42 protein-coding genes and 5 pseudogenes are annotated in these 54,864 nt (G+C 57.4%); 14 read left to right on the forward strand and 33 right to left on the reverse strand.

The genetic code is table 11. The features are described from left to right. Positions 1–18 precede the first annotated feature (18 nt). The 6 genes from ACIPIN_RS07095 to ACIPIN_RS07120 all read right to left on the reverse strand — a co-directional run bounded on the left by ACIPIN_RS07095 (position 19) and on the right by ACIPIN_RS07120 (position 6,105). A complete protein-coding gene (locus ACIPIN_RS07095) occupies positions 19–735 on the reverse strand; it encodes an ABC transporter ATP-binding protein (protein WP_401116995.1) in 717 nt (238 codons plus the stop codon). After that, complete coding sequence (locus ACIPIN_RS07100) at positions 732–1,607, reverse strand: ABC transporter ATP-binding protein (RefSeq protein WP_401116997.1); 876 nt, start codon at positions 1,605–1,607, stop codon at positions 732–734. The genes ACIPIN_RS07095 and ACIPIN_RS07100 overlap by 4 nt, the downstream gene beginning before the upstream one ends. After that, on the reverse strand, positions 1,604–2,920 hold the full coding sequence (gene livM / locus ACIPIN_RS07105) for a high-affinity branched-chain amino acid ABC transporter permease LivM (protein ID WP_401116999.1): 1,317 nt from the start codon (positions 2,918–2,920) through the stop codon (positions 1,604–1,606). Before livM ends, ACIPIN_RS07100 begins: the two co-directional genes overlap by 4 nt. Before the next feature lie 2 nt (positions 2,921–2,922). After that, on the reverse strand, positions 2,923–3,837 hold the full coding sequence (locus ACIPIN_RS07110) for a branched-chain amino acid ABC transporter permease LivH (protein ID WP_401117000.1): 915 nt from the start codon (positions 3,835–3,837) through the stop codon (positions 2,923–2,925). Between the two features lie 79 nt (positions 3,838–3,916). Continuing rightward, positions 3,917–5,032: a branched-chain amino acid ABC transporter substrate-binding protein gene (locus ACIPIN_RS07115; RefSeq protein ID WP_401117002.1), complete on the reverse strand. Its 1,116-nt coding sequence runs from the start codon at positions 5,030–5,032 to the stop codon at positions 3,917–3,919. 353 nt (positions 5,033–5,385) lie between these two features. Further along, positions 5,386–6,105: a helix-turn-helix domain-containing protein gene (locus ACIPIN_RS07120; RefSeq protein WP_401117004.1), complete on the reverse strand. Its 720-nt coding sequence runs from the start codon at positions 6,103–6,105 to the stop codon at positions 5,386–5,388. A gap of 365 nt (positions 6,106–6,470) precedes the next feature. On the opposite strand from ACIPIN_RS07120, the gene ACIPIN_RS07125 reads away from it, so the two are divergent. From ACIPIN_RS07125 to ACIPIN_RS07135, 3 genes are all read left to right on the forward strand, one after another. Next, positions 6,471–7,643 (forward strand): NAD(P)/FAD-dependent oxidoreductase, encoded by a 1,173-nt coding sequence (locus ACIPIN_RS07125; protein ID WP_401117006.1) that lies wholly within the window; start codon positions 6,471–6,473, stop codon positions 7,641–7,643. A 159-nt stretch (positions 7,644–7,802) separates the two neighbouring features. Beyond that, positions 7,803–8,597 (forward strand): NAD(P)H-dependent oxidoreductase, encoded by a 795-nt coding sequence (locus ACIPIN_RS07130; protein WP_401117008.1) that lies wholly within the window; start codon positions 7,803–7,805, stop codon positions 8,595–8,597. Next, complete coding sequence (locus tag ACIPIN_RS07135; RefSeq protein ID WP_401117010.1) at positions 8,594–9,052, forward strand: VOC family protein; 459 nt, start codon at positions 8,594–8,596, stop codon at positions 9,050–9,052. Before ACIPIN_RS07130 ends, ACIPIN_RS07135 begins: the two co-directional genes overlap by 4 nt. A 582-nt stretch (positions 9,053–9,634) precedes the next feature. Here the strand turns inward: ACIPIN_RS07135 and ACIPIN_RS07140 are convergent. The 8 genes from ACIPIN_RS07140 to ACIPIN_RS07175 all read right to left on the reverse strand — a co-directional run bounded on the left by ACIPIN_RS07140 (position 9,635) and on the right by ACIPIN_RS07175 (position 17,920). Further along, positions 9,635–10,240 carry a thiamine pyrophosphate-dependent enzyme gene (locus ACIPIN_RS07140; RefSeq protein WP_401117012.1) on the reverse strand — a complete coding sequence of 202 codons (606 nt, stop codon included), beginning with the start codon at positions 10,238–10,240 and terminating at the stop codon, positions 9,635–9,637. 8 nt (positions 10,241–10,248) lie between these two features. Further along, complete coding sequence (locus ACIPIN_RS07145; RefSeq protein WP_401117014.1) at positions 10,249–10,764, reverse strand: phosphonopyruvate decarboxylase; 516 nt, start codon at positions 10,762–10,764, stop codon at positions 10,249–10,251. 238 nt (positions 10,765–11,002) lie between these two features. Beyond that, positions 11,003–12,436 (reverse strand): aldehyde dehydrogenase family protein, encoded by a 1,434-nt coding sequence (locus tag ACIPIN_RS07150; protein WP_401117016.1) that lies wholly within the window; start codon positions 12,434–12,436, stop codon positions 11,003–11,005. A gap of 53 nt (positions 12,437–12,489) precedes the next feature. Then, positions 12,490–13,317, reverse strand: coding sequence for an HpcH/HpaI aldolase/citrate lyase family protein (locus ACIPIN_RS07155; protein WP_401117018.1), 828 nt, complete (start codon positions 13,315–13,317; stop codon positions 12,490–12,492). Then, positions 13,314–14,519, reverse strand: coding sequence for a CaiB/BaiF CoA transferase family protein (locus ACIPIN_RS07160; protein ID WP_401117020.1), 1,206 nt, complete (start codon positions 14,517–14,519; stop codon positions 13,314–13,316). The genes ACIPIN_RS07155 and ACIPIN_RS07160 overlap by 4 nt, the downstream gene beginning before the upstream one ends. 5 nt (positions 14,520–14,524) lie before the next feature. After that, positions 14,525–15,877 (reverse strand): MmgE/PrpD family protein, encoded by a 1,353-nt coding sequence (locus tag ACIPIN_RS07165; RefSeq protein ID WP_401117021.1) that lies wholly within the window; start codon positions 15,875–15,877, stop codon positions 14,525–14,527. Positions 15,878–15,887: 10 nt separating this feature from the next. Beyond that, on the reverse strand, positions 15,888–17,051 hold the full coding sequence (locus ACIPIN_RS07170) for an acyl-CoA dehydrogenase family protein (RefSeq protein WP_401117023.1): 1,164 nt from the start codon (positions 17,049–17,051) through the stop codon (positions 15,888–15,890). A 41-nt stretch (positions 17,052–17,092) separates the two neighbouring features. Further along, positions 17,093–17,920 carry a MaoC family dehydratase N-terminal domain-containing protein gene (locus tag ACIPIN_RS07175; protein WP_401117024.1) on the reverse strand — a complete coding sequence of 276 codons (828 nt, stop codon included), beginning with the start codon at positions 17,918–17,920 and terminating at the stop codon, positions 17,093–17,095. Positions 17,921–18,054: 134 nt separating this feature from the next. On the opposite strand from ACIPIN_RS07175, the gene ACIPIN_RS07180 reads away from it, so the two are divergent. Further along, a complete protein-coding gene (locus ACIPIN_RS07180; RefSeq protein WP_401117025.1) occupies positions 18,055–18,939 on the forward strand; it encodes a LysR family transcriptional regulator in 885 nt (294 codons plus the stop codon). Positions 18,940–19,428: 489 nt separating this feature from the next. On the opposite strand, the gene ACIPIN_RS07185 is transcribed toward ACIPIN_RS07180, so the two are convergent. The 4 genes from ACIPIN_RS07185 to ACIPIN_RS07200 form a co-directional block, all read right to left on the reverse strand. Further along, positions 19,429–21,831 carry an RND family transporter gene (locus ACIPIN_RS07185; protein ID WP_401117026.1) on the reverse strand — a complete coding sequence of 801 codons (2,403 nt, stop codon included), beginning with the start codon at positions 21,829–21,831 and terminating at the stop codon, positions 19,429–19,431. Further along, on the reverse strand, positions 21,828–22,928 hold the full coding sequence (locus tag ACIPIN_RS07190) for a WD40/YVTN/BNR-like repeat-containing protein (RefSeq protein ID WP_401117028.1): 1,101 nt from the start codon (positions 22,926–22,928) through the stop codon (positions 21,828–21,830). The genes ACIPIN_RS07185 and ACIPIN_RS07190 overlap by 4 nt, the downstream gene beginning before the upstream one ends. A gap of 88 nt (positions 22,929–23,016) precedes the next feature. After that, a complete protein-coding gene (locus ACIPIN_RS07195; RefSeq protein ID WP_401117030.1) occupies positions 23,017–24,369 on the reverse strand; it encodes a DUF1329 domain-containing protein in 1,353 nt (450 codons plus the stop codon). A 24-nt stretch (positions 24,370–24,393) separates the two neighbouring features. Beyond that, positions 24,394–26,046, reverse strand: coding sequence for a DUF1302 domain-containing protein (locus ACIPIN_RS07200; RefSeq protein WP_401117032.1), 1,653 nt, complete (start codon positions 26,044–26,046; stop codon positions 24,394–24,396). A gap of 475 nt (positions 26,047–26,521) precedes the next feature. Here ACIPIN_RS07200 and ACIPIN_RS07205 point away from each other — a divergent pair, with 475 nt between their 5' ends. Beyond that, positions 26,522–27,160 carry a GntR family transcriptional regulator gene (locus ACIPIN_RS07205; protein WP_401117075.1) on the forward strand — a complete coding sequence of 213 codons (639 nt, stop codon included), beginning with the start codon at positions 26,522–26,524 and terminating at the stop codon, positions 27,158–27,160. Between the two features lie 79 nt (positions 27,161–27,239). Here ACIPIN_RS07205 and ACIPIN_RS07210 read toward each other — a convergent pair whose 3' ends face one another. The 3 genes from ACIPIN_RS07210 to ACIPIN_RS07220 all read right to left on the reverse strand — a co-directional run bounded on the left by ACIPIN_RS07210 (position 27,240) and on the right by ACIPIN_RS07220 (position 30,456). Next, on the reverse strand, positions 27,240–28,877 hold the full coding sequence (locus tag ACIPIN_RS07210) for a bifunctional 3-(3-hydroxy-phenyl)propionate/3-hydroxycinnamic acid hydroxylase (RefSeq protein WP_401117034.1): 1,638 nt from the start codon (positions 28,875–28,877) through the stop codon (positions 27,240–27,242). A 126-nt stretch (positions 28,878–29,003) separates the two neighbouring features. Beyond that, positions 29,004–29,564: a VOC family protein gene (locus ACIPIN_RS07215; RefSeq protein WP_401117036.1), complete on the reverse strand. Its 561-nt coding sequence runs from the start codon at positions 29,562–29,564 to the stop codon at positions 29,004–29,006. Between the two features lie 40 nt (positions 29,565–29,604). Continuing rightward, positions 29,605–30,456: a fumarylacetoacetate hydrolase family protein gene (locus tag ACIPIN_RS07220; protein ID WP_401117038.1), complete on the reverse strand. Its 852-nt coding sequence runs from the start codon at positions 30,454–30,456 to the stop codon at positions 29,605–29,607. 126 nt (positions 30,457–30,582) lie between these two features. On the opposite strand from ACIPIN_RS07220, the gene ACIPIN_RS07225 reads away from it, so the two are divergent. From ACIPIN_RS07225 to ACIPIN_RS07240, 4 genes are all read left to right on the forward strand, one after another. Beyond that, positions 30,583–31,164 (forward strand): amino acid synthesis family protein, encoded by a 582-nt coding sequence (locus ACIPIN_RS07225; protein ID WP_401117040.1) that lies wholly within the window; start codon positions 30,583–30,585, stop codon positions 31,162–31,164. A gap of 69 nt (positions 31,165–31,233) precedes the next feature. Further along, entirely contained in the window at positions 31,234–32,349 is a 1,116-nt protein-coding gene (locus ACIPIN_RS07230) for an alcohol dehydrogenase catalytic domain-containing protein (protein ID WP_401117042.1), read from the forward strand. Between the two features lie 70 nt (positions 32,350–32,419). After that, on the forward strand, positions 32,420–32,971 hold the full coding sequence (locus ACIPIN_RS07235; RefSeq protein ID WP_401117044.1) for a cupin domain-containing protein: 552 nt from the start codon (positions 32,420–32,422) through the stop codon (positions 32,969–32,971). A gap of 36 nt (positions 32,972–33,007) precedes the next feature. Next, positions 33,008–33,565: an NADPH-dependent FMN reductase gene (locus tag ACIPIN_RS07240; protein WP_401117046.1), complete on the forward strand. Its 558-nt coding sequence runs from the start codon at positions 33,008–33,010 to the stop codon at positions 33,563–33,565. Between the two features lie 263 nt (positions 33,566–33,828). Here ACIPIN_RS07240 and ACIPIN_RS07245 read toward each other — a convergent pair whose 3' ends face one another. From ACIPIN_RS07245 to ACIPIN_RS07255, 3 genes are read right to left on the reverse strand one after another with little or no spacing between them, the layout of a single operon-like run. Then, positions 33,829–34,908, reverse strand: a complete 1,080-nt coding sequence (locus ACIPIN_RS07245) for a putative urea ABC transporter substrate-binding protein (RefSeq protein ID WP_401117048.1) — start codon at positions 34,906–34,908, stop codon at positions 33,829–33,831. Between the two features lie 40 nt (positions 34,909–34,948). After that, positions 34,949–35,896 carry a hypothetical protein gene (locus ACIPIN_RS07250; RefSeq protein WP_401117049.1) on the reverse strand — a complete coding sequence of 316 codons (948 nt, stop codon included), beginning with the start codon at positions 35,894–35,896 and terminating at the stop codon, positions 34,949–34,951. Position 35,897: 1 nt separating this feature from the next. Beyond that, on the reverse strand, positions 35,898–36,947 hold the full coding sequence (locus ACIPIN_RS07255; protein ID WP_401117051.1) for an isopenicillin N synthase family dioxygenase: 1,050 nt from the start codon (positions 36,945–36,947) through the stop codon (positions 35,898–35,900). 367 nt (positions 36,948–37,314) lie between these two features. On the opposite strand from ACIPIN_RS07255, the pseudogene ACIPIN_RS07260 reads away from it, so the two are divergent. The 3 genes and pseudogenes from ACIPIN_RS07260 to ACIPIN_RS07270 all read left to right on the forward strand — a co-directional run. Beyond that, positions 37,315–37,832 (forward strand): annotated as a pseudogene (locus ACIPIN_RS07260) (transposase); the annotation flags it as partial. Between the two features lie 11 nt (positions 37,833–37,843). Continuing rightward, positions 37,844–42,091: a PAS domain S-box protein gene (locus ACIPIN_RS07265; RefSeq protein WP_401117053.1), complete on the forward strand. Its 4,248-nt coding sequence runs from the start codon at positions 37,844–37,846 to the stop codon at positions 42,089–42,091. Next, positions 42,088–42,237: a hypothetical protein gene (locus ACIPIN_RS07270; protein WP_401117055.1), complete on the forward strand. Its 150-nt coding sequence runs from the start codon at positions 42,088–42,090 to the stop codon at positions 42,235–42,237. Before ACIPIN_RS07265 ends, ACIPIN_RS07270 begins: the two co-directional genes overlap by 4 nt. A 17-nt stretch (positions 42,238–42,254) precedes the next feature. Here ACIPIN_RS07270 and ACIPIN_RS07275 read toward each other — a convergent pair whose 3' ends face one another. From ACIPIN_RS07275 to ACIPIN_RS07310, 8 genes and pseudogenes are all read right to left on the reverse strand, one after another. Beyond that, complete coding sequence (locus ACIPIN_RS07275) at positions 42,255–43,082, reverse strand: chemotaxis protein CheW (RefSeq protein ID WP_401117057.1); 828 nt, start codon at positions 43,080–43,082, stop codon at positions 42,255–42,257. 497 nt (positions 43,083–43,579) lie between these two features. Then, positions 43,580–44,467, reverse strand: coding sequence for a methyl-accepting chemotaxis protein (locus ACIPIN_RS07280; RefSeq protein ID WP_401117077.1), 888 nt, complete (start codon positions 44,465–44,467; stop codon positions 43,580–43,582). An 18-nt stretch (positions 44,468–44,485) separates the two neighbouring features. After that, positions 44,486–45,439, reverse strand: a pseudogene (locus tag ACIPIN_RS07285) (methyl-accepting chemotaxis protein); the annotation flags it as partial. A gap of 99 nt (positions 45,440–45,538) precedes the next feature. Continuing rightward, positions 45,539–46,108, reverse strand: a pseudogene (locus tag ACIPIN_RS07290) (IS5 family transposase); the annotation flags it as partial. Positions 46,109–46,459: 351 nt separating this feature from the next. Further along, on the reverse strand, positions 46,460–48,379 hold the full coding sequence (locus ACIPIN_RS07295) for a diguanylate cyclase (protein WP_401117059.1): 1,920 nt from the start codon (positions 48,377–48,379) through the stop codon (positions 46,460–46,462). Further along, positions 48,376–48,615: pseudogene (locus ACIPIN_RS07300) on the reverse strand (cellulose synthase subunit BcsC-related outer membrane protein); the annotation flags it as partial. The pseudogene ACIPIN_RS07300 and the gene ACIPIN_RS07295, both read right to left, overlap by 4 nt. 103 nt (positions 48,616–48,718) lie before the next feature. Further along, positions 48,719–49,348 carry a response regulator gene (locus tag ACIPIN_RS07305; RefSeq protein ID WP_401117061.1) on the reverse strand — a complete coding sequence of 210 codons (630 nt, stop codon included), beginning with the start codon at positions 49,346–49,348 and terminating at the stop codon, positions 48,719–48,721. 230 nt (positions 49,349–49,578) lie between these two features. Beyond that, positions 49,579–52,434 (reverse strand): EAL domain-containing protein, encoded by a 2,856-nt coding sequence (locus ACIPIN_RS07310; RefSeq protein WP_401117063.1) that lies wholly within the window; start codon positions 52,432–52,434, stop codon positions 49,579–49,581. A gap of 226 nt (positions 52,435–52,660) precedes the next feature. Here ACIPIN_RS07310 and ACIPIN_RS07315 point away from each other — a divergent pair. Both ACIPIN_RS07315 and ACIPIN_RS07320 read left to right on the forward strand, forming a co-directional pair. Continuing rightward, positions 52,661–52,786: pseudogene (locus tag ACIPIN_RS07315) on the forward strand (two-component system response regulator); the annotation flags it as partial. 239 nt (positions 52,787–53,025) lie between these two features. Continuing rightward, a complete protein-coding gene (locus ACIPIN_RS07320) occupies positions 53,026–53,940 on the forward strand; it encodes a LysR substrate-binding domain-containing protein (RefSeq protein ID WP_401117065.1) in 915 nt (304 codons plus the stop codon). A 111-nt stretch (positions 53,941–54,051) separates the two neighbouring features. On the opposite strand, the gene madM is transcribed toward ACIPIN_RS07320, so the two are convergent. Then, positions 54,052–54,816: a malonate transporter subunit MadM gene (madM, locus tag ACIPIN_RS07325; protein WP_401117067.1), complete on the reverse strand. Its 765-nt coding sequence runs from the start codon at positions 54,814–54,816 to the stop codon at positions 54,052–54,054. Between the last annotated feature and the right edge of the window lie 48 nt (positions 54,817–54,864).

A 54,864-nucleotide genomic window follows, 5' to 3' on the forward strand; every position in this document is an offset into this window, starting at 1 on the left:
TCTCAAGACTCTTCGTAGTCAGTGACCACCCAGGTAGGCGTTGCGTACTTCTTCGTTGGCCAACAGATCCCGACCCGCGCCTGTGAGGCGGATCTCACCGTTGACCAACACATAAGCACGATCCGAAAGCCTCAAGGCATGATTGGCGTTTTGTTCCACAAGAAAGATCGTCATGCCGGTGCTCGCCAGGTCCCGAAGGATCGAGAAAATCTGCTTCACCACGATCGGTGCCAACCCCAACGACGGCTCGTCGAGCAATAACAAGGTCGGTCGACTCATCAACGCCCGGGCAATCGCGAGCATTTGCTGCTCGCCGCCGGACATGGTCATGGCCCTCTGGTTGCGTCGCTCCTTGAGTCGTGGAAACAGCTCGAACATGCGCTGTATGTCCTCATCGGCGTGCTTGTCGCCAATGGGGATGGTGCCCATCATCAGGTTCTCTTCGACGGTCATGTCGGGAAACACCCGGCGGCCTTCAGGCGACTGGGCAATGCCATTGGAGGCGATGTAGTGGGATGACTTCTGGGTGATATCGGTGCCGCGGTAGATAATCTGTCCGGCGCTCGCCCGTGGCTGACCGAAGATTGACATCAGCAAGGTTGACTTGCCGGCGCCGTTGGAGCCGATCAAGCTGACGGTCTCGCCCTTGTTGATGTGCAGCGAGACTTTCTTCAGCGCCTGAATCGGACCGTAGTGCACATCGACGTCTTTCACTTCAAGAATCGGCGCGTTCATACCAGCTCCTCTTCTTCGGCACCCAGATAGGCGGCGATCACTTTGGGGTCGTTACGGATCTGTTCAGGCTGGCCGCAGGCAATCACATTGCCGTGATCGAGCACCACGATGTCGTCGGAAATACTCATCACCATGCCCATGTCGTGCTCGATCAGCACCACCGTCATGCCGTGCTCGTCACGCAGCAAACGGATCATCCCGCTCAAAGCTTCGGTTTCCTGCGGGTTCAAGCCGGCTGCCGGTTCGTCCAGGCAAATGATCTCGGGGCGTGTGCACATGGCCCGGGCAATTTCCAGGCGACGTTGCTGGCCATAGGAAAGCTCACCCGCCAAACGGTTGGCACAGTCCACAAGGTCGACCACTTCAAGCCAGTAGAACGCGGTGTTCAGTGCGTCTTCTTCAGCCTTGCGATAACCCCGGGTGTTGAGGATGCCTGCGAGCAGGCTGCGATTGACCCCCATGTGCTGGGCCACCAGCAGGTTCTCGATCACCGACATTTCCTTGAACAGACGGATGTTCTGGAAGGTCCGCGCCAGGCCGGCACGGTTCACCAGATGAGTGCCACCGAACATCTTGTAAAACAGTCGACTGGCGAAGCTTTTCGGCGATACAAAGTCGGTCGGCAGAAACGGCTCGCCCAGCAACTTGATCACGTTGGTCCGTGCGCCACCTGTATTGAGTTCGATCTTCCCGCCGGAGGCCTTGTAGAACCCGGTCAGGCAATTGAATACGGTGGTCTTTCCGGCACCGTTAGGGCCGATCAGGGCAAAGATGGAATTGCGTCGGATGGCCAGACTGACATCGCGCAGGGCTTTGATGCCGCCGAACTGCATCATCAGATTTTCCACCGACAGAATGACGTCCCGGCTCATGGCGCCACTCCTTTGCGAGGTTGAACGCCGATGCGGCTGATACGAATCAGTCCCCGTGGTCGCCAGATCATCATCAGCACCATCAAGACACCGAACAGCAGCACCCGGTACTCGGCAAAACTACGCAGCAACTCAGGCGCAACGGTCAAAACAAAGGCCGCGATCACTACACCAACGGTCGAACCCATGCCGCCCAATACCACAATGGCGAGAATCAAGGCTGACTCGAAAAAGGTGAACGATGACGGGTTGACGAAGCCCTGATAGCTGGCGAAGAACACGCCCGCCAGACCCGCAGTAGAAGCGCCAATGGTGAACGCCGAAAGCTTGACCAACACATGGTTCAACCCCATGGCCCGACAGGCAATTTCATCCTCGCGCAGTGCTTCCCAGGCACGCCCCATTGGCATCCGGGTCAGCCGGTTCTTGATGTAAAGCACCCCAAGCACGACCAGAAACAGAACCGCATAGATGAAAATGAACTTCAGGTCGGGGTTGTAGGCGGTGCCAAGAAACTCATGAATCGGAATGCCGCCTGCCTTAGCCGTACGACCAAACTCCAGGCCCATGAAAGTGGGCGCGGGTACTGGTAGTCCATTCGGCCCGCCAGTAAAAGACAACCAGTTGTTCAAGATCAGTCGGATAATTTCGCCGAAACCTAATGTCACAATCGCAAGATAGTCACCGTGCATTCGTAGCACCGGGAAACCGAGCAGACACCCGGCTAATCCGGCGGCGACGGCAGCAAGCGGCAGCACTGACCAGAATCCCAGACCCAAGTATTGGTAACCCAGCGCCAGTCCGTAGGCACCAATCGCGTAGAAGCCCACATAACCAAGGTCAAGCAATCCTGCCAGGCCGACCACGATGTTCAGACCCAGGCCCAACAACACGTAGATCAAACCGAGTATCACCACAGTCATCAGGTACTTGTTGGCGAACACCGGGAACACAATAGCGATGACGATTAAGGCAGGAATTATCCAAAGCAGCCGGGATTTGTAATCCGGCGCCAGTACATGGACGCCACTGTCGCCCCCCTTGAACCGAGCAATGAGAGCGGCGCCACTCGCGGTCTGGATAAATAGACTGAGCGCCAGGCGACCCACCATCACGATGGCCGTCATCCATGCCACTCGCGTGGGGTGCCAATTGAAACTGTATCCATCGAGCACGACGCCGACGACAGGGCCGAAGACGATCAGTGCCAGTAAACCGGCCACCAACGACTCGACCAGACTTTTCTTGATATCCAGCGCCTTGGAGACAGGCGTAGAAACATCCAGGGTTTTGTTCAAGATCACGGAAGACATGCTTACACCTTTGTCACGTGTGGACGGCCGAGCAGGCCTTGCGGTCGGAAGATCAAAATCAGCACCAACAGCGAGAAGCTGAAGACATCCTTGAAATCGCTATTGACCATGCCTGCGAACTGCGACTCAGCCACACCCAGAATCAATCCGCCCAACATCGCCCCAGGAAGTGAGCCGATGCCACCAAGGACCGCTGCGGTAAAGGCTTTGATGCCAATGATGAAGCCGGCATAGAAGTCGAACGTCCCGTAGTTCATGGTGACCAGTACGCCAGCCAATGCCGCCATGGCGGCGCCGATGATGAACACGCTGGAGATGATCCGATCGGTATTGATCCCCAGGATCGAGGCCATCTTGCGATCCTGCTGAACCGCTCGGCACATGCGCCCCAGGGTGGTGTACTGAATGAGGTAAGTGAGCGCGGCCATGCCAAGAAAGGCCGCCACAAGAATGAACAGCTTGGTGTAGGTCAACTGCACGAACCCGCTGCCCACAGTGAATCTCAGAGACCCTTCGAGCAGTGTCGGGATACCCTGTTGGCGAGCGCCCTGGCTGAGCTGAACGTAGTTTTGCAGGATCAGCGACATGCCAATGGCACTGATCAAGGGTGCAAGGCGGGTTGAGCTACGCAACGGCTTGTAGGCAATCCGTTCGATTACCAGGCCATATGCACCGGTCACTATGATGGTGAAAATCAAGGTCCCGAGGATCAGGAAGGGAAACGACTCAACGCCGAAGAACGACAATACCGCCAGACCAATCGCTGCCAGATAAGCAGAGACCATATAGACCTCGCCGTGGGCAAAGTTGATCATGCCGATGATGCCGTACACCATGGTGTAACCGATCGCGATCAGCCCGTACACCGAGCCGAGCGTCAACCCGTTCACCATTTGTTGTAGAAAGATGCCATCCACGATACGAATTCCGTCTGAGAATCAGGAAGAGCTATCTGCCCCGGCCCGACAAACAGGTCCGGGGCAGCTTGAGGACAGTTCAGAGCTGCTTGTATTTACCGTCCGGGCCCCACTGGTACATCACGTAATCGGAGACTTTGAGATCCCCCTTACTGTCCCACTCCTTGTTCCCCATCGCTGTCGGGACGGGATGACTCTTGAGCCACTGGGCCGCTTTTACGCCGTCAGTCCCCTTGGTCGCACTGAAGGCCGCCGCTAGCGCCTGCACCGAGGTGTAGGCATACAGGGTGTAACCCTCCGGCTCGTAACCGTTGGCGCGGAATTTATCGATGACCGCCTTGCCTGCGGGGTTGTTGCGCGGGTCTGCGCCGAAGGTCATCAACACTCCGTTGGTGTACTGAGCACCGCCGGCAGCGCTGACCAGCTCATCAGTTACGATGCCGTCTCCGGAAATGAACTTGGCTGTCACTCCCTGCTCACGCAACTGACGTACCAACGGGCCCGCCTCTGGATGCAACCCGCCGAAGTAAACGACGTCTGGATTAAGTGCGCGAATCTTGGTCACCAGGGCGTTGAAGTCTTTCTCTCCACGGGTCAGCCCCTCATAGAGCACCTCCTTGATACCCTTCTTTTTCAACTCCAGCTTGGTAGCATCGGCCAGCCCCTGACCGTAAGTATCCTTGTCGTGAATGAGCACGACCTTTTTGGCTTTGAGCACATCAGCGATATAGTCGCCCGCAACGATTCCTTGCTGGTCATCGCGACCGCAGTTACGAAATACAGTGACAAGACCGCGTTCAGTGACCTGGGGATTGGTGGCGGCTGGACTGATGGTGACCACGCCTGCATCGGCATAGATTTCGTTGGTGGGAATGACCGAGGAAGAGCAGAAATGCCCGACGACCGCCGACACCTTGTCGGATTCGATCAGCCGATTGGCCACGGCGACCGCCTGCTTGGGATCGCATGCGTCATCACCTTTGACCAAACGGATCTTTTCACCGTTGATACCGCCCGTGGCATTGATTGCCTCTGCCGCCGCAGAAGCACCTTTCCACACCTGATCACCATAAGCGGCGTATGTACCCGACATAGGGCCCGCCACACCGATCACAACATCTGCACGCACTACCCCACTGACCAACGTCGCCGCCAGGGTTGCACTCACCAAAAAGGTATTCGCCTTACCACTCATATCGCTCGCTCCACGGTAGAACAGCTGTAAAACAACCCATCGATACATTCCGTAATATGCACAGCAGAACTTCTTCGACGAATTGCCAAGGGGTCAGCAGCAAAGTCGTTGATTAGTGCCTTTTCAGACACAAACCAACATTACGGGCCAGTTAGTATTGGAGTTGGTTCACGATGCCAGCCCTTGCATCGAGGTCCATTCTGACGACGCCAGCCACGTCTGGCTTGAATCGCTTGGGCTTATATTTTGCGGTTTTTTGCACATCTGGTTTTTTGGAGAGCAAAAAAACCGCCCAAGCTCAAGAGCTGGGCGGTCTATTTAACGAGGCAAGTGCGTGACGTGAATGCCTTTACTCAGAGAGAGCGACTGCTGGTCCGATATTGCTGAGGTGTGTAGTGAGTAGCCGCTTTGAACTGGCGAGAAAATGCGCTGTGATCCGCGTATCCGCAATCAGTGGCGATATCGGTAATGCTGCTCTCGGTCTCTTCAAGCAACTGGCAAGCCTTGTCGATTCGTATACGGATGAGCATTTGTTTGGGGGTCAGATGGAAGATTTCTTTCGTCAAACGCTCAAGGGTATCCACCGACAGATTTACACTGTCCGCCACCTCCGAGATCAGCAGCTTCTGATCATTTTCCGACTCCAGAATGCGAATGAACTCCAGCAAGCGCTTGTAGCTGGAGTTCTTCTCATCGGGACGAGGCAAAATTCGCGAGACACCGACCAAACCATAAAGACCGGTTCGCTGGTCCAGCAAGCGAAACTTCGAACTCAGACACCACTGCTTTTTCCCGTCGGCGGAGAAGTACAGCCGCAACGCATCGATAATCTTTTTACCGCTTTGAATCACGCTCAAATCCTGGGCCAGGGTATTGTGCCCGGTGCCAGGAAACAGCTCGTCGGCCGTAGTTCCAATGACCCGACTCTTGCTGCGCATGCCACTCTGTTCAACGATCGCCTGGTTCACCATGACATAGCGCGCCTGGCTATCCTTGACGAAGAACATCACGTCCGGCAGGCGATCGAAAATCTGCTCCAACAGCGGAAGGTTATCCTCAACACCGCGCAGCAACTCTTCGTATCCGAACATGACACACCTCGCATTGACCCGATGGCGCCGAACCACTGTTCAGCCAGACCGTTGCAGCGAAGGGTGCCTCAGACAATGAAGCTGTGCAAGCCCCCGAAAAATAGCCCAAAAAAAATCATGCACGGTTCTGGTTCAAAATGGAGCTTCCCGCACCACCTGGAATCTTTACAAGCACAATGGCATATGACTCATCAGCTTTTTTCAGCGTAACACTGGCTGCACCCGAGACATCGACCCGAAAGCAAAATCACTATGCATAAATCCGCATTAATCTCCGTATTACTTACAAGCCACTGGAGCAGTTCTCGACCACACTGAAGTCAGGTTGACACTCAAGAGAACTCTCCATGACTCAGCAATCAGCGTCGGTGGTCATCATCGGCGGCGCCATCATTGGCAGTTTCGTTGCGTACTCCCTTCGCCGCGAAGGCTTCAAGGGCTCGATCAAGGTCATCGAACGCGATAGCACCTATCAGTTTTCCTCGACAGCCTTGTCAGCATCGTCGATCCGTACTCAATTCGGTTGCTCCTTCAACATCGGCATGAGCTTGTACAGCGCCAGTGTTTTTAAAAACATCCGGCAGTGGTTTGGTGAAGATGCCGACATCGGATTCGAGGAACGGGGCTATCTGATGCTGGGCTCCCCCGAGGGTGCAGACATACAGCGGGCCAATGCACTCATGCAGCGCGAGCACGGCGCCAGCGTCGATATTCTGAGCCCGGAACAGACCCTGCAACGCTTCCCTTGGCTGAATGTGGACGATCTGGGAATCGCCACCTATGGCGCAGCCAATGAAGGCTGGTTCGACGCCTGGGCCTTGCTGCAGCTGGTGCGTCGCGAGGCTCGCAAGCTCGGAGTGGACTACGTACAAGCCCGGGCGAGTGGCCTGACTTGCACCAACGGCAAAGTCAGTGCCGTGCGTTTGGATGACGGTAGCAGCCTGCCCTGCGACTGGTGTGTCAACGCCGCAGGCCCGGCCAGCGGCAAAGTTGCCGGCTGGCTGGATATCGCACTGCCGGTAGAGCCACGCAAACGCACGGTGTTCCATATCAAGGCACCGGTGTCGACCGAAGGTTTCCCGATGCTATTCGATAACTCGGGCGCCTGGATACGTCCCGAAGGCGATGGTTTCATTGCCGGTATCGCTCCGCTGGACCACTTGGACCCGAACGCCGACGGCGATTTCGAGCCAGCCCACGAACTGCTTGAAGACGTGCTCTGGCCGCTATTGGCTCACCGCATCCCCGCACTGGAGCAAATGCGGCTGCAACGTAGTTGGGCCGGTCATTACGAGATGAACCTGCTCGACCACAACGGCGTGATCGGCGCCCACCATGAGATTGACAACTTTCTCTTCGCCACCGGTTTTTCCGGACATGGCGTCATGCATTCGCCCGCCACAGGTCGTGCAATTGCCGAACTGATCACTCACGGCCAATACCAGACTCTTGACCTGTCGCCTCTGGGTTTTGAGCGTATCCGCGACAATCGGCCGATCGTTGAATCGGTGGTCTACTGAAATGCCGCGGCAGGCCAAGTCTGTCGTCGCTTTATCCGCAATCGCAGTTCAATCGGTGAACAGAACTTCCGCCTCGGAATCCTCCTTGGTCGCTAGCTGTTCAGGTGGTGCGAACCGTACCCTGGCAGTCACTTACTTCAACCACAAAGGTAACTATTCATGAAGGTCCTGATCGTTTTTGCACACCCCGAACCGGCATCCTTTAGCGCTGCCCTGAAGAACACTGCCGTTTCGACCCTCACACGCCAGGGGCACGATGTGATGGTCAGCGATCTGTACGCGATGAGCTGGCAACCGGCCCTCAGTGAAGGCGATTTCGTCGGTGAACGTGCCGACGCCCACTACCTCGATCTGTCTCGCGAACAGGAACACGCCTTCGAGCACAATGCCCATGCAGCGGTGGTGCGCCAGGAACAGGAAAAACTGGCAGCGGCCGACCTGGTGCTGTTCCATTTCCCGGTCTGGTGGTTCTCCATGCCGGCTATCATGAAAGGCTGGGTGGACCGTGTGTTCAGTCGAGGCTTCGCTTATTCAACCGGGCGCAAGTATGAATCCGGCCACTTCAAGGGCAAGCGCGCCATGATCTGCCTGACCACCGGTACCGCCTCGACGCTGTATGAGCCAAGTGGCATCGACGGTGATCTGCACGCCGTGCTGTGGCCGATCCATAACGGCATGCTCGCCTATACCGGCTTCACTGTGCTGCCACCCTTTGCTGCCTGGATGCCGGCCCGGGTCAGCGAAGAAGAGCGTCAATGCTACCTGGCTGACTACGCCGAACGCCTGGAAACCCTGGACACCACCGACGCGCTGTTCTTCCACCCATGGGATGACTACGACCAGACCCAACGCCTCAAGCCAGGCGTGAAAGCCCGTTCGGGAGTGCAATGGAACCCGCTCGCCGACCAGACTCGCGAAGAAGCTGCCGCCCAAGCGAAGGCAAAATGCCAATGACCGCAAGTAACCCCTTCCAGAACCTGCACCACGTGTGCATCGTGGTCCATGACATGGCCAATGCGGTGGCGTTCTACGAGTCCGTCGGGATCGGCCCATGGCAAGATTTCCCGTCTCTGGAGGTGTTCAGCGGTGAGCTGGACGTTCCCGACAAGGCGGCCTTTCTGAAATTGCATTACCGCTTTGCCAACCTGGAAAACGTTCAACTGCAGCTTTGTGCGCCACCCGAGGGCAATACACCCCAGCGCAAATTCCTCGACACTCATGGCGAGGGCGTCTTCCACCTGGGCTTCTCGGTACCCTCCTGCGATGAAGGACAGGCCCAGGGTCAAGCGCTGGGTCTGGATATTCTGCTGCGTGGACGACTGCCGGATCGCAACGGTTTCACCTATTTCGACACCCGCGAAAAAGGTGCCGGCGTCACGTTACAAGTGCGATCGGCAAAACGCGCCTGAGCCTCCCTTCTCGATAAATCCAGTGTGACCGCCTCGGTCATACTGGATACCTTTACTGACCTCCCCCCTCGATGCACATCCATACCGCCACTTGCGAGTTGGGCCTGATGGCCGACTGGCCTTCTTGACTGTGTGTATCCGGTTCTGCGGTAACGGCTGCTTATGGTTCCGCCGTAAGGGCGGAACCATAAGCAGCCGTTACCGAAGAAACGGATATGCAAACGATCAAAATAAACCCGCCGACCATCAGGACGCCGTCGCGGGCAAGTCGGATCGACGCACCGCACGCTCCCACAGGGATCTCCAGTGGACACAAGACCTGTGTAAAACCGAGATCAAATGAGGGAGCCGGGCTTGGTCCGGGCGGCGATCCGACGATGAACGATAACGCCGTGCATCAGCCCGCCGCCAATTGTTCACCCTTTCACCGACCTGATGAACGCTTTGCCCTGCTCTGAAAAAAGCAAAACAGCCATTGCCCTGTAAGGAGCAATGGCTGCTTGTTTGAGTGGAAACGGGATAAAGGTGACCAGCCTTCAGTGCCCAGCCGACGCCCTCCCAGCAGGACGCCGGCAGCCAACCTCAACGATGACTTTCAGCGCCCATCAGCGCCTCTCTGAAGCGGCTGCGTAGATAAGGACCATCACGCGGTGGCAGCGAGGTTGGTTCCGGGTCGGTGGTGACTTTTACACCGACCAGCACTGGCCCGTCATGCTTGTACAAGGTGTCGATGACATCTTCCAGTTGTGCCGCGGTACGCACCAAATGGCTTGCAGTAAAGCCTACGGCCGTAGCCACCGAGGTGATGCTGACGCCACGTCCAGCGTGCGCCGGTTGCATACCCGTTTCGGCATAGTGTTCGTTATCGATGACGACGATGGTCAGGTTGTTCGGACAGTGGCAGGCGACGGTCGCCAGGGAGCCGATCCCCATCATCATCTCCCCATCACCGACGAAAACGAATACTCGCTTCTCTGGTTGCGCCAATGCGACCCCCATGCCGACCATGACGGCACCGCCCATGGCGCCCCACAGATAAAAGTTCTGCGCGCAATCTCCGGCAGACGCCACATCAAATGTCGGGTTACCCAGACTGGTGATGGCCAGGGCATCCTTTCGATCGCGCAGGATCCGCGCAACCACTTCACGACGACGAAGAACGGGTTTGGATTGCTCAGTAGCAGTCATGATTTCACTCACTTGTTGAAGTTCTTGGTGCCAATGACACGCTGGCCGATCAGCACGGCCACCATGCGTCCTGTCTGATAAGCGAATCGGGCACCGGCACTGACGGTTTCCTCGATCTCTTCCGGATGGTCTGCTCGATAGACATACACACCGGATGCTTCCAGCACTTCCTGGGTGGACTTGCCCATCGCCACTTGCCAAGGATTGAACTCGCCCCATTCACCACGCATGGTGACAATCATGAACAGCGGCATACGGGTTTCATGCTGTAACGAAAGCATATTGATGCAGTTACCAACGCCGCTCGATTGCAACAGCAGCACGCCGCGTTGACCGCCGATCCAGGCGCCACCGAGTTGCGCAACGCCCTCCTCTTCGGTGGTCAGCGACACGGAATGAATCTGCGGATCCGCGTCACATAATTGGATCAGCTTGCTGTGCCCCGCATCCGGCACGTAGGCCACTTGCCGGACATCCAGCTTCTTGAACTCAGCAAATATCTGCTCAGGCCAATTAATCGTCATGTTGAGTTAACTCCACGTTTAGTGTTCAAGGACAGCGCCCGCCAGGACGCCTGTTGTTTGATTTATAAATCCATCAACGTTGTTCAAATCGGTTCAGGCATAAGCCGGCAGTTTTGACAGGGCGAGCACCAACACGAGGAGATGTCGCCGACATTTGACGCACCACTTTTTTGTTTTTTTCATGGGGTCTTCTCATTAGTAAAGGACTCAGATCGTTTGCTGAGTCGTCATCGCCGCATCAGCCATGATGGAAAACGATGGTCTTGGTAATGCTGAACTCTTCAAGCGCCAGCAACCCCTTTTCACGGCCGTGGCCGCTCTTGCGAACGCCACCGAAAGGCAGTTCCACCCCGCCACCGGCGCCATAGCAATTGATGAAAACCTGACCGCCTTCCAGGCGCTTGGCCAGGCGATGCTGACGAGCTCCGTTTTCAGTCCAGACCGCACACACCAAGCCGTAGTCGGTACCGTTGGCCAGCGCCACCGCGTCGTCCTCATCATCGAAAGGCAAAGCTGCCAACACTGGCCCGAACACCTCTTCCTGTGCCAGCTTGTGAGTTCGTGGTACCGGGCCGAACAGGGTCGGCCGCACGTAGTAACCACCGGCAGGCAAGTTGTCATCGAGGATGCCCTCGGCCAGTACCGGCAACCCGGAATCCTTGCACTCCTGGATAAACTGATTCACCCGAAGAAATTGCGCCTGGGTGATGATGGGGCCACAGTCAGGAGCACTCGAAGGCAACCCGACACGTATTTCGCGGAACCTTGCCGCCACGCGCTCGATGACTTGATCGAACACCTCACGCTGAATCAACAAACGGCTTCCCGCGGAGCAAGTTTGCCCGGCGTTTTGAATGATCGCGCCGACGATCACCGGAACAGCCTTGTCCAGGTCTGCATCGGCGAAGACCACCTGCGGCGACTTGCCGCCCAGCTCCAGCACGCACTTCACATGATTGGCGGCAGTTGCCGTCTGGATAGCCACACCCACAGCGGGTGAGCCAGTGAAGGTCATCAGGTTAATCCCTGGGTGAGCAGCAAGCGCCGCACCGGCCTCACGACCAAAACCAGTGACGATGTTCAACACTCCGGCAGGCAGACCGGCTTCAGTGGCGATCTGCGCAAATCGCAGTGAAGTCAGGCAAGCTTCCTCGGCAGGTTTGAGCACCGAGGTGTTGCCCATCGCCAATGCCGGCGCAAGGGTGCGACCCAACATTTGCGCCGGGTAGTTCCAGGGAATGATGTGTCCGACCACACCGCACGGCTCGCGGACGACGTTGACGGAGTACCCGGGCAGGTAAGGGATGACTTCGCCGTGGACCTTGTCGCAGGCTCCGCCATAGAACTCGAAGTAACGCGCAAGCGCCTCGATGTCCTTGCGCGCCAACGTCAGCGGCTTGCCCGTGTCGCGAGCTTCGATATCAGCAAGCTCATCGATATGCCGTAATACTGCTTCACCGATGCGCACCAACACACGGCCCCGATCAGTCGCGCTTTGCTGGCCCCAACGTCCATTCAGTGCCCTACGTGCTGCGTTGACCGCCAAATCAATATCTTGCGCCTGACCTCGGGCGATCTCGCCAATCACCTCACCAGTGACGGGCGAATGCACGACGATGCTTTGTCCGCCTGACGCGGGGCACTGTTGGCCGTCAATAAAAAGACTGCTCATGGATCTATCTCCGACATGGATTGGGGATGCATTCGTGCCTGAAAAAATGGTCATCAGCCTCGCGAGTCCTGCACCAGCCGACGGGCATAACCCAGCACTGGCGCATCGATCATTTGCCCCTCGAACTGAAAAGCGCCCGCTTGGGTTTCGGCAAGCGCCAGCACTTTTCTGGCCCAGAGCAACTGGGTTTCGTTGACTGCAAATATGCTGTTGACCGTTTCGACCTGCCGAGGATGGATACACAACATCGCGCCGAACCCCATTTCACGGCCATTTTCAGCAGCGCCGATCAACCCATCGGTATCAGCGATATCGGCAAACACCGTTTCAACGGGTTTTGCCAATCCAGCATTCACGCTGTGCAGCACGATGGCGTAGCGAGCCTGGGTCATGACTGCGTCAGCACCAAGACTGCCGTTCTCCAGGCGCAAATCCAGCGCGAGATCCAGGGCGCCGAAGCTCAACCGCTCCACATACGGGGCACTCGAGATAGCCTCAAGTGCCAGCAGCCCCTTGGCACTTTCGATCAGTGGCCAAATCGGCCGTACGCATACGGCTAACGCCTCAATCTCTTCAGCGCTTTGTGCTTTGGGCAGAACGATGGTCGAGACGCCAGGATGGCGTGCACAAAAGGCGATGTCGGCGGCATGCTCGCGATGGCCAGGAGCGTTGATCCGCACCGCCAATCGCACTTCGGGATTTGCCTGGAGGAACTCGTCCAGGTTGTCGCGCGCCTGAACTTTGAGCCCTTCCTCGACCGCATCCTCAAAGTCGACAATGACGCAGTCCGCGCCGCAATCCAGCGCCTTGGCAAATCGCTCGGGACGACTGCCAGGGACAAACAGCGCGCTTCTGATGTGCTGCGATGGGTAAGTGCTCATATCACCCCCTTTTTCCGCATCTGCTCCACCGCAAGCGGCGAATAACCCAGCTCAGCAAGGATCGCCACGCTGTGCTCCCCAAGCGCGGGGACAGCATCCATTCGAGGGGTGAACGCGTTACTGGCACCAGGCGGCAACATCGCCGGCAACTTGCCAGCCGGGCTGTCAACCTCTACCCAGCGTTGACGGGCTTTGAGTTGCGGGTGGTTCCACACCGCCTGCATGTCATTGACATTGGCGTTGGCGATTTGCGCATCGTCAAGACGCGCCACCACTTCGACTGAGCCCAAGGGTTCGAAGGTTTCGACAATAATCTTGCGCAGTGCTTGCCGATTCTCCGAGCGCTTGTAGTTGGCAGAAAAACGCTCGTCATTCTTGAGCTCGGGCATACGCAGGACACGGTCACAAAACACTGCCCATTCGCGCTCGTTCTGCAACCCCAGCATCACGCTTTCACCACCGCCGGCAGGAAAAGGTCCGTAGGGATAAATCGTGGCATGTGAGGCGCCAGCTCGTTGTGGCGGTTGAGCACCCTGGTAAGCGTAATACAGCGGATAACCCATCCATTCCGCGAGACTCTCGAGCATGCTGACGTCGATCTGGCTGCCCTCTCCGCTTTTCTCGCGGAGCAACAACGCCGACAGGATACTGGTATAGGCGTACATACCGGCCGCGATGTCGGCGATAGAACAACCCGCCTTGGCCATCTCGTCCTCGCCCGGGCCACCGGTGACAGACAGAAAACCGGCTTCGCTCTGGATCAGCAGGTCATAAGCCTTTTTCTTTTCATAAGGACCACCCTCGCCATATCCGGAGATGTCACAGACGATCAACCGGGGAAAACGCTCGTGCAGCGCGTCGTACGAAAGCCCCATACGAGCAGCAGCACCCGGAGCGAGGTTTTGCACCAACACATCAGCCTTGGCCAGCAAGGCATCGAGCACGGCATCAGCGCCGTCGGCTTTGACGTCCAGGCTCAAGCTTTCTTTGGAGCGATTGGCCCAGACGAAATGCGATGCAAGGCCATCGGTACGGGTGTCGTAACCACGGGCGAAATCGCCACCCTGGGGGCGTTCGACCTTGATCACTCGGGCTCCCATATCAGCCAGTTGCCGGGTGCAGAACGGTGCCGCGATGGCATGTTCAAGACTGACCACGGTGATACCGTCGAGGGGGCGCGCAGTTTGACTATTAGTGGTCATGAGACTTACTCCACCCATTCACGAAGGTCATCGCTGTAGTGCAGCATCCACACCCGATCAATCAGGGTCGTCGCCTGCTCCGGGGTTTTCGCACCGGAAAAGCCCAGCAGACGACGGAATTTGTCCTCCAGCTCAGGGCGAGACAGCGTATTGCCCGGATCACCCTTGGGCTCGTCGATCGCCCCGTTCAGGGTGCGGCCATCGGTGGTTGTCACCACCACCCGACCGAGCCACCGCGCCGGGTAGGCGCTGTCTACTTCGGGGTCCAACACCATGCTGACCTTCTCGCGGAACTGCGACACTCGAGGATCGTTCAGCGCTAACGTGTGGAACTCCGTAAGACCGGCCTTGCCGTGCACGGCGATCAAACCCAGCACCGTGCCCATCGAGAACTTCGCCTGGTGTATCGACTGCGGCACCACCACCATTCCCAACACATCGATCGCACCTTGATGCACCCGGGTGACCACACTGGCGATTTGCTGATGCTCCAGACCTTCGCGCTGCATCAACGCCAGCAAGGCATCAGCAGCAGGATGGGTGTGGCGGCACGAGGCGTGAAACTTGAACGAGGTTTCTGCCAATGCCCAACGCGAGCCAAGACGGTCGGACAGTTTTGCAGGATTGGCATCGCTGGACATGCCAGCGGCCATACCCTGCTCACCCTCAAGAATATTGCGGGCGCCGGTCAATCCGTCGCGGGTCATGTAGGCCGCCAGTAACCCATCAGCCGCAGCTTTGGCCGTGTGCAGCTGCTTGGAGTCGGCGGCATCACGCAGAAACTCCCAGAGACCGGCAGCCTGCGTCCCGGCGTTTCCCAGAAGATTGATGAACTGCTCTTGATTGAAATCAAGCAGCTTGCCGACGGCAACAGCTGCGGCGAGGGTCCCTACCGTGGCCGTGGTGTGGAAAATTCTATAGTGCGAGCGTCCGAGGAACTCGCCGATACGAATGCCTGCTTCGTAACCCGCGACCGAGGCCAGCAGCAATTCGCGGCCGGACTTGTTCAGATCCTGAGCGGCGGCGAGAACGGCAGGAAACACAACGGTGGCCGGGTGCAAGACCGAGCTGTTGTGCAGGTCATCCTGCTCCACCAAGTGCGAAGAAGCGCCATTGACGAATGCAGCAAAGTAAGCCGAAGTCCCGCGCCCGCTGACTATGATTTTCGCCGGGCCGTCAGCCGGGCCCATATTCTTCGCATAATTCTCGAACAGCGGGATCGGATGGGAACCCTTGCTGGCCAGAGCCGAACCGAGCCAGTCGAGAAAAAGATCTTCGGTCCGATTCAGGACGTCGACCGGAATCTGCGAGTACTGCAGGGAAGCAAGGAATTCAGCCAGGGCTTGAGTGTGAATCACGGTCATTTCCTCAAAAGCTGCGCGGCAGCGAGAGCAGGTGCTCGGCCACGTACGACAGGATCAGATTGGTAGAGATAGGCGCGACCTGGTACAGCCGGGTTTCGCGGAACTTGCGCTCGACGTCGTACTCGCAAGCGAACCCGAAACCACCGTGGGTTTGCAGGCAAGCATTGGCCGCCTCCCAGGAAGCCTTGGCCGCCAAGTACTTGGCCATGTTGGCGCTGGCCCCGGCATTGATACCGCTGTCATATTCCTCACAGGCGCGCCAGCGCATCAGGTCGGCAGCTTCGATTTCGATGTGGGCTTCGGCGATGGGGAACTGCACACCCTGGTTCTGCCCGATCGGCCGACCGAACACCACGCGATCACGGGCATAGGCACTGGCCTTTTCGATAAACCAGCGACCGTCACCGATGCACTCGGCGGCGATCAGGGTGCGTTCGGCATTCAGGCCGTCGAGGATGTACCGGAAGCCTTTGCCTTCCTCGCCGATCAGGCTGTCAGCGGGGATTTCCAGGTTGTCGAAGAACAGTTCGTTTGTTTCGTGATTGACCATGTTGGCGATCGGCTGCACGGTCATGCCGTTACCGATAGCCTCGCGCAGGTCGACCAGGAAGATCGACATGCCTTCGGACTTCTTCTTCACGTCGACCAACGGCGTAGTACGCGCCAGCAGGATCATCAGATCGGAATGCTGGATTCGCGAGATCCACACCTTCTGCCCGTTGATCACATACTTGTCCCCGCGCTTGATCGCGGTGGTCTTGATCTTGGTGGTGTCGGTACCGGTAGTCGGCTCGGTGACACCCATCGATTGCAGGCGTAGTTCGCCGGCGGCGATCTTCGGCAGGTAGTAGCTTTTTTGCGCTTCACTGCCGTGTCGCAGCAGGGTGAACATGTTGTACATCTGCCCGTGCACGGTGCCGGAGTTACCGCCGCAACGGTTCACCTCTTCCAGGATCACAGAGGCCTCAGCCAACCCCAGACCGGAGCCGCCATACTCGGTCGGAATCAGCGCTGCCAGCCAACCGGAATCGGTCAGGGCCTTGACGAAGGCTTCGGGGAAACCCTTTTCCTCATCCACCTTGCGCCAGTAAGCGGCATCGAATTCGGCACAAAGGGCGCGCACCCCGTCACGAATAGCGTTGAGCTCTTCACTGTCTCTTGAAGTCATCACGTCTCTCTCATCATTGCAGGAAGGCGAGCGAGGCTCGCTCAGTCGAAGGTCACGTGCGCCAGTTGCGCGGCACCCGATTCGTTACCGGCCCACACCTGGGCATGGCCAGGACCGAGAATGCGTCCACCGACCTGAAACGGTGCCCCTGCCAGCAATGGGCGAACACCGCGGAAGGAAAAGCTGCGCACCCGCGCCTGCGGGTGGGCCCGGCAAAACGCGCGAAGATTGAGCGTGGCGATCAGCGGCCCGTGAACCACCAACTGTGGGTAGTGCTCAACCTGAGTGACATAGGGGGCGTCGTAATGGATGCGATGTCCGTTGAAAGTCACCGCGCTGTACCTGAACAGCAGGACCGGACCAGGGCTTACCTGTTCGCTCCATTGCCCATCATTAAGCGCCTCTCCATCACTCAGCTTGGGCGGTGTGGCTTGCCTATAGACAATGTCCTGCTCATCACGCAGACACAGCTTCCCTTCCTGGTGGTAGTCATGGCGGACCGTAACGAACAGCAGATTGCCGGTACGGCCAAGCTTTTCTTCGATATGGGTGATGGTGGACAGGCGTGATGCTTCGGCACCCACGCGCAACGGCTGGATGAACTCCAGACGGGAACCGGCCCACATGCGGTTGCGGTCATCGGCAGGCGGGAGGAATCCACCCCGGGCTGGATGGCCATCGTCGCCCAGAGCCGACTCGGCAACAGGCTCCTGGAAAAAACACCAATGCCAGAGCAGTGGAAGCGCCTCATTCGGACCGGGCACCGGTTCGCCGAACGTCGCAGCGATGCGCTTGAGCAAATTGAAACTGATGAACTCGTGAGCCTGTTCGGTTTTACCGATCCAACTCGTCAGATCCTGAGCGCTCATGGACTCTTATCCTCGGCGTGTTTATTTGTTATGCGCCGATCATCGGAGTTCAAAAACAGCCTGTAAATTTCCTTTTATTAAAGTGTACGTTAATGCAAGATTAACGCTCCACCGCAACTCCCGAAGTACATATCATGAATTTCGACCTGACTGACCTGAGCCTCTTCATCAATATCGCCGAATCTTCTAATCTGACCCAAGGCGCACGAAAAACATTCATGTCAGCGGCAGCCGCCAGCACTCGCATCAAAACGCTGGAAGCACAGCTAAATTGCACGTTGCTTTACCGAAATCGCAAAGGAGTAGAACTTACCGAGTCTGGTCAGCTGCTCCTGCAGCATGCACGACTGGTCAATCGTCAGGTCGCCCATCTAAAAAATGCCTTTGCAGAATTCGGTAGCGACACTGCAGGCCATATAAGAATTTTTGCCAACACCACAGCCGTCACCGAGTTTCTACCGGAAGTCCTGGCAGGGTTTCTCGCACAGCGACCTGGGGTCACCATCGACCTGCAGGAGCGGCTTACGCGAGACATCATTCGTGGCGTACTGGAAGGGTCAACCGACATGGGCATCGTCGCTGGACCAGTAGCCAGTAAAGAGCTACAAGTCCTGCATTTCAGCACGGATCGGCTGGTGCTCGTGGTACCCGCCAATCACCCGTTGACCCACAACAAAACCATCAAGCTGCGCGACACCCTATCCTTCCCACACATTGGCCAGCATGAGGGAAGCACCCTACAAGCCTTTGTACGTGAACAGGCCGAAAAGCTTGATATAACGCTTTCCTGGAGAATCCAGCTTTCCAGTTTTGAGGCGATCTGCCGAATGGTCGAAGCCGGCGTCGGAATCGGCGTAATCCCGGAGTCCGCTGCCGTCCGCCATAGCAAGACCATGCGCTTGGCCATACTGCAACTGGATGAACCTTGGGCCGTACGTGAACGCAGCATTCTTGTCAGAGACCTTGAAGCACTACCCGGATGCGTGCGTCCGCTGATCGCATTGCTGCGGGGCAAATAGCACCACTTCTATGCAAAAATCCGCAAAAAAATGCGTAACCAATACAAGCCCGACGCGTATCTTTTGTATAACCTGCAGAACATCGAAAAGATAAAGAACTGTTAATACCAGAGACATGCATCCAAGCGCACCACAGGAGTTCGTCACTTATAAATTATAAATAACACAAACACCTTCTAACTATTTACTTGACGACCATCAAGACTAGTTAAATATATAACTGTGCGCGAAATAAAAACCTCAAGAATTTTATAACCAACGACAACCCAGAAAGATCAGTCCTCACCGCATACATCCAACCAACAAACCCTCAGTCCTTTCATCTCCCGGACTTGTGCATCCGCTGGCAGCTTTCCTGCTCAATCATTATTACTTCCCTGACAGTAACTTTTTCACCATCGTTCTTTTCCAGGCGGATGACCATCATAACGACGACAAGCACGATGAGGGGGGGGTCAGCTATCCCGGTCCCCCTCACGTGGTCAAACATCACGCATTCACAAGCAATGGCCTGGGTTTGAGCAGGAAGTGCCCCAGTGCCGGAACCAGTACCAACGCGCCAACCATGTTCCAGATGAACATGAACCCGAGCAGGATGCCCATGTCGGCCTGGAACTTGATGGGCGACAGTACCCAGGTGAGCACGGCAATACCCAGCGTTACCCCCGTCATCACCACAACCTTGCCGGTAGACAGCAGCGCAAGGTAGTAAGCGTCGGACAGGCTTGAGCCTCTACGCAGATTGGTCAGTGTCACGCTGAGGATATAAAGCGCGTAGTCCACACCAATGCCGACCCCCAAGGCGATCACGGGGAGCGTCGCCACCTTGACGCCGATGTTGAGTCCCACCATCAAGGCTTCGCACAAAATAGAGGTCAGCATCAGCGGCAACACTGTACACACCACTGCGCGCCAGGATCTAAAGGTGATAAAGCAAAGCGCGATGACGGCGGCGTACACCATGAACAGCATCTGAACGTTGGAACGCTTCACGACGATGTTGGTGGCCGCTTCGATCCCTGCATTGCCCGCCGCATTGAGGAACTGGATCTGATCGGTGTTATGGGTCGCCGCGAACTGCTCGACGGCCTGGACCACGCTGGTGAGAGTGTCCGCCTTGTGATCGGTCAGGTAGACATACACCGTCAGCAGATCGCAATTCTGGTTGAACAGTTCTCGTGGTGCGCGGGTGATAATCGCGTTCAAGAGCCCCTGATTTCGGGGTATCTCGTACCACGTCATGCTGCCTTCATTCATGCCTGCGGCGGCCTGCTTGCTCAGCGCCGCCAACGATGTCGTGGATACCACGCCGGGCAACTGCTGAAGCTGCGCTTCCAGCGCGTCGACTGCCACTAGTGTCTGGTAGTTGGCACAGAAGTATTGGGGCGTTTTCACCATCACCACGTACTTGTCGCTGCTCGCGGAAAAGTTGCTGACCATAAAGCGGTTGTCGCTGTTGTAGCGCGATTCCGGACGCAGCTCCGGCGCCCCGGGATTGAGGTCACCGATCTTCACATGAAGGCTGACGGCAAAGCCTGCCACCCCCAGCATCACGGCGATGAGAATTGCACCACTCGCCCATTTTCGTTCGGTGAACCGATCCAGAAAAGCCCAGAATGGGTGCCGCGTGTGGTGAGCATCTCGCTGCGAGAACTTGTCATTAGCCGCTTCACGCTGAGCCGCCGATTTGCTGACGCCGGTGTATGACAACAGAATCGGCAACAGAATCAGGTTGGTGAAAATCAACGTCAAAACACCAATCGTCGCGGCGACGGCCAGATCCTGAATGACCGGAATTTTGATGATCATCAACACGGCGAAGCCCACGGCGTCGGCCACCAGCGCCATCAGCCCCGTCAAAAACAGCCGGCGAAAGGTGAAGCGTGCCGCCACGAGCTTGTCGGCTCCGCGCCCGATGTCCTGCATGATCCCGTTCATTTTCTGCGCGCCGTGACTCAACCCGATCGCAAACACCAGGAACGGGACGAGGATCGAATACGGGTCGAGGTCAAACCCCAGGGTGGGCAGCAATCCCAGCAACCAGACCACGGCGATGATCGAGCACAGCAGCACCAGCAACGTGCTGCGCACGCAGCGGGTGTACCAGAACAACACGATGCCGCAAATCACCAACGTCGCGGCGAAAAACAGCTGCATCTGCCGCATACCGTCAATCAGATCGCCCACCACTTTGGCAAAACCGGTGATGTGGATTTTGATGTTGTCGGTTTCGTACTTGGCCCGAATCTGCTCGAGCTGGCCTGAAAGCGCGTTGTAATCCAGCGGTTTGCCGTCGTCCGAGGTGATGTCCTGAAGCGGCAACAGCACGATGCTGGATTTGAAATTGGAGGCCACGAGCCGACCTACCTCGCCCGACCGATCGACGTTCTGCCGAACCTGCTCCAGACTCCTGGCAGAACCATCGTAATTGTCAGGTATGACCGGTCCACCGTCGAAACCTTCCTCCGTCACGCCGATCCAGCGGGTCGCCGGCGTCCACAAGGACTTCATGTACGATCGGTCGACGCCTGGCAGTAAAAATACCTCATCGTTGATTTTCTTGACCGTTTCCAGGTACGCGGCATCAAAAATACTGCCCTGTCTGGCTTCGATCGCAATCCGTAACGTGTTACCACCCTCCCCCAACTGTCCGCGGTTTTTCAGGTAGTTCTGCACGTAAGGGTGATCCGTCGGGATCATTTTTTCGAACGCTGCATTGAGTTTCAAACTCAGCGCCTGATAGCCGAGCACCAGGCTGAGCAGTACGCAAATGCCTAAAATGATGCTGCGATGATTGAACAACAACCGTTCAACCAGGGTGCCGGAAGAAGGATCAAACTCGGCGGGTTTTGGGACGGTTTTATGCTCGGCAGAACGAGTAAAGCTGTTCATTGATTGTGCTCCGGCGAGTCCACTGCAATCGCGGACGACAGCATGCCGCGTGCACTACTGATGATCAGGTTTCCGTTCGCGGCTTGCGCGATGCCCGTGAAGTAACCGGGTTGAGTAATCTGAAGGACAGCCGCTTTCGTATCATCATTGGCGAAGCGCAACACGCGTCCCGACTCATCGGCGAGGAGTACCGAGCCATCGTCAAGACGCAAGCCACTGGTCAACGTAACGGGCTGCAGGGTGTCGAGACGCTGCCAGGTATCACCGCGATCCCTGGACTCGAAGGCTTTGCCACGAAGCCCGAACGCCAGGATTGATCCGCTGTGGGTCGCCTGAAGCCCGAAGGTCGTGCCCTCGTAGGGCGACGCCAGCGACTCGAAGGTCTGGCCCTCGTTGCTGGAGCGCAACAGCGTGCCCTGCTCTCCGGCAACAAAGAGATCCGCCCCAACCCGTTCAATGGCGTAGAGATGCAGCCCTGAAGGATTGTCGATACGGGAACGGATGGATTGCCAACTGAGCCCGCCGTCATGCGTCACAAACGCGAGGCCGTACGCGCCCACCACCCAGCCGTTTTTGGCGTCGAGGAAAAACAGATCCAGCAACGGCTTATCGGGGCCATCGTCCACCAGTTGCTGTGCTTGAGCGATTTTTTGCGCATCGTCGGAGCGTTTGGCTTCTTGCAATTCGATGTCGGCCGCCTGGACGCCATCAAGCTGCTTACTCCAGGTCAGTCCGCCATCCCGGGTGTGCAGGACGACTCCGGCATGCCCGACAGCCCAGCCTTCGCCGTCATCGATGAACCGAACCTTGACCAGCGTCACGCTGACGGGGGAGCTGACTTGCTTCCAGGTATCGCCATTGTCATCCGAGACAATGATGAACCCTCTTTCGCCGACGGCCACCAGGCGTTGCCCGGCACGCGCCACGCTCAGCATGACCGAATGGGTCGCCATGGCACTGGTGATCGATGGCTGCACCGGCAAACCATCGGTTTGCGCCATTACTGCAGTGCTGAAGAGTACTGTCACGATCGAAGCGCTCAACAGCAATGCCTTGAACGGATGGCTGGATATAAACCTTGATGTTTGAGTTCGCATTTTCGAGGCTCGATGATGCGGTTCCATGGACGCGATGTCAGTGGCACAGCGTCCATGGAACACAAGTTTGAATAAGCTGTTGCGAGGCTCAGCGCACCGACCCGGACGCTACCGAGTTACCGGTAAAGAAGTTCTCGGGCTTGCGCGGGATAACGCTATAGGTTTCGCCGTTCAGGCTTTGCACGACGCTGTACGTCTTGGCCTGCAGGTTGTAGATCACCACTGGCTTCACCACCACCGCCGGGATGGAAGGCACAACGAATGGAAGCACCTGTGACACGCGCCACAGTTTGCCCTCGGCGTCGTAACCATCCACCAGCGAGACCGTCCAGCTGTCTTCATCGATGAAGAATTTGCGCTTGGGCACCGCATGGCGTTTGCCCGCCGCGACAGTGGCCTCCAGCTCCCAGACGCGATGCAGTTCCCAACGCACCTTGTCCGAGTTGAGATGGTTAGCCACAAAGGCGTCGTCGCGTTTTTCGGCGTTGAATTTGTTGTCGTTGTACGGGATGTACAGCTCTTTTTTACCAACCAGTTTCCAGTCGTAACGATCTGGATGGCCGATGAAGCCATGCACTTCATCGAAGTAGTTGGCGCCCGATGCAACGAAGTCTGGTGTGTCATACCCCACGGTAGGAGCACGACGCACGCGGCGCTGACCGACCAGGTATTGCCAGGCTTCCCGCGGTTCTTGCGCATTGATGCTGTCGTGCGTCACCAGCGACTCGCCGGCCTTGAACGGTGGTTCGTTGGTCAGGAACCGCAGCAGCGCATACTGCCCGGACCACTTATCCGCGCTGCCATCTTTGAAGTAGTACGGGTACTGCCAGTTCTCAACACCACGACTGGCCAATGTCCGGGTTCCGTCAGCATTGCCAATGATATTGGCATACCCCATCTGAATGGATTCCGCTTCTACCCGCAGCAGGAAATTCCAGATGACCTCGTTACCGGTTTTCGGGATGGGGAACGGAATACCGCCATAGCAACCTTCCACCGACAACCCGTTACTGGTGGTCTTGCACTTTGTCGCATTGGCGAAGGTGTTTTGATAAACGCTGTCAGGTGCCGCCGCCGTGCGGTGAGTCGGGTAGACATCCAGATGGAAGGTGTCGGGATATTTGGCCAGCAACGCTTTCGTGCCTTCGCTCAACTTGTCCGCGTACTGCGCAGCGTTCTTGGCGGTGATTTGCAGCACCGGTTTCTCGCCCGGAAACGGATCGGCAGGCACATCGCCGAATTTGGCCCCGGCGACCTCCTTGGTCAGCCCGCCGGTCCACGCGGGAATGGAGCCATCGGCATTACCGGCTTTTTCGGCCCCCATGGGCGTCAACGTGGTCTTGAGCTTCGCCGCCTCGTCAGGACTCACCGCCGCAAAGGCAGTGCTGGCACACATTGAGATCGACAGGGTGGAAAGCAGCAGCAGTTTAATTTTTGTCATTATCAGGGCCCGCCTGTTATTTGCTTAAAAGGTTCGCTGGATCGAGAACGCCACGAAATCCCGGTCTTTCATGTTTTGCTGGTAGGAGAACGAGTTGGCGGAGTTGATGACCGGCCCGGCCTCACCGAAGAAGTTGGTGTAGCTCAACGAGGCGTACCACTGCTTCTTGTAATCGGCCTTGAGCCCCAACGTCAGGTCACCGCCATGTTCCGGGCCGAACGCCTGAGGCGTGACCGAAGAACGCCCCGAAGGGTTGTAGCCAATAGTGATCGGGGCTTGAACGTCGATTCCGGGAAAGACCTGGAAGTACTGCGGCTCGAAGGTGAAGCGCAGTGCAAAGGCATCGCGAGTGGTATTGGGATCCAGCTGATCGGCATTTTTGGTCACGCTCAACCGGCGGTTGAACGCCAGTTCACCGACGAAAGAGGCGCCATCCCACAGCGCCGATCCGCCGTAGACGTTGACCATTGACACCTGGGCATGCCACGAGCGCCCGATGGGGTAAGCGGGGTTCGAATCATTGTCGGAATCCAGACCGGTGATGATCGTTCCGCCGACGCCCGCCAACGGTGTATCGAGTCTGATCGACGTTTCCCCGGCAATGTTCGCTTCGCCGACCAGGGTGCTGAAACTGGCGCCGAAGACCTTGATGTCTTCGGGATACACGTTGATGAACGTGTTATCCGCACCCGGCACCAACGCGGCCGGGCGGAAGTAGAACACCGGGGTCTTTTCGTGATATTTGGCGCCGTACAGACCGAACTCCCAGTCCTCGACGGCGAACTTGAGTTGAGCACCGAACTGCCCTGAATTCCTCGCGTCCTTATCCTTGCCGTGGAGCAACTCCCCGGTCGGGAAGAACACCCGCTCCCCGCCTTCACCGACAAAATCCGCACCACTGAAGTAGCTGCCAGCTGCGGGGAGTCGGGTCTTGTTCCACTCGAATTGGTAGTAGGCGCCGACACTGACTTTATCGTTCAGTTGCCAGTTACCGGACACCTGTTTGGTCGGCATCAGAATCTCTTTGAACTGAGACCCGGGCACCGATTGCAACTTCACCAGATCGACCGTGGACTGCGCATTGGCGATGCCGTTGGCACCAAAGAACAGGCTTTCGCCGTAGATTTGCGTGAACTGGCCGAGTCGTCCAGACAACGAGGTACTACCGATTTCCTTCGAGCCATAGACAAAGGCATCGAGGACTTCAGTGCGCTGTTCGTGGATGTGGCGTGTGTCGCTGGTGAACTGATTGTGATCGACGCTCACGGAGTTGGCCGTACCCGGAGAGTCGTTATCGTTGTCATGGCTGTAGACATTGTCGTACCAGGACGCCGCGCTGAGCCGGGCACCGACGTTTTTGTATTTGATGTCGAATTCGGACAGCAAATCCAGGCGATTGGAGATCAGTCCACGAGCAAAATTTCGGTCGCCATCGTCCAGGTTGGGATTGCTGTTGGACGTGCCTGGGCCGGCCGCGACCTTGTGATCGAGTTTGTTCACCCGCCACGCGTTGCTGTACTTGATCGTGTTGTCCCAGGTCGCCGAAAGATCGGGATTGCCGGTGTCGAACTGGAAGGCATGCGATGGCGTTGAAAGGCTCAGCAGCACTGTTGCGCTGACCACGCAGGCGATGCTGGAAACCGGCAACGGGCAGAGCCGCTGGTTGGTTATTTTCATGAAGATGTTCCTGTTTTTTTGTTTTTGTAAAAGGTCATCCACTCGCAGCATTGGCTGCGAATACCACGGGTGTCGCTTATCGCTCCGAGCCTGATTATTTATGCGTATAAATCTATTTACTGCACTTAATCACTCTTTGTGCACAAAAAGTATTCCTGCACAAATTCAAAGTCAAGAGGATTCGGGGGGCACTCAAAGAGCTCGGCGGGATATCGGGAAGGCACGCGCAAGCACGCCGTTCAGAAGAACAGCAGCGGCATGGAGGTAGTTTTAGCGACCGAAGGCCGGACTAGAGCGTCCGGAAGGCTGCTCGATGATTTTGTCCTTGCGACACGGGAAAATTTATGCGCAATCAGGCATTCATTCTTTGCACCAAACGACTTTTTGCGCATAAAATCCGTTTAGTGCAAATTTCAGGATACCCATCATGATCCTCTCCCCCAACAGTCCGCTGATCGACGTCGCCTTGTCGAAGATGAAAAAAGCGATTGTTTGTTGTGAGCTGGCCCCCGGCGAAAAGCTTAAAGTCGCCGAACTGTCCAAAACCTATGGACTCAGCAGTTCGCCTATTCGTGAGGCACTCAATCGACTGACTCAGGACGGAGTCGTCGAAGCCAGTGATAACAAGGGGTTCAGGGTTGCCCCAATTTCCACCACGGACTTTCGCGACATCACACGGATGCGCTGTTTGCTGGAATGTGAGGCGCTGGGCGATGCCATCAAATTCGGCGATGACGCGTGGGAGGCCGATGTGCTGGGCGCGTTTCACCGTTTGAATCTGATTGAGAAAAAGCTGGGAAGTGGTGTCCTCGTACTCGACGATGAGTGGTCTACCCGGCATAAGGCGTTCCACTTCGCGCTGTTCGCGGCCTGTCCATCGCCGCTGATGCTCAAGATGATCGATTCGCTCTTTGACCGGGCAGAACGCTACAGACGCTTCTCTGCCAAACAGCGAATCAGGCAACGGCACAAGGGCAATGAGCATCAAGAACTGATGGACGCTGCTTTGGCACGCGACTCCGACAAAGCAGTGACGCTGCTGCGCAATCACATTCAGGACACCCTGGGCCGTACCGTCGAAGCGATAGAACGCCAACAAGCCACGCTGCAATAGATCAATCGATATCCAAAAAAAGGCCCTTCGCCTCGCCACTGCTTTCGTGGACAGTGCGAAGCGAAGGGCCTGTTGCCTCTTACAGGGTCAGCCCCTGCGCAAACCTGATCGTCGAATCGCAAGCGTCGCCATCAGCCGTTTCAGGCTTCTTGCACCACAGCGCAAGTTCCATCCCCTCCAGCAACTCCATCGCCCAGGCAACAGTCACTGCCCCGCCATACACGTAATGATCGGGCCGCACGATGACCACATTGCAGCCTCGACGCTCAAGCCACTGCGCCAGCAGCCCATCGACCTCTTCGTAATCATCTGCAGTGCGTGGACCTGCCTGTTGCGGGCCGACCAATCGCACGACATGAATGGGCAGGCCTTTAAGCGATTGACTGCTGCGCAGACATCTCAGCAACGCGCTGGCGTCAAACCCGGGGGCAATGACTACCCGAAAGGATTGGCCGGTGAACTCATCCAGCAGCGCCTTCTTGCCTGCATGGTTGATGACCAAAGGCTGTGGAAACAGCTCGCCGGCAGGTGGGACATTGGCGACAAACCCTTGGGACAGCCCTGGAATCAGCGATTGCCGAATGGTGCCTGCCGGATTCTCTGTCATCTGCTGGATCAATCGCGCATCCCGGATCGCGGCTTTCTCGTTGTCACGCTCGCATATCACCCCACCGAACTCTTTGGCCGCCATTGTCGTTTGGCGGACATGAGGAATACGTTCAGTCTGGTAGGTATTGAGGAACGCCGGGGCTGCCAGCCCTTCCTTTACCAGCGCGAGTTTCCAGACCAGGTTCAGCGCATCGCGAATCCCCTGGCACATGCCTTGCGCCAGGAAAGGCGGCGTCATGTGCGCCGCGTCCCCGAGGAAGAACACTCGATCGGATTTCCACTGCTCCAGGATCAGTGCATGGAACCGGTAAGCCGACGCCCGCCACAACTGATAGTCGCCCTCAGGCAACCAGCGGGCGATCAGCTTCTTGATTGCTTCGGGCTGTGAGATTTCCGTCGGTTGTTCGTCAGGATTGATCATGAACTCCCAGCGTCGATGCTGACCCGGCCCGACGACAAACGTACAAGGTCTGGCCAGCTCGCAAAATTGCACGTTGGTCTTCGGCAGATGCTCGCCCGCCCCTTCATTGAGGATCACATCAACCACCAGCCACGGCTCATCGAAGGCCAGATCCTCCATCCTCAGCCCCAGTCGGGTGCGGATCGGGCTGGTGCCGCCATCACACGCCAGCACATAGTCCGCTGTGACCGTACGTTCGGTTCCGTCTTTGGCCCGAATGCGCACATCCGCTTGAGCACCTGTGGAATTGACCGATAGAACCTCTGAACCGAGTTCCACGGTGACAGACTTCAAATCGGCAATTTTACCGCGCAACGCACGCTCGACCGGTGGCTGCGAGAATACATAGTTCGGTGCCCATCCCAGCGCAAAGGGAGGCTTGGCCGCATCAATGCGCTTGATCAGCCGGGAATCGGTAGTTCGGTACTCCGAAGGACGATAAGGCATGACATGCTCGGCGATCTCATTGGCCAGGCCAATATTGCCGAAGACACGCATCACTTCGTGGTCAAAACCCATGGCCCTCGGGTTGGTGTACACCGTTTCGGACTTGTCCACGACGAGAGCATTGAGCCCCCACATGCCAGCCAGATTTGCGCACAGAGCACCCACCGGACCCATTCCAACAATGATGACATCGTAGTCCATCGTCTACTCCGCTTTTTGTTTTTATCCAGTGCGACGTCTGGTTAATGAACAGGCTTTTTGCGCGCCCATCAACCAGCCTTCAACATCCGCAGATCGGGGCGGATTTTCCGTCCCGCTCCCAACGTATCAACCGATTCGAACCCGCTGTTCTTCGATCTTCGCCCGGATGGATTTCTTCCACTCTTCTCGCGTCTGGAAGCCAGGGCGCCGCTTACACATGGCTTCGGTCTGGGCCAGGATGACCTCGGTCGGCAGCTCGAGATCGAGTGGTTCCTTGCACGGTTGTGCGGTGTAGTACGGTGTATCGACATACATTTCGATGGGGTTGCCTTCAGGGTCTTTGAAGTACATCGACCAGGCGTTGCCGTGGTCCACTTGAGCGATCCCCTCAATGCCGCTGCTCTTGGCGAATTGGTAGTAAGTCTTCAGGTCATCCAGCGAGTTCAGCAGAAACGACAACTGATTGATCGGGTTGAAGGGCAGGTCGACGGGTTTGCCATCGAAGAGCACGACCTGGTGATGCAACTCAGGGTTCTGCGTCATGAAAAACAGCCGATGCCCCGTTGAGGCGACACCCTTGTCGCTGACGATGAAGCCTAAGGTACGGCAGTAGAAATCGACCATACGATCGAGGTCTGCGCAAAACACGCCGGAGTGGGTGAAATTGATAGTCGGTAACGCGGGCATGTGGAACCTCCAGTTTTTATGATTGTGTAGAGGACAACGCTTAGGCTTCGTCAATAACGCCGTTCGATAGCGTCCCGATCTCGGTGATCACCACTTCAAAAACATCACCGGGTTTGAGGAAGATCGGTGGATTTCTCTTGAAGCCGATCCCGCTCGGCGTACCGGTTGCCAGAATGTCGCCCGGGTTCCATGCCAGGGCCTTCGACACGTACGAAATCAAATGCGGAATGTCGAAGGCCAACTCTGAAAGACTGCCTTCCTGTAACTGCTCGCCATTGAGTACCCCCCGTACCACCAGCTTACGGTAATCGGAAATTTCCGAAGCTGGAATGAGCCATGGGCCCAATGCACCGGTTTTTCTGAACGTCTTGCCCATGCCGTACTGGTGGGTATGGAACTGCCAATCGCGAACGCTGGCGTCGTTGAAGCAGGTGTAACCCGCGACGTGATCCATCGCATCGGCCGGATCGATATGCGCCCCGCCTTTCCCTATCACCACGGCCAGCTCGGCTTCAAAGTCAAATTGCTCTGACACCTGAGGCCTCACAAGCGGCTCTCCGTGGGGAAGCAAGGTTTCGGCGAAGCGCTGAAAAATCACCGGAAACTCCCCGACCTTTCTGCCCGCCTCTTCGGCGTGGGCCACATAGTTGATGCCGACGCAAATCACCTTCCCGGGATTGGGTATGACGGCTTCCAGCTCGACGCTTGAAAACGGGTAGTCGGGTTGCGCTGTGTCGACGATCTGGCGAGCCTCCTGCATCAGGGCCGGCTCGGCCAGGAAGGATGCGAGATCCGCAACCTGTGCAAAACGACGGGTCAGCTCGACCACACCGTCACCGGACACGGCACCGAAATGGGCCTTCCCCTCTTTACGGTACGAAATCAGCTTCATGTTTTTCTCCTGTTTTTTTGTGCACAAAAACTAATTTCTTGCACCATACATCATTAAATGCATAATGCAAAAGGCCGGTTTAAAAAATAACGAGCTACATAAAGCTCTCGGTTCTGGAGGTTAGGCATGTCGCTTGTGATGATTCGCAAGATCAAACTGGACGTCGAAGAAGTGTTCCACGAAGGCGGGCCTCGCTCGTCGGTCCCACTCAGGATTGCGGTCGCCACCGCCGTGGTCGCCAACCCCTACGCAGGTCAATATGTAGAAGATCTGCTGCCGTTCATGCAGGAGTTGAGAGCGTTAGGGGCACGGCTGTCCGAGCAACTGATCCATGCACTGGGTGGCGCCAGGCATGTACAGGCCTATGGTAAGGGTGCAATCGTGGGCGAAGACGGCGAGTTGGAACACGGTGCTGTCTGGCACGAAGCCGGTGGCTGGGCAATGCGCGAAGCCCTCGGCAATCCGAAGGCGATCGTGCCGGCGGCGAAGACCATCGGCGGCCCCGGATGCCGGGTGATGATCCCGCTCGGGCACATCCAGGCGGCCTATGTTCGCAGCCACTTCGGCGTGGCTGAAATGACCGTATGGGACGGCCCTCGTCGCGGGGAAATCGCTTTTGGTCTAGCCATGGCCACCGGAGGCAGGATTCATGCGCGACTCGGCGGTCTGGCCGCCGCCGAGGTGAAGGGCGAAGACGGGCTGCGTTAGTACCGAAGATTTGAAGCGTGCTCCAGGTTACGTACCACTACAAAAACAATATGTGTGTTGGAGAACATCATGACTGCAAAAACTATGCGCGCCGCACGTCTGTATGAGGGCGGTAAACCCATGGTCATCGAGCAAGTGCCCGCCCCCGAGATTCGCCCTACCGAGGTGCTGGTCAAGGTCAAGGCCTGCGGGATCGTCCCGAACCTGCATAACATCCTCACCAATTGGGTCAAATGGTTCCCGCAGAGCCCATTGCCGAAGCTGCCAGCGATTTTCGGGCTTGACCCGGCAGGCGTCATCGAAGCCGTTGGTGCCCAGGTCTACGACTTCAAGGTCGGCGACCGGGTGTATGTCAACCCGGGCCGGCACTGCGGTTCGTGCCGGGCATGCCGCGCGGGCAACACTGTTGCCTGCACCGCCTACACCTTCAACGGCTACTTCGGGTTTACCGCCAAAAGCCCGCGCATGTTCGAAGACTACCCCTACGGCGGTCTTTGCGAGTACATCCCTGCGCCGCAATACAGCCTGGTCAAACTGCCCGACAACATCAGCTTCGAGACTGCCGCGCGACTGGGTTATCTGGGCACGGCCTACAAAGCATTGATCAAGGCCAACGCTGGCCCCGGCAGCACTGTCCTGATCAACGGGATCAGCGGCACACTCGGCTTGGGCGCCGTCGCCCTGGCACTGGCCATGGGCGTTCGTAAAATTCTCGGCACCGCCAGAAACCAGGATCTGTTCCAGAAGGTGAAGGACCTGGCAGCCCCCGGCCGGATTGAAATTCACACTCTCGGTGCAGTCCCGACCAACCAGTGGGTGAGTGAAGTAACCCATGGCGAAGGTGTCGATGTGGTCATTGATGCCCTCGGCCCGGGTGCGCCGCACGAGAGCTTGACGCAAGCCCTCAAGTCCCTCAATCGCGGCGGACACCTGGTCAACATCGGCGCCATCGCTGGTGACGTTCCCATCGATCTACACTGGATCATGGACAACGACATTCAGATCAGCGGCTCGGCCTGGTTCACCACAGGACAAGGGCAAGCCATGGCCGATATGGTTGAATCCGGGGTGCTGGACCTTTCGTTCTTTGAGCACACAGCCTTCAATCTGGAAGACGTCAACAACGCGATTACCGGTATCGAAAACCGCCATGGCGGCTTCAGCAATTACGTTATCTGTCCTTGATTAAACGCAGCGAGTGGAGCGCTATACCCTCCTCTCGCTGCCCTCTTTGACTGCTCGCTGAGTAATCCACATGAAAATAAGAAGAATCGTGACCGGCCACGACGAACAGGGCAACTCCGTGTTCGTTTCAGACGACTTCGCCCCGAGAGCCCAGTGCTTTGCCTCCATTCCGGGGCACGCGATGGCACAGCTGTGGACGACCCCTGCCCATCCGGCGCTCGTCGAAAAAGGACGCGACCCAACGCTTGATCACGCTTCGCTGATTCCTCCTCAGGGAGGTACGAGCATCGCCATGTTTGATTTTCCACCGGACACTGTCATGCAGAATCCCGTCGATGGCGTCCAGGCCTTTACCGAGCTGAGCGCTGCACTACCTGGCCTGATAGAAAGCTTCGAGCCGGACCATCCGGGCATGCACACCACCGCCACCATTGATTACGGAATTATTCTGGAAGGTGAGATGTGGCTAGAGCTGGATAACGGTGAGAGCCGTCTGATCAAGGCAGGCGACATCGTGATTCAAAATGGCACGCGGCACGCGTGGCGCAACAAAAGTGACCGGATTGCCCGGGCACTGTTTGTGATGATCGGTGTGTCACTTCAAGAGAAACAGGCTGTGTAGTTTTTAATTTTTCATCTCTCTGGCTCAAGGAGTTTTATGGCTACCGTCGCGCATCAACTACTCGGTATTTCAGGCAGCCTGCGTTCACAGTCAACGAACACTGCCGTCCTCAAGACCCTTTCCAATCGATTGGGTGATCAGGCCCAAATGAGTCTCTTCGCGCTGAGCGACATCCCCCCGTACAACGCTGATCTCGAAGCGGATACGCTGCCTGAATCAGTGGCGGCGCTGAAAGAGGCCATCGCCCATGCCGATGGCTTGATCATCTGCTCGCCTGAATACAACTATGGTATCTCCGGTGTTCTTAAAAATGCGCTGGATTGGGCGTCTCGCCCTGGGTTCAATTCGCCGTTGAAAAACAAACCAGTGCTGATCATGACCTCTTCACCCGGCGTGCTCGGCGGGGTGCGCGCCCAGTCTCAACTGCGTGAAACGCTTTCGGCCACGCTTTCCAGAGTGATCAGTTGCCCCCAGATCGTCATTCCAGGGATCAATCAAAAAATCCAGGACGGCAGATTCGTCGACGAAGCAACGATCGAGTTCATGCTCGCCGCCGTCGATCATTTGATCGTTGAAATCAACCTCGTTGCTTAACCGCCCAGCAATAAAAACGGTTTAACGAACTGCGGCGCGATCAGCTTCACCCGAAATCCGCGAGCCTGTAGTTGTCGCGCCCAATGATGGGCCCCATTGAAATACGCTCTTGGCCAGGTCGATCCCAATGCACATACAGTCGAAGAGCTTGCGGCGGGTCTGTTCAGATCTACTTGGCCAGTTCACTGACGCGCCTACCCATGCAGCGTGCCAGTGATATCTGTGTGCCGCTGCCGCATAACTGGCAATCGATGTCCGCCGCTTTAAAGCTGATTGTTCATCGCCATTGCCACAAAGCGAGTATCGAAGCGCAGCTTGATATTGTCTTTATTGCCCAAAGTCGAACCATCGGCGAACTGCATGCCAACTTCATCGGCGCTTGTTACGCCCTGACCCAGCAGTCCCTTGGAGAAGGAGAACTGGCGGACTTTGTCCATTGTGTCGCGCAGGCTGGCGGCCCTGGCGAAGGTTAAGGCACTGCCAGGGGTATAGAACAGCATGGTCTGGGTCAGTTGCGCTTCATAGCCGGCCAGGTCTGTGCCGGAGCGCTCGGCCATGGACGTGCGGGCGGCCTTGGCAAAGTCACTGTCGCCGGACATCAACTGGAGCGTCTCGAACCAGGCACCAACCAGCGCCTTGCCCAACTCGGGATTAGCCTCCAGCACTTGGGTGTTGACGGCCATCATATCGATGATCTCGCCTGGGATCTGTTTGGAGTTGAACACCTCCACCGCGCCAGGGTTCTGCTTGAGCACCATGCTTAGCTGCGGGTTCCAGAGCGCAGCAGCGGTCACGTCCGGTGTCGTGAACGACGCCACCGCGTCTGCATCAGAGGTGTTCATTATCTTGATGTCACGCTGGGTCATACCATTGATGTCCAGCGCCCGCGCCATCAGGTAATCCGAAACCGACAGTTCCACCAGGTTGACCTGCTGGCCCTTGATATCGGCGAAGCGCTTGCCCGACTTCAGCACGATCGCGTCATTACCATTGGAGTAATCCCCCAGAATCAGGCCGGTGGTATCGACCCCATTGGCGCCCGGGATCGTCAGGGCATCCATGTTCGTCATGCCACAAGCGTCGAATGCACCGGCCGTATACTGATTGATTGACTCGATGTAATCGTTGAGCTGCACAAGCTCGATCTTGATCCCGTACTTTTTCGCCCACTTGTCGATGATGCCGTGCTCACTGGCATAGCCCCATGGCATCCACCCCGAATAGATGGACCAGGCCACCTTGAAGTCATGCTTTTTTTCCACCGCACCGGCCCCTGCGGACAGGAAAAACAGGGCGACTAGAACAGCGAAGCCTTTTTGCAACACGCACGATAATGCCTTCATGGAAACCTCACGGAGTCTGAACAATGATGACGCAACGAATTTAGAACAACGCTTGGGTGTAGCGGCTAAGCGTGGGCGATTCCTGCTCGTACCACCTAGCGGCCTCGGCCGTGAAGGCCGTGGATTGCGCGAAGCCGATATCGACTTCCAGGGTATCGATGGCAAACAGCCGATGCCGCTCGATCCCGTCAATGACCAAAAACTGCTGTAGGTACCCCGCGTCTGGCAGCAGTTCGAATCCGTCCATGGGCATCAACGGTTGATGCAGGCGCCGGGCCAGGGTTGAAAGCATGACGTCATAGCTACCGGTCAGGCTGCCCTGGGCGACCGACGCTTCGAAGTTGAACGCCTGCGCAAGCCAAGTCGGGTCGTCCAAATGGTCGAGGAGCTGCTCGCGCAACTGGCGGCACTCGGGGTCTGTGGCCAAGGGTGCTGCGCGGCCCAACACCATGGCGGCGTGATCGCCGCAAACGATCACACCGCCGCCACGATGATGCACCACGCCACTGCCAGGCTCCTTGTCCTCGATCAGCCGCAGCCCGATTAAGGCGCCTGGGCCCGAGGACTGCAAGCGCCAGTCCTCAACGTATGCGGCGCTGGGCGCAAACTCGATCATGCAGTTACCAATCCGCTGAAGTACCGCAGGTTCGGGCCAGCGGTTATGCAACTGGAACGAGGTTGCGTCCTGCCAGGCGAGGGTTTCGCCCTCCCAGACGCTACGCGCTTCCCATCCCTCGTAATTGGCCAGAGTATAAAATTCGGCGGGACTACAGTCGCTCAGCGGTTTGGCCCCGACCTGCTGCGCCTCCAACGGTAGGCGCACATCAAGGGTAAAGTTACGGCTCTGAAACCAGCAGACGTGGGTGCGCAGGTCTGTCTGGCCGTCTGCGAAACTGATGGTCTTGCGTTTGTAGTAACCCAGCATCCAGTCGGGCACGCCTTGCGCGGGGCGTTGCGGGTGGTGGTTGAGTATTTCGATAAGGTGCATATCAGGCCTCCTGCGTCTTGGCTTTGCGGCCGAACGAGGAAAGCTCCTTGGCACTGGAAGGCAGGCTGAGATCACCGGCAGCCAGGCGCTGCTTGAGGTAGCGAAACGTCTGCGCCGTTTGCGCATAAATGTGTTCGCCACACACCAAGGGTTCGTAACTACCGGGAAGCAGCGGATCAACCTCCACGACAGGCTGGATCAAGGTGTCGTAATCACAGGCACAGAACAGCGGGAACGCATACCGCTCGTTCGCCAGCTTGCGCACGCGGTGGGCGGTGGCCACGTACTGACCATTACTCAGCACTTCCATCATGTCGCCGATGTTGATGACGAACGCACCCTCGATCAGCGGCACGTCGATCCATTCTCCCACACCATTGAGTACCTCCAGGCCCGGTGCCGTGGGCAGCAGGATGGTGAAGCATTCATAGTCGGTGTGCGCACCGATGCCCGGTCGGTCGACGGGAGCATCGGGAGAAAATGGGTAATGAATCAGCCGCAGTTGACTGGGCGGGGTATTGACGAAGCGCGTGAAGGTATCTTCAGCTAGCCCCAGAGCCAGCGCAAAGCCGCGAAACAGCGTCAGGCTGAGGTCGAACACGGCATCGTAGTAGGCCTTGATGTCCTGCTTGAACCCTGGCAGCGATGGCCATTGATTAGCGCCCAGCATCGGACGCCTACCGGCTTGCTGCGTGTAGTCGAAGCCCACGTCATAGGCTTCCTTGTGGTCGATACTACCCTCCACGAACTGCTCTTCGCCTTCAGGCACATAACCACTGTGGTTACTTGAATGGCCGATGTAATCCTGCATCTTTTGCGATAGGGACTGGGCAAAATACGCTTGGGTCCGATCTTTGAGCCGCGCGATAACCGCCTGGCTGACACCGTGCCCGGTAACATACAGAAACCCTGCCTGGGACGCAGCTTCACCGAGTGCGGCAGCGGTTTCGATACGATCCATTTTGCAGACAGAAAACATACCCGAGATGTCGACCACAGGAAGGGATTTGAATGCGCAATGACGGACGTTGCCACGGAAAGCGGACGGCATAAGTAACCTCATGATTGTTAATCAAAATGTCACCTGGTCGTCCAGATAGTTGCTAGCCCGAGGGCCTCCGGGTCGTCCCGGAATTGAGCACTTATATGTGCAGGAAAGATTCAGCAAAGGTTGTGCCAATCTCCTTAAATCGAATTAAATTCTTGAAGAAGATATCTATATGTTTTACAGGTGTTTTTTTGATCCTCCCCTCTCATCTTGTCATTACCCTACCCAATGCGCACCAATACATCTCTTCATGCGCACTGATATAGCGCACACCCGTCCAGTAATGCAGATTGCTCGTAGGGGTTGATGCCTTTGGCAACCAAGGCACACACCTCATCACGTCGCGCCCGGGGTACGTTGTAATCGATGCGCAGCCACTAGATCGCACACAACCGTACCGCTACGCCCCCGTCAGATCGAGCGACGCACGCATGAATACAAACGCCCCGGCACGGCCAGTCTGCATACGACTTTTGACATGTTGACAGACCAGACTTTCAGGCGGATAACCCAGCGCCGCCAGGCCAAAGAGTTTCTGGCCGCCCTGCAACAGATCGACCGTGTTTGATCTGCATATAATCCTGGACAACAGCTCGGCTCAAAAAACTCTGGCCATCAAGCGATGGTTGGAGAAGCTTGCGCGTTTCAAGCTGCATTCGCGCCGATCAGCGCTTCCTGGCTGAGCGCAGTGGAAGGCCGTTTCGCACAGCAGGCAATGCAGACACTGTGTCGCGGTGTCCTTCATCAATGTGGCCGAACTGAGAGCGGTTATTCGCCAATTTATCAAGGTCCACAATGACCTTTCGGCTAAGCCCAGCAGGTGGAAATAAGATAGCTGTATCAATTTCCAGCTCTATAAAAAAGCAAATTGGGGGCGATTCATATTGAGCGAAGTACAGATGATGCTATCTACTGAACTGGATACCTTAGACGCGCAGACGGCCCAACCTCAGCTGTTCCAGGCCACCTTTGACCTAGTGTCCTCCGCCTTGGTTCTGCTCGATGGCCAGGGACGGATGTTGAAGATCAATGGCGCGTTTGCCGAACTATTCGGCTATGCCCTACCGGAGTTGTTCGGCAAACCATTCCTCAATCTGCTTCAGTGTACCGATCGAGAAAACCTGCAGGCGCTACACGGCCCAGGCATACCGGCCTGCCTCACTGACCTGCCGCTTGAACTGCGCTTTCGGCGCAAGGATGACAGTCTGCTGCACGGACGCAGCAAGCTGGTTGCCGTCGGCACACTATTACTCGGCGAAGTCGTTCCGCTCGAAGTCCCCCAGAGCCTGGACAAGCGCTTGGAGCAAGATCAGTGGTTGCAACGGATTGTCGAAACCGCCCCCGGCATCATCGGCACCTTTCGCCTGGACAACGACGGCAAGGTCTCCACACCCTGGGCCTCGCCTGGCTACGAAGAATACTATGGCGTAACTACGGACGAACTGAAGCGGGACAGCAGCATTCTATTCGAGCGCATCCACCCTGAGGATGTCGCACGGGTTCAAGAATCGATCGAGGAATCGGCACGCACACTACGCCCTTGGCAATGCGAATACCGGGTAAACCATCCGCTAAAGGGCGATATCTGGCTCGAGGGTCACTCCAAGCCGACTCTAGAGGCGGACGGTGCGGTTCTCTGGTTCGGTTTCTTGCACGACATCAGCGAGCGCAAACGCATCGAACAGGCTCTGCTGGAAAGCGAGGAGCGGTTCCGCCTGGCCTTCGAATCTGCCGCCATCGGCATGGCCCTGCTGGCTCTCGACGGTCGCTGGCTGCGCGTCAACCGTTACCTCTGCGAGCTGCTCGGCCGCAGTGAGGTCGAATTGCTGCAGACCTTCAGCCAAGCCCTGACCCACCCGGACGATCTGTCCTGGGAACTCGCCTGCGGCCAGCGCCTGATGACTGGTGACGCCCCTTACCTGCGCCTGGAAAAGCGCTACCGGCACCACGACGGCCAGTACCTTCGGGTGCAACTGACCGCCAGCGCGATACGCTCCAGAGACGGCGCCCCGCTGTATTTCGTCGTCCAGATCGAAGACCTCAGCCGCCTCCTTGAAGCCGAGGAGCGCCTCTCCCTGATGGACTTCGCCCTCAGTCATGTGCATGAGGCCGCCTACCTGATCGACAAGCAGGCCCGCTTCCGCTACGTCAACGATGAAGCCTGCCGAAGATTGGGTTACAGCCGTGAAGAACTACTGCGCATGACGTTAGCCGAATTAGATCCTGACTGGACCAACGAGCAGGTACTCGAAGGTTGGCGCAACAATTCAGAACGCCCTCCCGAGATCATCGAGAGCCGTCACCGAACCAGGGACGGCCGTATCTTCCCGGTCGAGATCAGCGTCACTTACATCGAACTCGGCGGTCAGAACTACAACTTGGCGCTGGCTCGTGACATCACTGAACGCAGGCGTCTGCAAGCTGTCCAGTGGGACAACGAAAAGCGCTACAGAGAAGTCTTCGACTACTCGTCGGATTGTCTCTTTCTGTTGGAAGTGACTGCGGATCATCGGTTTCGCTACATCGAGATCAATACCGCGTTCGAACGATCGTCGGGGTTCTGTCGCAAGCAGTTGATCGGCCGCTACGTCGGCGAATCGAGCGGTGTAGAAACGTCGCGCAAGGTACTCGCTCAGCTCAACCACTGTCTTGCGAGCGGAAAGAATATCGAATGGGAAGATGAACTTGAGCTACCTGCCGGGCTCATCGCCATCCACTCGACCTTCATTCCCGTACGCGACGAGCAGGGTTACATCTATCGCATCGTCGGAGTCAGCCGCGACATCACCGAGCGCAAGCAGATGGAATCCCGCCTGCTGACCAGCGAGCAGCAGTTCCGCGCACTGGCAGAGAACTCGCTGAACCTGATCATCCGCTACGACCTGAATTGCCGGCGCACCTACATCAACCCGGCCTTCGAGCGGGAGACCGGCATCCCTGCCACCCAAGCGTTGCAGCTCCGGCTCGAAGACAGCTGGAGCCCGGACATGCCGGTGACCGAATACCTGGCACTACTGCGTCAAGTGATTTCCACCGGAGAACCTTTGGAAACCGTTCTGGAGTGGCCATATCCGGAAAACGGAGAGATCGTCGCACATGCCATGCAGCTGATCGCCGAACGCGGCGTGGATGGCACGGTGGTCAGCGTCCTGGCCAAGGGATACAACATCACCGCACTGAAACGCCACGAACGCCTGGAAGAGGCTCGACTGTGTATTTTCGAGCGACTGGCACAGGGCGCCCCGCTGCCGGAAGTTTTAGCGCTGGTTACCAAATATATTGAGCAGGCACGCCCGGACTTCCTGGCCAGCATCATGCTGGTGGACGATGAAGGCCGCTTCCTGCTCCTCGGCTCGGCACCCCGCCTGCCGCCCGACTACCAAAAAGCGCTTGGTCGCATCGAGATCGGCGAAGGCATCGGCATTTGCGGCACCGCTGCCTGGCGCGGCACCACGGTCATCGCCGAGGATCTGGCCTCGCATCCCTACTGCGACGCTTTCCGCGAACTGGCCGTCAAAGCCGGGCTGCGGGCCTGCTGGTCGGAGCCGATCAAGGACTCCGCCGGCAAGGTCCTGGGTACCTTCTGCAACTATTTGCGCCAACCGGGGCTGCCGACGGACGACGACCTCAAACTGGTTCATCAGGCCAGCCACCTGGCCGCCATCGCCATTGAGCGCAAACGTGCCGAGACATTACTGCTTGAGAGCGAACAACGTTACCGGGAAATTTTCGATACCTCCCTGGATTCCCTGTTTTTACTGGAGGTGACCCAGGAAAGCCGCTTCCGCACCATTGAGGTCAATCCGGCCTTCGAACGTAGCATAGGCATCGGTCGTGCCAAACTGATCGGCAAGAACATCGAGCAAACGCTACGGCCACATATCGCTGCTGCTACCATCGCCAAGTTTCAACGCTGCGTGGATAGCGGTGCTCCGCTCGACGAGGAAGTGGAACTTGATCTGCCCACCGGACAACTGACCTTTCAATCGACGCTGATCCCTGTGCGCAGCGCTTCCGGGCGTATCCAGAGAATCGTCGGTATTGCCCGCGACATCACCGAACGCAAATACGCGGAACGAGTCCTGCACGCCCGCGAACAGGAGTTCCGCGCCCTGGTGGAGAACACCCCCGACGTCATTACCCGCTTCGACTCGCAGTGCCGCTTCCTGTATGCCAACCCAGCGGCGCAAAGCTTGCTCGACCGGCCGCTGGCCCACCTGCTCGGCAAGACCTGCGGCGAGGCATTGCCCAGCTCGAATGCAGCGCGATCCTTTCAACGCAAGCTTGAACAAATCATCCGAATCGGCAAAGCCACCGAAGAGGAGTTCGCCCTTGACGCCCTGGTTGGACAAGGCGCAGAGGCCGCCTGCTACCAGATCCGCCTGGTGCCCGAACGCGATAAACATGGGTTGATCGTCAGCATTCTCGCGGTCGGTCGCAACGTCAGTGCCATGCGTGCAGCCGAGCGGCGCCTGAAGGAGTCCCATGCGCAATTGCGTCAGCTATCCAGCCACCGGGAAACCACGCGCGAAGAGGAGCGCAAGCGTATCGCCCGGGAAGTCCACGACGAGCTAGGACAGCAGCTCACAGCCCTACGCATGGGCATTTCACTGCTGCGCCTACAATTCGGCAACGACCATCCGCTGCTCGTTGAGCGAGTTCAGGCGCTGATGACGCGGGTCGACGAAACCATTCAGGTTGTTCGCAACGTCGCCACCAGCCTGCGCCCCTCCGCGCTCGACATGGGCCTGACCTCGGCGCTCGAATGGCTGGTTTCCGAGTTTTCGCAAAACACCGGCATTCACTGCCGACTTAGAGCACCATCGGCTCGATTGGAACTCGACGACGAGCGTGCCACCGCGACTTTCCGGGTGATCCAGGAGTCCCTGACCAATGTCGCCCGCCATGCCCAGGCAAGCCGGGTGGATATCCACCTGGAGCGAAGTGCCGAGCACGTCCTGATCGAAGTTCGCGACAACGGCAAGGGCTTCGATCCAGCGCAACGGCCCAAAGGTACGCTCGGAATGCTCGGCATGCGCGAGCGCGGGCACATGCTCGGCGGGACCGTTACCGTAGACAGCGCCCCTGGGCAGGGGGCTCGTGTGCGGGTGAGCATCCCCTTTCAGGTAGGCCCGGAGGCCCCATGATCCAACTGATGATCGCCGACGATCACGCCATCTTCCGGATGGCTGCTTCTTCCGCGAACGGTGCAATTTGTGCACCGCCGGCTGCGAAAAGCCTCAAGCCTTGCTTGGAGATGAGCAGCAGCGAAAGGTGCCACGTCCAAAGCTGATAATTGTCGGAAGGCAGTTATTCCAGCACTCTGGATACAGAGTTCGACTCGGGAAATGTACCCATCGATAGTCCCCGACTGACGTCGAGTAAGGTGATGGATTGGTCGTCAGTCTTAAATGTACCAATGGTGAAGCCGCTACGAATATCCGCTTGCTGAATGAGTGGCGGTGCGATGCTCGACGGGGCAATGTTCAATATTGTGCTGATGGCATCCACCTTAACGCCGATCATTTGCGGATGCACATCGTGGCTCAACACTAGAATGACGATGAGGGTACTCTGATTGACTTCGGTTGGTTCCCCGCCGAAATGCGTACTCAGATCGATCACCGGAACCACCGAACCGCGTAGATTGATCGCCCTGCGGATCTTCCACGGTCTGTCCCGTTCGATGATGAGCCTGCTGGCTTCTACCACTTCTTTAACGGCGCGAATACTCACCGCGAACAGTTCATCACCTAGAAAAAATGGAAGGTATCGTCTGATTTGTGATGAGCTATCTACATTTTCCATCTTCAGCAATGGAGCGGTGTTGTGGCGATCAAAAGTCTGCGCTGCTACTTGCAGGCGCAGGGAAATCTCGACCAGCTCGCGCATCTTGACCGATACCTCGACCAGGTCTTGTTTGCCATTGTCCGTACCCGACACTTCGTTGGTGGACCCAAGTGTCAACAAGTTGGTCTGATAGCCCGTTTCTCCTCTCCCGACGTTGTTCTCTGTTGTTATCAACCCCTTCTTACCCTCGCCGCGGTGTCCGGAGGGAAACGACAGGGCTGATGCAGTGGTTTTATCCAGAGCAGTTTCCTGCCTGGTTTCCAGGATGGTTTTGCTGACATTTTCCATGTCACTGCATCCGTGACTGGGTCGCTCAGCCACATTACGTTTGAGTGACGTCTGCTCATTGGGCTCTACCTCGACAAACCGTTTTATGGGGAGGCGAGATCGACACAAGTAAATGCTCAAAGTAGCGAGTACCACGATGCCGAAGAGAATGATTAATATCAGCGAAGTAGAGAGGTGATGCATATTGATGAAGGATGCCTCATCGGGCGCTACGCCGAGAGGTTGTTGCAATCGGGAGATACTCATGTCGGATATTTTTTTGCTCAGGTATTGGACATGCCGAGATCATGTCCAAGTTGGTTTTCTCATTGCGAACGCTTCCCCCAGCAGTTGAAAGCCTGGCACTACCGCTTGCACAACCAGAGATCCAAGCCGGTGGGGCAGTCAGGGGATGACTGTTAGAGATCCGTTCGGCAATAGATCATTTCTACCACTCCATCACTGTTGACCAATCAGATGATCGCTCCCACTCAAGGCCCGGGAGCGATCTCGCTTCGTCAGATTTTGAAATGGCTGACCATCAGCTGCAATTGGTTGCCCAGCCGCGCCAATTCGACACTCGATGCGGCGGTTTCGTCGCTGGCGGCAGCGGTCTGTTCGCAAACGTCGCGCACATTGATGATGCTGCGGCTGATCTCTTCGGCCACCGCACTTTGCTGTTCGGCGGCCGCGGCGATCTGCTGGTTCATCGACTGGATGTTGGACACCGTGCGGGTGATGTTTTCCAGTGACACACCGGCCTTGCGCGTCAGCGCCACGCTGCTGTCGGTCAGGGCGCGGCTGTTGTTCATCACCGTGGCCACTTGCTGGGTGCCGTTCTGCAGACCGGCCACCAGGCCTTCGATTTCTTCGGTGGACTTCTGCGTGCGCTGGGCCAGGCCGCGTACTTCGTCGGCGACCACCGCAAAACCACGACCGGCTTCACCGGCACGGGCGGCTTCGATGGCGGCGTTGAGGGCCAGCAGGTTGGTCTGCTCGGCCACAGCCTTGATCACGTCCATGACAGTGCCGATCTTGTCGCTCTCTTGTTGCAATGCCGTCATGGCTTCGGTCGAACGAGCGACTTCGGCGGCCAGACGTTCGATCTGCGCAATTGCTTCGGCGACCACTTTGTCACCTGCGCGGGCCTGGCCGTCAGCGTCGGCGGCGGCTTGTGAGGCTTGCTCGGCGTTACGCGCGACTTCCTGGACGGTAGCGGTCATCTCGTGCATGGCGGTGGCGACCTGATCGGTTTCGATCTTCTGGCTGTTGACCCCGGCACTGGTTTGTTCGGTAACAGCCGACAGCTCTTCGCCGGCGCTGGCGATTTGTGTGACGCCATCGCGAATGCCGCTGATCAGGTCACGCAGGGTCACGCCCATGTGCTGGATGCCTTGTTGCAGCATGCCCAGTTCATCGCGGCGGGTGACCACCAGGTTGTGGGAGAGGTCGCCAGCAGTAATGCGTTCGACGACGCCGAGGGTTTCGCGGATCGGACGGGTAATCTGGCGGCTGATGATGAACGCGGCCAGGATGCCGAACAGCAAGGTCAACAGGGTACTGCCCAACTGCAGGGTACGAGTATGGGCGATTTCGGTGTCGCGGCTATCCAGTTGAATCTGGTAAAGCGCGTCACTACGGGCCCATATCTCGTTCCCGTGGTCGGTCAGTTCCTTGCTCGTCAGGGTAACGACGTTGCTAGCCGTTTTGTAGGCCAGAAAGGCAGTGCGGTAGTTGCCCAGGGCAGTTTCCAGCTGGTGCAGCGCATCCGGTTGGGGCGAGCTGAAATGTTCGCCAAGCTCTTTCAGGCCATCAATGGTTTCATTCAGTTGGTTTAAGGCCTTCTTCTCGGTATCCGGGGTGCTGTCGGCGATGTAACCGCGAACTTCGAAACGGCTCACCAGGAACTGTTCCTTGGCGTAGCTGATGGCCTGGAAGCGCTCGAAACGGTCCGCGTCACCTGGGTTCATTTGCAGCACGCTACTGCGGATCGCGTCGATCAGTTTGTAGACCGCTTCGCCGCTATTGCCCATGGTTTGGTGTGCACTGCTGCGGGTGCGATACGCGTCGCGCATTTTATTCAGCGATTGCTGGTAGTTGCTGATGATAGCCGCTTGTTCTTTGGCCAGCTTAAGGGCTTCCGGGTTTTTGAAATTACCCATCAGTTTTTGCTGCTGGGTGATGAACGCATCCAGACTGACCTGCATGTTCTGTGCAGCGGTTTCATCACCATTGCTCAGCATGTATTGCAGGCGGGTCACGCGTACTTTGGTCAGTAACGCGTTTAACTGGGTGACCTCGCCAGTTCGGTTGCTGCGGAAGATCAGGCTGTCCAGGCTGCTCCAACTGGTCAGGGCCAGGATGGTAGTAAGGACCAGAACCAGACCGAATCCCAGACCCAGTTTGAGGCTGACGCTAATATTGCCGAACAACTTATTCATTCAATCTCTCTCAGGGCATTCTGTCGTTGATTTTCAGGTAGTACCAAGCTGACGCTTGAACACTCGAAACGGATGCTCAACCTTGGCCCGGACTTGCGCTTTCGCATATTCGATCTTGGTCGCAGGCGGCCGATCAAACTCTTTTCGCGTGCTTTTTTTATAGCTGCTGGGCCGGGCTGCAATCGACCAGATCATCTTCGGACCCTGATGTTCAGAACGCTTGTCGACATCGGTGCAACCGACATCGCCACACACGTAAATTCCCTCGTCATGCAGCAACTGATCGACTTGAGTCACGTCCGCCACATTCGCCGCCGTGCCCACCAGGCTATGGACCAAGCCGGATTCGGCATCGACGTCAATGTGCGATTTCATTCCAAAAAAGTATTGGGTTCCTTTCTTGGCCTGGTGCATTTCGGGGTCGTGTTTGCCGTCCTTGTTCTTGGTCGAACTGGGTGTATGAATGATTGTCGCGTCGACAACAGTGCCTTAGCGCAACCTTTGGCCCCGGTCGCCCGGATAGTCGTTGATAAACTGCAAAATCCCGCCCGCCAACTGATGTTTTTCCGACAGGCGCCGGAAGTTGAGGATCATAGTTTCATCGGGGTTCAATCGTTCGGTTCGTGTGTGGCGGATATCTCATCAAATCTGGAAGTCTTTTTCAGAGATTCCCTAGGTGGCTTGCACGTCCTTATCGTCCCGTACCAGGTTCCGCTCCCCTCCCCCGAATACGGAGGAGGGAAAACGGAAGTCGGTTGTTGTTTCGAGTGGGCCTGTGCCAGCGGCCTTTCACCCGACAGAACATCGGCGGATGGCATTATGCAAGCCATGCGAAGGGCCATCCATCAGCGCTCGCTGGTTTTCTACTAGGATTCCCCCTACTTCATCTGCGAGATATTCATACCGATTGATGCCCATGGGTTAGCCATATTGCGGCGCGCTGGGTCTACTGCAGGGTTACAGCATATTTGCCAGCACGGTCTGGTTGCGCCCCTGGGCCTTGGCGCAGTAGAGGGCCAGGTCGGCTTGCTTCAGCAGGTCTTCTGCCGTCCGGTCATCCGCGGGGGCCATTACCGCCACGCCAATGCTTACTGTAACGAAGCCGAACGGCGATATCGCATGCGGCAGCGCCATTTTTTCCAGTGCATAACAAAGCGCCTGGGCATGCTGTAGCGCCTTGTCGGCGTGGAGTGTTGTGGTGATGAGCACAAACTCCTCCCCCCCGTAGCGCGCCACCAAATCGCCCGCCCGCAGGGCATGAGCTGCCAGCGTTCTGGCGACGTTGCGCAGGCAATCGTCACCGGTCTGATGCCCATAGTGGTCGTTATATTTCTTAAACCAGTCCACATCGATCAGCATCAGCGACAAAAGCGTTCCCGTCCGCCGGGCGCGACACCATTCGCCGACCAGCGCTTCATCGAAGTGGCGACGGTTAGCAATGCCCGTCAAGCCATCGGTGGTGCTCAGAGCCTTCAATTGGCGATTGGCTTCTTCGAGCGCGGCAGTTCGATCCTGTACTTTGAGTTCCAACTGCTCATGCGCGTCCTGGATCCGGTCCGCCATATTTGCAAAGTCGCGGGCTAGCTCACCAATCTCGTCGCAGGACCGGATCGGCAGGATGTCACGGCTCAGGCGCTCTTTGGACAAACCAAGCAGCCGCGTCGCCTGCATCAGCCGGGACAGCGGAATGGCCACCTGCTTTTGCAGAATGGAGCGCAGGACGAAAATTTCCACCAGCAGGGTAAGCAGTCCGAGCGCGACCACGATGGCCAGATTGTCAAAGATGGCCGGGCTCATCAGCACTCGAGGGTAGTGGACTGCGAGCACCCAGGGCGTACCGGGAATGATGCCCACTGCGACAATGTCGTCGTGTGTCTGCACCACCGCCGCTTTGCCAAGAGTCAGGGAGGGAATGGCTTTCAGCAGCGGGTAATCGTGGGCAATGTTGAGCGACTGGATGGACGCCTTGCCTTCGCTGCTTTTGACCTGATCCATGAAGTCGGGGTGGTAGATCAGCGTGCCTTCGCTGTCTGCTATGAACATGGTGCTGCGCGCGCCCTGCACGAAGGGCTTGGCCGTTCGTTTCATGAGGTCATCCAGTAGCACATCAACACAGGCCAGGATGTGGTGCTTGCCGGAGGCATCGGCCACGTCGGGCGTGGCGATCGTCGTCATCCAGGCGTTGTTGGAGGAATCCCAATACATGTGGGTAAACAGCGTGCTGTTATCTGACGTACCGAAGCCGCGCTCATAAAACTCATAGGTTTCGAGTTTGAGAGCATCAGGGCCCGAGTAGGTAAACGCCTTGGCGATATCGACGTCCTGATAGATGGGGAAGCCTTTTTCAGGTACTACACCATAGAAATTGAACAGCCGCCCCTTGGCGCTGGAACCGTATTTGTGGGACAGGATGTAAGACAGGGCAAACCGCGCCTTAGTGTCGTCATTGAGTGGAGTGTCGGGCGCGTAGGTGGCTGACATACCTGCAAAACGGCGGCCGTCGGCGAGCGCTTCGCCTTCAAACAGCATCGGGCGCTGCGTATAGGAGCCATCCTCATGACGGTAGAAAATCTGGTTGAAGTCGTGCACCAGAGTGGCTTCCATGCCCGGAATGGCAAGGATATCCTTGAACTCCTTCAGAAAGTTCTGCTGCAGGTCCTTGATTTCCCGAAACGGCAGGGACTCGCGTTGCAACGTTTGCTCGGTAGACAGAAGCAGCTGCTTGGTAATAGCCCCCTCGATCGAGGATAGATTGACATAATAGGAAATCGCACCAGCACACAGCGAAACCAGACCAATCCGCAATACAGCCAGGCGGAGGGCGCGCGCTGCGAGCGAACGCTTATGGGATGTGAATCCGGGGCCTTCTTGCGTCATCTATCGCTCTCCTCTCCACCCCTCTTCCGAAGGCAGCGTATTGGCAGGTTGTCTTGCCAAGGGTCAAGGGTGTAGCGCAAGTACAACAGGGCGCGACTCGGCGCATAGCCTTCGCTGTGTTGCCAGGTCAGTCCGGTGCCCAGCACGAGATGATCCGAGAGGCGCCGTTCAACCAGGCCCTGCAGGCGTACGTTGGCACCGCTGCCAGTGCTTGCGCTCTTGACCAGGCTCACATTTTCGGCAATTTCGAAACCAGCCTGTTCTGCACTGCTCAGCCATTTCGCAGCCCCAATACATCACGGTCAGGCCAGTGCGCAGAATAGTTCCTGGCCATCATGGCTAGAGCAATCGTTGTGTCATGGCATATCGAACGATATCGGCGGTACTGGTAAATCCCATTTTTTCCATCAGACGGGCTTTATGGGTGCTGACGGTCTTGTGACTGATAGCCAGGTCTGCGCCAATCCGCATGATGCTGAGCCCGCGAGCGAGCAAACGCATGACCTGCAGTTCACGGTCGGTAAGCGTATCGTGCTCGCAGTGCGGCCCCAGGCCGCTGGCGGCGAAGGCTATCTGTTCGGCTAGCCCGGTATCGATATAACGTCCGCCAGCAGCCACTCGGCGGATGGCCAAGAGCAGAGTTTCAGGATCGCTATCCTTGGTCAGGTAGCCTAACGCGCCAGTTTTGAGCGCGCGAAGGGCGATTGGCACTTCGTTGTACATGCTCAGTACCAGGATTGGCAGTTGCGGATAATGGGCGTGGAGGCGAAACAGTAAATCCTCACCGCTGATGCCTGGCATGCTCATGTCGAGCAGCAGTAGGTCGATGCCGCCCTGGCGCAGCCGTTCGAGCAGCACGAGGCCGTTCTCCGCTTCGGCTACAACCTGCAGGTCGCCGTCCAAGGCGAACAGCCGTTTCAATCCTTCTCGCATGATGGCGTGATCGTCGGCGATCATCAGTCGGATCATGATGTTTCTATACCTATCTTAATGGGAATGCGTACCCGCACGCGGGTACTTCGACCGGGGACCCTGTTGATGGCGACGTATCCACCGAATATGAGGAATCCGATCCAAATGCAGCCCCGAAAACTGGCGAAGTGAATCGCCATTAGTTTCGTAGACATCTTCTGGTCTCACAATGAGGCTTAAGTCTGGAGCGACGATCAATAGCCGCTGATTGATGCACCTGGGGCACGTCATTGCATGCCTGCCTTGTAGAGCAGCAGCCGCTCGAAATCTTCCTGCGGCATGGCCTTGCCGTACAGGTAGCCCTGCGCACTGTGGCAGCCGGAGCGTTGCAGAAAGGCTTGCTGGGAGGATTCTTCGACACCTTCGGCCACTAGCGTCATACCCAGGGCATGGGCCATGGAGATAATCGCCTTGACCAGTTCGACGCTCTCACGGTGGTGGTCAATACCACGTATGAAGGAGCGGTCGATCTTCAGGATTTCAACCGGAAAGCGGCTCAGGTAACCGAGCGCCGAATAGCCGGTGCCGAAGTCGTCGATGGCAATGGTGAGCCCCATGTCGAATAGCCGTTCAAGGATCTCGCGCACGGCTATATTGTTATCCAGCAACAAGCCTTCGGTGATTTCCAGTGTCAGCCATCGCGGCTCACAGCCGGTGTCTTGCAAGATGGCGCGGATCGCTTTGGGTAGATCGTTCATCCGGAACTGTCGAGGCGAGAGATTCACGGCTATCTTTAGCGCGGGGTGGCGGTCACCGCGGTTCCAGGCAACCGCGACCTGGCAGGCTTTGCGCAACACCCACTCACCAATACCGACGATCAGTCCGGTTTCCTCGGCGATGGGAATGAACGTGTCTGGAGGTACCTGCCCGTGCCGGGGGTGGTTCCATCGCAACAAGGCTTCGGCACCGATCAAGCGCCCGGAGGCCAAATCGATCTGCGGTTGGTAGTGCACTTCCAGCTCACCGTTATGCTGAGCATCGCGCAGGCTGGCCGCGAGTGCCATACGCTCTGTCGTCGTTTGGATGAGCTGTGGCGAATAGACCTGTACGTTGTTACGCCCCTGCTCCTTGGCATGGTACATGGCCGAGTCAGCGTACTGCAGCAGTTCACTGATAGTGCCGGCATCGCCCGGATAGCAGGCAATGCCGATGCTGCCGGAGATGAACAGCTCCCGCCCCTGGATCGGGTAGATCCCACTGATGGCCTGTAGCAGCTTGCCGGCCAAGGTGGTCAAGCAGACCCCGGCCGCCTGGGGCATGATCAGAGCGAACTCGTCACCGCCCAGGCGGGCGACCGTGTCGCTGTCGCGCACCGAACGCTGCAGTCGCCTTGCCGTTTCCTGCAGCAAATCGTCGCCCGCACTGTGGCCCAACGTGTCGTTGATCACTTTGAAGTTGTCGAGGTCGAGAATGGCCACCGCCACTTGGCGGTCGTATCGGCTAGCCTGGGTTATCGCTTGTTGCAGGCGTTCTTTGAAGAGTTCGCGATTGGGCAGCTCAGTCAGCGAGTCGTAAAAGGCCATGGTATGCAACTGCTGCTGGTAGGCTTTGATCTCGCTGATGTCCTGGGCGGTGCCGAACAGTTGCAGGGGCGTGCCATCCTCGGCGTATTCGATGCAGAGGTGGGAATACAGGTTCAACTTGCTCTGGCCGGTCTCGATGCGGTAATCCAGCTGCAGTTCCTCAGTGCGGTTGACGATAGCCAGTTTGATGGTTTCTATGATCCTGACATGGTCCTCGCTCACGAGCAGGGCACGGACTTCTTCCAGACCCGGCGCCCAGCCCCGGGGTTTGTCTGCCAACCGGCAGAGTTCCGCCGACAGTCGCAATGTGCCCCGTCGGTAATCCATTTGCCAGTGACCGAGACGGGCCAAAGATTCGGCCTGCTCGAGACGCCGCTCGGTTGTCTTGAGGGCGGATATGTCGCGAGCGATGGTCAATACGCTGGCGACTTGACCGTGCGAGTCGAATTCAGGCACAGCCCGGACATGCTGGACGACCTGCTCGCCGTTGGCCTTGGTCCAAGTGGCCTCCACCGCGACGGGCTGGGCGCTCTGCATGACGTCCAGGATGCCCTTATGGTAGCGGCTCGTCAGCTCCTGCGGCAGAGGGCTCCCGTGGGTAATGGGTGTGCCTATAACATCGCAGGCCGGAATACCATACAACTGCTCAAAGGCGGGGTTGATGTAGACACGCCGGCCTTCGCGGTCATAGCGCACAATGACATCCGGCGAGTTCTCCACCAGCGTTCGGAATTCCTGTTCCCTGATCCTCAGTGCCTGCTCGGCGCGGCGCAGTTCGGTGATATCACGCCCCGCCGCCAGCACGCTGATCACCTCACCGTCGGCCGCTCGTTCTGGCACGATGCGGATATGGCTGATGAGCTGCCGACCGTCGGCGCCCTGCCAGGCCAACTCATGCTCGTCGGGATGTCCGCTACGCACCACCTCCAGCAGCGTTGCTTCGTAGGCGAGTATCTCGGGTGTGCTGGAAACGTGGCTGGGTTTCTTTCCGAGTACGTCCGTCGCGGACAACCCGATCATGCGCGCGAATGCGGGATTGGCATAGGTACGCAGGAGGTCGCGGTCGTAGCGAGCGATGGTGTCAGGGGTATGTTCCGCCAGAGTGCGGAATGCCAGCTTGTCGCTCAGCAGTTGTTCCGCACGAAGCTTGCTCTCTGTGATGTCGCGCACGATGTGCAGGAAGTTTGCAGTGCGCCCGTCCGCATCGCGCAGGGGAATAAGGCTGTGCAAGCAGTAGCGACGACCGATGGGCAGTTCGAGTTCATACTCGTCGTTCAACAGCGTGCCGGTGGCGATGCAGGCCTGGCTGCCGGTCGTTATTCGACTCGCGATGGCCTCAGGTAACCGCTCGTCCAGGCACTGGCCGAGCAGCTCGCTTCTGGGCAGACCTAATAGCCTCTCCATGGCTGGATTGGCTTCGATGAAACGCAGGCGAGCGTCCGCGCCAATGGCAAACAGCGCCAGGCAATCCGTACTGTTCTCGAATGCCTGCTGATAGAGGTCGACGCAGGTAGGCGCCAGTTCCGCGGGTGGGCTGAAAAAAGGAAGCTTCTCGTTCATGCTCGCTACCTTAACGCCTGCGCCGGCTTATGCTGCGTCGAAAAGCTAATGGCATCATTCCAATACCGGTAGATGATGCAGGCCATACGACAGGCCTGACCATCGGCCCCTGCTGGTTTTCAAGTAAGCATAACGGCTGACTCTGTAGGCCACCCCCTACCCGCATCGCGCGGACTATCACTTAGGATCGACCAGACGCCCGGCCCACAGGCCAAGTCGATTGTATTTGGACTTCATGCTGCGGGTCTGGAACCTTCTGGAAACCCGCGCGCTGTACAAGACCCTCCGGACACTGGTGCCGGCAGATCAGATTGATTTGCTGCCTCAGCGTGGCCCGAAATTATCGAGCTGAAGCGGTATCGCGAAAAAAGCACTCAACCCTGTTCATCCACGAGCTGGAGGTCGAGGTGAAATAATACGTGTCCGTCACTGCCAGTCTCGGTCACACAGGAAGTCGGAGATGGATACGAACGCATTATGTGGCGGTATTGAAGCCGACTGTGCAGCTACCGCCTCTGGCGAACACCATCGCACATCGGACAACCCAACACCGCTTGGGCATAATCAACGGACTGAAAAAGAGTAATGGCCATGCTGATTGACGAAGAACTGACTCTGAAAAAACTGGAGGTATTCCTCGCCTTCATGCGCACCGGCAACCTGGCCCGTGCGGCGGCCGAACTGCAGACCAGCAACGTCAGCGTGCACCGGGCCATTCACTCGCTGGAAAGCGCACTGCGCTGCCCGCTGTTCAAGCATGAAGGGCGTAACCTGACGCCACTGGAAAGCGCCTATGTGCTCGAAGAGCGGGCGCAGAAGCTGATTCAGGATGTGGTCGAGACCGTACGCCTGACCCGCGAAGCCGCCGGCTTCTCGGCCGAGCGCTTCAAGCTCGGCTCGCTGTATTCGCTGACAGTCAAGACCGTGCCGCAGTTGATCATGGGCCTGAAAATCCGCCGCAGCGAACTGAACATCGACCTGATCCTCGGCTCCAACATCGACCTGTTGTACAAGCTCAAGAACATGGAAGTCGACGCGATCCTGGTGTCCCTGGACGGCAGCGTCAACGACCCGGACTGCGAGCAGATCCCGCTGTTTACCGACGATATCTTCCTCGCCACGCCGGCCGACTCACCGTTTGCCCAACGGACTGAAATCGACCTTGCCGAGGTGCGTAACGAGACCTTCATTACATTGACCCAGGGCTTCGCCACGCACCAGGACAGCATTCGGTTCTTCAAACAGGCGGGGTTCGAGCCAAAGGTGGCGATGCAGGTCAACGATATCTTCACCCTGCTGAGCATGGTCAGCTCCGGGGTCGGTTATGCGCTGCTGCCAGGGCGGATTGCGGCGGTATACGAAAACCGGGTGAAGCTGATTCCGTTGCAGGAGCGCTATCGGTTGCAGCAGCACATTGGGGTGGTGTTTCTGAAGGCCAAGGAACGCGACCCGAATCTGCTGGCGTTGTTGGCGGAGTGTCGGATGTATGCCCATCGGCAGGTTTGAAACCGCGTCGTCCCCTTCGCGAGCAAACCCGCTCCCACAGGGGAACGCATTCCCCTGTAGGAGCAAGGCTTGCCCGCGATGACGGCATCACAAGCGACTCAAATCCTGAACCTAGCCGACAATCCCGCGAACGATGAAATACAGCAGCGATGGCCCCAACAAACAGCCCAACCCGGTATGAAAGGTCGCCGTCAACGCGCCATACGGCACCAACCGCCGATCCGTCGCCGCAAGACCCGCCGTCACACCGCTGACGGTGCCGGCCAACCCACCGAAGACCATCGCCGAGCGCGGGTTATCGAGCCCCATCCAGCGTGCTGCCATCGGCGTGCAGACCATCACCAGAATGGCCTTGATCAACCCCGTGGCAATCGACAGCGCCACCACATCGGAACTGGCGCCAATCGCCGCGCCAGTCACCGGGCCAACGATGTAGGTCACCGCCCCGGCGCCAATGGTGGTGATGCTCACTGCATCGCGATAGCCGAATGCCCAGGCGATGCACGCCCCGACAATAAACGGCAACACGGTCCCCAGCAGCAGCGCGAGTGCGCCGATAAACCCGGCCTTGCGCGCTTCGGTGGCCTGCACTTCGAAGGCCGTGGCGACAATCGCGAAGTCCCGCAGCATGGCGCCGCCCATCAGGCCGATGCCGGAAAACACCGTGATGTCCGCCAGGCCTTTCTGCCCGCCGGTGAGCGTGCCGCCGACCCAGGCCAGCACCAATCCGATGACGATGGCAATTGCCGAACCATGAATCCGCCCGAACGTCAGGCGTTTGGAGAGCACCACGGAGATCCACATGATCACGCCGACGAATGCGAACGCTGTGACCAGATCGTTATGTTTCAGACCCGCTTCCATGAGATTCCACATATCAGTGTCTCCCGATCGAGGCGGCGACCGAGGTTATGTCCTCAGGCT

Source organism: Pseudomonas sp. NPDC087697 (assembly GCF_044743155.1).
Classification (GTDB): Bacteria; Pseudomonadota; Gammaproteobacteria; order Pseudomonadales; family Pseudomonadaceae; genus Aquipseudomonas.

Excerpts from the sequence above, each read along its gene's own strand:
- ACIPIN_RS07095 (WP_401116995.1), bottom strand. The coding sequence starts at position 735 with ATGAACGCGCCGATTCTTGAAGTGAAAGACGTCGATGTGCACTACGGT.
- ACIPIN_RS07100 (WP_401116997.1), bottom strand. The coding sequence starts at position 1,607 with ATGAGCCGGGACGTCATTCTGTCGGTGGAAAATCTGATGATGCAGTTC.
- livM (WP_401116999.1), bottom strand. The coding sequence starts at position 2,920 with ATGTCTTCCGTGATCTTGAACAAAACCCTGGATGTTTCTACGCCTGTC.
- ACIPIN_RS07115 (WP_401117002.1), bottom strand. The coding sequence starts at position 5,032 with ATGAGTGGTAAGGCGAATACCTTTTTGGTGAGTGCAACCCTGGCGGCG.
- ACIPIN_RS07125 (WP_401117006.1), top strand. The coding sequence starts at position 6,471 with ATGACTCAGCAATCAGCGTCGGTGGTCATCATCGGCGGCGCCATCATT.
- ACIPIN_RS07130 (WP_401117008.1), top strand. The coding sequence starts at position 7,803 with ATGAAGGTCCTGATCGTTTTTGCACACCCCGAACCGGCATCCTTTAGC.
- ACIPIN_RS07135 (WP_401117010.1), top strand. The coding sequence starts at position 8,594 with ATGACCGCAAGTAACCCCTTCCAGAACCTGCACCACGTGTGCATCGTG.
- ACIPIN_RS07140 (WP_401117012.1), bottom strand. The coding sequence starts at position 10,240 with ATGACTGCTACTGAGCAATCCAAACCCGTTCTTCGTCGTCGTGAAGTG.
- ACIPIN_RS07145 (WP_401117014.1), bottom strand. The coding sequence starts at position 10,764 with ATGACGATTAATTGGCCTGAGCAGATATTTGCTGAGTTCAAGAAGCTG.
- ACIPIN_RS07150 (WP_401117016.1), bottom strand. The coding sequence starts at position 12,436 with ATGAGCAGTCTTTTTATTGACGGCCAACAGTGCCCCGCGTCAGGCGGA.
- ACIPIN_RS07155 (WP_401117018.1), bottom strand. The coding sequence starts at position 13,317 with ATGAGCACTTACCCATCGCAGCACATCAGAAGCGCGCTGTTTGTCCCT.
- ACIPIN_RS07160 (WP_401117020.1), bottom strand. The coding sequence starts at position 14,519 with ATGACCACTAATAGTCAAACTGCGCGCCCCCTCGACGGTATCACCGTG.
- ACIPIN_RS07170 (WP_401117023.1), bottom strand. The coding sequence starts at position 17,051 with ATGACTTCAAGAGACAGTGAAGAGCTCAACGCTATTCGTGACGGGGTG.
- ACIPIN_RS07175 (WP_401117024.1), bottom strand. The coding sequence starts at position 17,920 with ATGAGCGCTCAGGATCTGACGAGTTGGATCGGTAAAACCGAACAGGCT.
- ACIPIN_RS07180 (WP_401117025.1), top strand. The coding sequence starts at position 18,055 with ATGAATTTCGACCTGACTGACCTGAGCCTCTTCATCAATATCGCCGAA.
- ACIPIN_RS07185 (WP_401117026.1), bottom strand. The coding sequence starts at position 21,831 with ATGAACAGCTTTACTCGTTCTGCCGAGCATAAAACCGTCCCAAAACCC.
- ACIPIN_RS07190 (WP_401117028.1), bottom strand. The coding sequence starts at position 22,928 with ATGCGAACTCAAACATCAAGGTTTATATCCAGCCATCCGTTCAAGGCA.
- ACIPIN_RS07195 (WP_401117030.1), bottom strand. The coding sequence starts at position 24,369 with ATGACAAAAATTAAACTGCTGCTGCTTTCCACCCTGTCGATCTCAATG.
- ACIPIN_RS07200 (WP_401117032.1), bottom strand. The coding sequence starts at position 26,046 with ATGAAAATAACCAACCAGCGGCTCTGCCCGTTGCCGGTTTCCAGCATC.
- ACIPIN_RS07205 (WP_401117075.1), top strand. The coding sequence starts at position 26,522 with ATGAAAAAAGCGATTGTTTGTTGTGAGCTGGCCCCCGGCGAAAAGCTT.
- ACIPIN_RS07210 (WP_401117034.1), bottom strand. The coding sequence starts at position 28,877 with ATGGACTACGATGTCATCATTGTTGGAATGGGTCCGGTGGGTGCTCTG.
- ACIPIN_RS07215 (WP_401117036.1), bottom strand. The coding sequence starts at position 29,564 with ATGCCCGCGTTACCGACTATCAATTTCACCCACTCCGGCGTGTTTTGC.
- ACIPIN_RS07220 (WP_401117038.1), bottom strand. The coding sequence starts at position 30,456 with ATGAAGCTGATTTCGTACCGTAAAGAGGGGAAGGCCCATTTCGGTGCC.
- ACIPIN_RS07225 (WP_401117040.1), top strand. The coding sequence starts at position 30,583 with ATGTCGCTTGTGATGATTCGCAAGATCAAACTGGACGTCGAAGAAGTG.
- ACIPIN_RS07230 (WP_401117042.1), top strand. The coding sequence starts at position 31,234 with ATGACTGCAAAAACTATGCGCGCCGCACGTCTGTATGAGGGCGGTAAA.
- ACIPIN_RS07235 (WP_401117044.1), top strand. The coding sequence starts at position 32,420 with ATGAAAATAAGAAGAATCGTGACCGGCCACGACGAACAGGGCAACTCC.
- ACIPIN_RS07240 (WP_401117046.1), top strand. The coding sequence starts at position 33,008 with ATGGCTACCGTCGCGCATCAACTACTCGGTATTTCAGGCAGCCTGCGT.
- ACIPIN_RS07245 (WP_401117048.1), bottom strand. The coding sequence starts at position 34,908 with ATGAAGGCATTATCGTGCGTGTTGCAAAAAGGCTTCGCTGTTCTAGTC.
- ACIPIN_RS07250 (WP_401117049.1), bottom strand. The coding sequence starts at position 35,896 with ATGCACCTTATCGAAATACTCAACCACCACCCGCAACGCCCCGCGCAA.
- ACIPIN_RS07255 (WP_401117051.1), bottom strand. The coding sequence starts at position 36,947 with ATGCCGTCCGCTTTCCGTGGCAACGTCCGTCATTGCGCATTCAAATCC.
- ACIPIN_RS07265 (WP_401117053.1), top strand. The coding sequence starts at position 37,844 with ATGATGCTATCTACTGAACTGGATACCTTAGACGCGCAGACGGCCCAA.
- ACIPIN_RS07270 (WP_401117055.1), top strand. The coding sequence starts at position 42,088 with ATGATCCAACTGATGATCGCCGACGATCACGCCATCTTCCGGATGGCT.
- ACIPIN_RS07275 (WP_401117057.1), bottom strand. The coding sequence starts at position 43,082 with ATGGAAAATGTCAGCAAAACCATCCTGGAAACCAGGCAGGAAACTGCT.
- ACIPIN_RS07280 (WP_401117077.1), bottom strand. The coding sequence starts at position 44,467 with ATGCTGCAACAAGGCATCCAGCACATGGGCGTGACCCTGCGTGACCTG.
- ACIPIN_RS07295 (WP_401117059.1), bottom strand. The coding sequence starts at position 48,379 with ATGACGCAAGAAGGCCCCGGATTCACATCCCATAAGCGTTCGCTCGCA.
- ACIPIN_RS07305 (WP_401117061.1), bottom strand. The coding sequence starts at position 49,348 with ATGATCCGACTGATGATCGCCGACGATCACGCCATCATGCGAGAAGGA.
- ACIPIN_RS07310 (WP_401117063.1), bottom strand. The coding sequence starts at position 52,434 with ATGAACGAGAAGCTTCCTTTTTTCAGCCCACCCGCGGAACTGGCGCCT.
- ACIPIN_RS07320 (WP_401117065.1), top strand. The coding sequence starts at position 53,026 with ATGCTGATTGACGAAGAACTGACTCTGAAAAAACTGGAGGTATTCCTC.
- madM (WP_401117067.1), bottom strand. The coding sequence starts at position 54,816 with ATGTGGAATCTCATGGAAGCGGGTCTGAAACATAACGATCTGGTCACA.